This window comes from Lactobacillus sp. M0396 (genome assembly GCF_016101625.1).
Classification (GTDB): Bacteria; Bacillota; Bacilli; order Lactobacillales; family Lactobacillaceae; genus Lactobacillus; species Lactobacillus huangpiensis.
In genome coordinates this window covers 346,030-403,700 of the sequence record NZ_JACFQE010000001.1, presented here as the reverse complement: position 1 = coordinate 403,700, position 57,671 = coordinate 346,030, and the positions used below count along the sequence as shown (strand labels likewise).

Here is a 57,671-nt window from a genome sequence, read left to right as displayed (position 1 = left end):
ATGAATTTTTAATGAATCAGGCTCGATACATTGCTGGCAGTAAAGACCCAATCATCGTAGTCATGTCTGGTAATTATGTCCAGCGTGGGGAAATGGCAATTATGGATAAATGGTCTCGTACGCAAGCAGCACTTGAAAGTGGTGCTGATTTAGTACTTGAACTGCCATTTTCCACTTCGGTTGAACCAGCTGATTTGTTTGCACTTGGCAGTATAGATCAACTGGTCAAAGTTGGTGTAACTGACTTAATTTTTGGTGTTGAAGACGCTACACAAAATTATGCTTATTTAGGTAGTAAAATTGCTGAAATCCCACAAAGTCATATGGACTTTAATGATTATAGTCAAACTTATTCAACCCAATATAACCAAATGGTAGCAAGAGAAGTTGGTCATGAAGTTAGTGAGCCTAATGCGATTCTTGCTTTGGCTTATGCTGTTGCCAATCATAATTTAGGAACGCCTTTAGTTTTGCATCCAGTTAATCGGATTGGTGCCGGTCATGACGATGTCTTGCAGAGCAATAAAGTTGTTCAAAGTGCCAGTGCAATTCGCAATATGATTCTCCATAATGAAACTAATTATACATTGGAACAATGGTTGCCCAAAAAAGAGGTTCAGCTTCTATTCGAGCAAAAGAATTATCCAAATTGGAATTTGCTGTTTCCATTTTTAAAATATAAATTGGAATCTTCTTCAGTTTCTGAATTAAGAAGAATTTATCAAATGAGTGAAGGTCTTGAGTACAAAATGAAACATGAGATTCACGCTGCACAAACTTTTACAGAATTTTTACGAAGAGTAAAGTCAAAGCGTTATACTTATTCTCGTTTGCGTCGTCTTAGCCTGTATACGCTCTTAAATGTAACTCAAGAAGACATGACTGACAGCTTTAACCATGAATCCCTTCTACTTTTAGGCTACAGTAAATTAGGAAGAAAATATCTTAAAGGGATTAGAAAAAAAACATTCGCAGACATCATATCGAAGGTTGATCAAAAAAATACTAAAAGCGGATCAATGAAATTACAATTACGTGTTGATCGTTTTTTTGAGCAACTTATGGGAGTTGATCAAAACTTTGGACAACGTCCAGTGGAGGTCTAAATGTTAACTTTGAATTTTACTCAAATAAAAAATAGCAATGAACCTGTAACTCACATTGAATGTGAGGTCGAATTGCAAGAAGAATTTATTAAGCGAAGTCATGGTTTAGTTTATCAAGTAAATAACGTGACCGTTTCAGGTGATGCATTTTACAATCAACCATACGTTACCGGAGACTTTCAAGTACAAGCTTGTTTAGTTGTTCCTTCCAGTCGTAGTTTAATGCCTGTTGAGTTTACAGAAAATTTTCGTTTTAGCGAGAATTATACTGATACAGATGTAGCTAAAGAAGAAATCGACGAGAGTGACATCCCGATTGTGAAAGTAAAAAACGAAGTTATTAATTTGCAAAAAGCGATTGAAGACAACGTTTTATTAAATATCCCAACTACAATTTTGACTGAGGAAGAACGAGATCAAAATATTTATCCTGAAGGAAATGGTTGGGCTGTGATTTCTGAAGATGAATTTGATAAGAAAGAAAAGGAACAAATAAACCCTGCCTTTGCTAAATTAAAAGATTTATTTAAAGAAAATAATGAGAACCATAATTAGTTAAATAAGAATAATTAAATATCATTAGAAATCAGTATTATTAAAATGCTGGTTTTTAATCTTGTTTTAAAAGCATTTTTAAAGTATGCTTTACTTATTGACAAGAATACAAATTAAATTAACTGAAATCAAATTTTAAAAAAGGAAGATAAAAAATGGCAAGAATATTAATTGTTGAAGATGAAAAAAATTTAGCGCGCTTTGTTGAATTGGAATTAAAACATGAAAAATATGATACTGTTGTTGAAAGTAATGGTCGCAAGGCACTAGATTTGGCCTTAAAAGAAGATTTTGATGCGATTCTGCTAGATCTTATGCTTCCTGATCTTAATGGTTTAGAAATTGCCCGAAGAGTTCGTCAAGTTAAGAGTACACCGATCATTATGATGACTGCACGTGATTCTGTTATTGACCGCGTTTCTGGTCTTGATCATGGAGCTGATGATTATATTGTTAAGCCATTTGCAATTGAAGAGCTTTTGGCGCGCTTGCGTGCAGTTTTACGAAGAGTAAAAATTGAAAAAGACGCATCAGATGATTCTGTTGAAAAGAAAGTAGTAAAATTCAAGGATCTTACTATTGAGACGGCAAATAGAATTGTTCGCCGTGGAGATGGTAAAGCAGTTGACTTAACTAAACGTGAGTATAACCTGCTCATGACTTTGATTAAGAATAAAAACAACGTGGTTAGCCGTGATCAGTTGCTGGCAAAAATTTGGGGACCTGGTTCAAATATCGAAACAAACGTTGTCGAAGTCTATGTGCGTTATTTACGCAATAAAATTGACGTGCCTGGTAAACAATCATATATCAAAACGGTTCGTGGAACTGGCTACATGGTAAGAGATGAGGATGATGAAAAGAAGTAAAAAAAGATCCCAAAAAGAGACCAAACATTCATCGTTGGTATTGCGATGGGTTAGTATCGTTGCTCTGACGATTATGGTCTCTTTTATTGTATTTTCAGTAATAATATATTCGTTTGTAGGTCAGCAATCGATGGTCCAGCAAAAAGAAACATCGAATGAGATGGTAAGCAAGCTCAATAGTAGCCTGAACAGAATACCCAAAGAATTAGAAATTGCAAATGTTGTTCCGGCTTTAACACCATCTGCTAGAGAAGTATTAAAAGGCAATCCCCCGATCAGCTCTGACCAACATAACAGTGCATTTAACGATGATTTATTGTCTTCGTTAACAAATCCGGATTTGAGTGTAGTTGTTTATAATCTTAGAAAAGAAGATGTTTTTGATAATGGTGGCAAAATTATTCCTTTTAAGAATATAAAAGGTGACTATGAGATGACTCGTATTTTTAAGAATCATAAACAAGAACTGATTACTTATCAAAAAGTTAGAGCTGCTCATTCAGGAAAAGTTACAGGTTATATAGTTGTTGCTAATAAAATGACATATTACAATGGTTTAATGAAAGACCTGTTAAAGTGGATGGTAAGAATTTCTTTAATAGCTATCGTACTTTTTACACTGGTAGCTTATATAATTGTTCGTGACATTGTGAAGCCTGTGAAAGAAATGTCACGAGTTGCTTTAGAAGTTAATGATGATCCAAATAGTACTGCAAGAATAAGAGATTTCCATCGTCATGATGAATTGCAAGAACTAGCAGTTTCTTTTAATCAAATGTTAGATCGAATGCAACGCTATATTGATCAACAAAAGGAATTTGTGGGTGATGTTTCTCATGAACTTCGCACTCCTGTTGCGGTAATTGAAGGTCATTTAAACATGCTTAAACGCTGGGGCAAGGATGATCCGGAGATTTTGGAAGAATCAATTGATGCTTCTTTACAAGAAGCTAAAAGAATGCAGCATTTAATTCAAGAAATGCTTGATTTAACGCGTGCGGAACAAATTAATGTACAGTACCCTAATGCTGTGACCAAAGTTTCTGAAGTTCTTAAACGGGTCGTTGGTGATATGTCGCTCGTTCATAAGGATTTTGTTATCAGACTAGATATGGACGATTTACCTAGCGATACTGAAATCCAAATTTATCAGGGCCATTTGGAACAGTTACTTGTTATTCTAATTGATAATGGTATTAAATACTCTACAGATCGTAAGGAAATGAATGTTTCAGCAGGATTGTCGCAAGATGATGTGCATATTATAGTCCAGGATTTTGGTGAAGGTATTTCTAAAAAAGAACAAAGCAAAATTTTCAATAGGTTCTACAGAGTCGATAAAGCTAGAACTAGAGAAAAAGGTGGCAACGGTTTAGGCTTATCAATTGCTCAAAAGTTAGTTACCAGTTATCATGGGAAAATCACTGTCGAATCTGTAGAAGGACAAGGAAGTCAGTTTATAATAGAATTTCCAGCACTTACAAAAGCTCAATCCCAAAAACTGCATAAACGTGAAGAAGCTGAAAAAGCAAAGAAAATAAAAAAGAAAATAATTAAAAAAGACCTTTGTAAAGTCTATTGATTGGTTTGCTCAATCTAAAGATAAACAGACTTAAAAGGTCTTTTTACTTATCAACTTATATGTGAGCCTGAAAGTTGGACCACTTTTGGGACTCAATAAAACAACTAAGGTCGTCTTTGTTGCTTTCCTTTGTTGCGGTTACGTAAGTTTTCGTGCAACTGTTTTGTTTGCTTTGACTGAGCAGGAGAAGCCTTTTTAGCGTTAAGAAGCTCATCTACTTTTTCCTTTGTTACGACTTCTGTAATAGGTTCACGTTTTAATTCTTCGTCTACTTCTTTTTTAACTTTAGGCATAATGATATATGTTACTATCAACTGTTGAATAACGGAGAAAAAGTTTCCGGCAGCCCAATATAAAGCAACTGAACCAGAAACAGAGAGGGAGATGAAGAGCGTCATAATAGGATTCATGAGCATCATAGATTGCATCTGCTTCTTTTGCTCTTTAGGGATCCCTACCAATGAAAGGTAGCCTTGAGCAAAAGCAAAAATGGTAGCAAAAACTGTTACTGATATAGACCTGCTGCTTAATGAAATACCAAAGAATGACGAACTAGCCAAACTCTTTGAATACATTACAGCATCATAAATTCCGATCATAATTGGGAACTGGATAATTAACGGTAAGCAGCCCATTCCCCCAGTTAATGATAAATGATTTTTAGAATATAGTTCACGTTGCCAACCGGCCAAAGTCATTTGCTGATCTTGATTTAGATCTTTGCGTTTCATGGTATCTTGAATTAGCTTCATTTGCGGCTGCAGGCGTGCCATTTTTTCTTGTTGCGTAGTTGATTTCTTTTGTTGATTAAGCATTAATGGCAAGAGAATCATTCTAACTACAAAAGTCATTATGATAATAGCCCAGCCGGCTCCATTGGCTCCACCTATGAGGTTAGAAAAATAGAGCATTATATTTTGCATGGGTTTACCAATAAATTTATAGATTGACCCGTATATAAAGCCTGTTGGTGGTTTATTAACCCCACCATTTTGTGCACAAGCAGTAACAAATAACATGACTGTTAAACAAACAGTAATTAATCCGATATATTTGCGAAATTTTTTCATTCAATTCACCCAATTATTATTTTTTGCCAATAACTAATATAATACATGAAAACCATTCATTTTGCTTACTTTTGTTAGTTTTTCTTTTTTAATATTTGAAATGCGAGCAAATTGAGAAATATTTTTGGGTAATTCAGCACAAAATTGATTGACTCGGCTTAATTCTGCCTGTAAAGTAATTGTGACTGTTCCGTCACTGTTATTACGAACATTGCCAGTCATTTTCATTTTTTGAGCAAGGTTTAATACGCTCCAACGAAAGCCCACACCTTGGACAATACCCGAAATGGTTAATTGCCAAGTTTCTCTTGAATTATCTGTTGGATCGCTTTTTCTTTCGCTCTTGTGTTTATTAAAAAATCCCATAATAATCCTTCCTAGTCCTACTTTCTTGATTTTAACATTTTATCAGCTTGAAATTAAAAATAATATTGATAAATACGAAAGAAGATACCTTAATGTCTAAAAAAATAAGTTCATTAAATAATAAATTGGTAAAAGAATTAATTAAATTGAAGCAGAAAAAATATCGCCAAGAAAATGGATTATACGTAATCGAAGGCTTTCATCTAGTCACTGAAGCTCTTAATGCAAACGAAAAGTACAAGTATCTTTTAGGCACTGAAGAAGCTTTAGCTAAGATTCAAGATATTTTTCCACACTTATTGACAAGTATGAATACTTTCGTAATTAACTCTTCTGTTGCTCATCATCTTGCCAGCACTAAAAATTCACAAGATATATTTATGGTTTTAAAAATTACTCAACCGCAAAACTACCATTTTAATTTTGGCAAGTGGGTTTTGTTAGACCATCTGGCAGATCCCGGGAATGTTGGTACAATTATTAGGACAGCAGATGCAGCTGGATTTGATGGCGTTGTTTTATCACCTGAAAGTGTTGATATCTATAATCCTAAGACTCAGCGGGCAATGCAAGGAAGTCAATTTCATATCAAGTTAGTTGTTCAAGATTTGATTAATGTTATAAAAGAAATGCAGGACAATGCAATACCAATATATTCAAGCATGCTGGATCGAAATGCTAGGAAATTACAGGAGTTTGTAAAAGTACCACAGGTAGGGATTGTTATTGGCAATGAAGCACATGGTGTTACTTCAGAAATAGCAAAAATCTGTGATCAGAAATTATATATTCCTATTAAAGGTAAAGCTGAATCATTGAATGCTGCAGTAGCAGCTGGAATTATCGTCTACTATTTCTCCTGACTGTTAATACTTGTTTTTAGTAAGTATATTTAATATAATAAACACAAAGTAGACACTTTCTTGTGGGAGGACAGTATCATGGCTCAAGGTATTAAGGACAAAAACTGTGCGGATTGTGGCGCTTCAAATTATGAATACTGCAAGCATTTTATTAACGCATTTAAAATCATTGGTAAGAAGTGGAACGGTTTAATCATTAGTTCACTATGTGCCGGTGATTATATGCGCTTTAAAGATCTAGCACAGTGTGTGTTGCCTTGCTCTGACCGTGTTTTGGTCGAAAGATTGAAAGAATTAGAAAAAGAAAATATTGTCAATCGTTCAGTCGACAGTAGAACAAAAATCATTTCTTATAGCCTGACACAAAAAGGTGAAGAATTAAAACCTGTTTTTGACCAAATTCATGGCTGGGCAGATAAGTGGGTTTAAATTTATACATCCACTTGAAAGTTTTTAAAAAAAGATATATTCTATTAACTAATTACAAAGAGTAAGACTAGTAGCAGCATTCATTTAATCAGAGAAACTTTTTTATTGAGCTGAAAGAAAAGTCTAAACAGAACTGTGAATTTCATCTTACTAGTAGAATCTAATCCATTCCGGTATTCACCGTTATCGAAACATGAGTGTGGGCATTTTGTGTCCAAACTAGGGTGGTACCGCGAAGCTTCGTCCCTTTTGGGATGAAGCTTTTTTTATTTGAAAGGAAAAGTTTTATGGACTTATTTGACAGGTTAAAAGAACTGCGTGAAAAGGGTCTTGATGAGATCGATAAGGCTAAAAATGAAGAGAAGTTAAATGATGTTCGTGTTAAATTAACTGGTCGGAAAAGTGAATTGACAACTATTCTTCATTCCATGAAAGATATTGATCCAAGTGATAGACGTGAAGTCGGACAACGAGTTAATAAATTGCGTGATCTGTTTAATGCCAAGCTGGATGATGCTAAAAATGAAATAGTAGCAACTTTAGTTGAAGATCAACTTGCTAAAGAAAAAATCGATGTTACTTTACCAGGTCGAGAAATGCATCTTGGTACAAAGCATCCAATCAATATTATTTTGGATGATCTCGAAAAATATTTTATTGGCATGGGTTATAAAGTTGTGCAAGGACCAGAGATTGAAACTGATCATTATTGTTTTGAAATGATGAATTTGCCAAAAGACCATCCAGCAAGAGACATGCAAGAAACCTTTTATATTGATTCTGAAGATTTATTACGTTCTCAGACTTCTGGTGACCAAGCTCGCGTATTGGAAAAACATGATTTTGCCAAGGTCCCTTTAAAGATGGTAGGACCAGGCAAAGTATATCGCCGTGATGACGATGATGCTACTCACTCACATCAGTTTATGCAAATGGAGGGTCTTGTAGTTGATAAAAACATTACGATGGGTGATTTAAAGGGAACCTTGGAATTAATGGCAAAGCATATTTTTGGTCAAGACCGCGAAACTCGTTTGCGTCCTAGTTACTTTCCTTTTACTGAGCCTTCTGTTGAAATGGATGTTTCCTGCTTTAACTGCAATGGCAAGGGTTGTTCAATTTGTAAATATACTGGCTGGATCGAAGTTTTAGGTGCTGGAATGGTTCATCCTAATGTTCTCGAAAATGCTGGAGTTGATTCAAATGTTTATGGTGGTTTTGCCTTTGGCGTGGGATTAGACCGTTTTGCCATTCTTAAATATGGTATTGATGATATTCGTGATTTCTATACTAACGATGTTCGCTTCTTAGAGCAATTCAGTAAGGAGGAAAGATAATGCTGGTTTCATATAGTTGGTTGAAGGATTTTATTGATTTAGACCAAGATCCTAAGGAGTTAGCTGAAAAAATAACACGTACAGGTATCGAAGTAGCCGGTGTCAAGCATCCTGAAGAGGGTATGAAACAGATAGTTGTTGGTCATATTATTGACTGTGAACCAATTGCTGGCACACACCTGAATCTTACTCATGTTGATGTGGGAGAAGATGAACCTCATCAAATAGTCTGCGGTGCACCAAATGTTGCCGCTGGTGAAAATGTGGTGGTGGCTTTGCCAGGAGCTCGAATCGCTAATAACGTTAAAATTAAAAAAAGCAAATTACGTGGAAATGAATCAAATGGTATGATTTGTGGCTTACAAGAAATAGGATTTCCAGATAATTTGGTACCTGAAAAATATGCTAAGGGTATTTATATTTTTCCTGAAGATGCCGATATCAGACCAGGACAGTCCGCATTTGCTCCTTTGGGAATGGATGATTATATTTTTGACTTTGACATTACTCCGAATCGCGCTGATACCTTATCAATGGAAGGCTCAGCTTATGAAGTCGGTGCTATTACTGACACACCTGTGAGAGTTGAAGATATAACCCTTAAGGAAGACGGTCCAGATTGGACAAAAGACTTCACTGTAGATGTTGATCATGAGCTTGCACCTAAGTTCTATTTACGCAAAATCAGTAATGTGAAAATAGGGGACAGTCCACTTTGGCTTCAAAGGAGGCTTTGGAATGCCGGCATTAGACCCATTAATAATGTTGTTGACGTAACAAATTATATTATGCTTTTGACCGGCCAGCCAATGCACAGTTATGATGCTCGTGCTTTTAAAACAAACAAGTTAGTGGTCAGAAAAGCTGAAAAGAACGAAAAATTGACACTTTTAAACAATAAAGAAGTTGATCTTGATCCTAATGACATTGTTATAACGAATGGTGAAGAAGTTGTGATGATGGCAGGAGTTATGGGCGGTCTTAATTCTGAGATTGAAGCTGATACCACTGACGTTTTGCTAGAGTCGGCTATTTTTGATTCAACTTTAATAAGAAAAGCGGCTTTGCGTCACGCTAACAGGACGGAAGCTTCTAGTCGTTATGAAAAAGGTGTTAACTGGGATGCAACAACTCGTGCATTAGATATGGCTGCTATGCTTTTACGTAATGATGCTTCTGGAAAAATAAATGAAGGTGTGATAACGGGAAGTAATGAAGAAAAGAAACCAGTTCGAATTAAAACAACGATTTCTTACATAAATAAAGTTTTGGGTACCGATATTTCTTCATCAGATATTTCTGCAATTTTTTCCCGTTTGAATTTCAAGGCAGAAATTAATAATGATAAACTAATTGTTGATGTGCCAGCACGGCGCTGGGATGTAGCTATTCCTGCTGATCTTGTTGAAGAAGTTGGACGTTTATATGGATATGATAATATCAAATCTACACAGCCAGTTTTAGCAGAAACACATGGTGGCTATTCTAAAAAAGAAGAAGCCATTAGACGCATTAAGAATATTGTTCAAGGGCAAGGTTTAATAGAAGCTATTTCTTATTCCCTAACTTCACTTGAAAAAGCGATTGGCTTTTCCCAAGAACCTAAGAGGCCAGTTGAGGTCCAGATGCCATTGAATTCAAACCGTTCAACTCTGAGACAAAACCTTATGACAGGTCTAGTAGATGCTGCAGCCTATAATATGGCTCGCAAGCAAAATCAACTGGCAATTTTTGAGCAAGGACGTGTCTATGATTTCGAAAATAATACTTATAATGAACATGAGCATCTAGCTGCACTATATAGTGGTAATGTTTATTTTGAAAACTGGCAAAACAATAATGAAAAAATTGATTTCTTTTATGTTAAAGGACAACTTACCAACTTGTTTTTAGCTTTGGGAATTGACGCGGAAGATGTTGAATACAAGGCTGAAGTAATTATGTATATGCATCCCACCAGAACTGCCGGTATATATATTAAGAAAAAATATGTTGGCATGATTGGTATGCTAGATCGCCCTGTCACTCAATCTAATAAAGCTATGAAAGATAGTGAAATTTATGGGTACGAGTTAAACCTCGATGTCATTATTCCACTAATTCTTAACCCGCACACCACAGCACAAACGGCACCAAAATTCCCTGCTGTTGAACGTGACCTCTCAATCTTAGTAGACCAGGAAATTACTAACCAAGCTGTTGAAGATGTCATCAAAGAAAATGGTGGTAAGTATCTCCATGATTTGCGTATTATCGATGTATATCGTGGGTCTCATATCGCCGAGGATAAAAAGAGTTTTGCATATCGTCTGACTTTCCTAAATGAAAATGATACTTTAACCGATGCAATTGTTAACGAAGCAATAAATTCTATTGACTCAAGTCTCGAAAAGCAGCTTAAAGCAGAAATACGCTAATGGTTGACTTTAATCGTTAAAGTAATATCATAGATCTTTGCAAAAAGAAATTTAACTTTAAGGAGTGGAAATTTAATGCCTGAAAAATCTTATCCGATGACTGCTGAAGGAAAAGAAAAACTGGAAGCAGAATTAAAAAATCTAAAAGTCGTGAAGCGCCCTGAAGTGATTGAAAGAATTAAAGTTGCTCGTTCTTATGGTGACTTGTCCGAAAACTCTGAATATGACGCTGCCAAAGACGAACAGAGCCATTTAGAAGATCGTATTAGCGTTGTTGAAGAAATGCTTAAGTATGCTCATGTGGTTGACGCTAACTCTAGTGATCCAGATGAAGTTGCAGTGGGTAAAACAGTAACTTATACTGAAGTTGGTGAAGATGAGCCAGAAACATATACCATCGTTGGTAGTGATGAATCTGATCCGATGAATGGTAAGATTTCTAACGACTCGCCAATAGCCCAAGCAATTTTAGGCAAAAAAAAGGGTGAAACAGTAACTATATCAACACCTGGTGGTAAATTTGATGTAGTGATCAATAAAGTAGAGGAATAGTTAGCAGTCTTTACAAAAGTGTCTTGCTATTTTCGATAAAAAAAGACCAGAGCATATGCGTTTTCTTAAAATGAAAAACGTAAAGTTCTGGTCTTTTTTATGGAAGATTTAGTGACTGGTGAAATAGCGGTAATCTTTGCTTTTATCAAAGATTACACCGCGAGCATTTTCACCGTTAGAAATTGAGAATTGTGCGTCCGGATATTTTTCCCGAACTTTGTTTTCAAGAAAATCTCGCAGCATATGGTTGTTGGCGAGTACAGAGCCGGTCAATGCAATTTTCATTGGTTTAGGGTCTTCATAACGATCCATGCCAATAATAATGTCACGTGCAAGAAGTTCTGCTTGTTCCTTGATTACTTTTAAAGCAAAAGAATTGCCGTTATCGGCTTGTTGAGCTACATTAACTGCCATTGAAGCAAAGTCAGCATTTGCTGTCTTATAAAATTTAGCAGTAGCGTCGTTGAGGTTGTCAACATTGAACAATTTATTGAACATTGGAATTAGTTCGTTTTTTTCACGTTTGTCCCAACTAAGCAAGGCTGACTTCAAAGCTGATAGTGCAATGGCGTATCCAGAACCTTCATCACCTAGAATAGCGCCATATCCACCAGTGGTGATAATTCTGCCATTTTGTAAACCATTAAAAACAGAACCAGTCCCTGCAATTACTAAACCACCATCTTCACCTTCAAGGCCATTATAAAGGGCTAAAAGGGAATCAGTAATTGCCCTAGTCGGTAAGTTATTAACTTTTGCCGAAATTTCAGCTGCTACTTCAGGTGCATGACCAACTACAGATAAGCCAGCCATTCCACATAAGATACGTTGGCAATCTCCGTCAATTTCATCAATTAACTTGTTTATAGTATTGGTAATATTGGTTATTGCACTTTCATAATTTGTGTTTACCTGACCTGGTCCTGCTTTAGCACGTGCCAGTTCCTGACCTTTTAAGTCATATGCAATTGCCATAGTATGGGTTCCACCAGCGTCAACCCCAATTTGATATTTAAGTGTCATAGTTTGATCTTCTTTCTAAATTTTTTATCCCACCAATATTTTATTACAAATGGAAAATTTACAGAAGATTTTTTCATAAAGTGTTTATAACCAGTTTATTATTTGCCTTTTACACGTTATCTATTAAAGTTTTTTCAAAAAGTTAACATCTCAATAGATTTGTCATCTAGTTTTTGCTAAAATTACACTAGTTTAGTGAGGATGAGTCTAATTGAATTTTTTTAAGAAAAAACTGAAGACTAAAAATGATAATTCCAAAAAACAAGCTTCTACTCCAATTAGAATGAAGATAATTTTGGGAATTATTTTTGTCCTTTTTGCTACATTAATTGGGCAACTGGCTTATTTGCAAATTGGCTATGGTTCACGCTTCAAGGCTGAAGTGCAAAAATCTAATTCTGCTGTTGTTTCCAGTCAGGTTCCTCGCGGAGTTATGTATGACAGTAAAGGACGCGTATTGGTAGGAAATAAAGCTAAAAATGCTATTACTTATACCAAAAGTGTTTCTACTACGAGTGAAGACATTTATACAATTTCAAATTCTCTTAGTCAATATATTTCAATTAAAGACGAAAAACCGACACAGCAGCAAGTAATTGATTATTATTTGGCTAATAAAAAAAATAGTGCTAAAGAAGCTGCTAAAGTTCCTAAATCTGTCAGAGAAACTCAGGATGATAATTTAATTAATAAAAGAATACAAGAGCAAGTTAGTGCTGAACATGTTAAATTAAGTGCACGTGAGAAAACAGCAGCTCTAATTTACAATAAGATTTCTGGTGCTTATACTCTTTCTACTATTTATATTAAAAATAATCATCTGACAGACAAAGAAATTGCAGAAGTAGGTGAGCATCTTTCAGATTTGCCTGGTGTAGGTATTGGTACTGACTGGCAAAGATCATATCCCAACGGTTCTTCTATTCGCAGTATTATTGGCTCTGTATCAACGGAGAAGGCTGGTTTACCTAGTGATAATTTACAATATTATCTAACCAATGGCTATTCTAGAAATGACAGAGTAGGTACGTCATATTTGGAAGAAAAATATGAACCACTGCTAAAGGGAACGAAAGCTACGAGTAAAGTTTGGACTAAAAATTCAGGCGATATTGAACAATCGAAATCGGTATATTCTGGTCAAGCCGGTGCAAGTTTGGTTTTGACTCTTGATGCTAAATATCAAAAAGAAGTCCAAAGTTCATTGGAAAAAATTTATGCTGGAGCTGTTGGTTCCGGTGCTGCTCACTATTCAAATGGAGCCTATGCTGTTGCCATGAATCCTAAAACTGGCGCTATTTTAGCTATGGCAGGTATCAATCGTGACCCTAAAAAGAATAAAACTACTAATAATGCCTTAGGCGTAATTAATCAGTCTTTTGTAATGGGCTCAGCTGTTAAAGGTGCAATGGTCGGTGGTGGATTAATTAACAAAATAATTACTCCAACAAATAATGTAATGCCCGATACACCAATTTATTTGCCAAGTACCCCTGTTAAAAAGTCTGTTTATCCAATAGGTACTTTTGGAGCCCTTGATGCAGAAACGGCACTTGAAGTTTCAAGTAATATTTACATGATGCATTTAGCAATGAAATGGGTTAAAGCTTCATATGTTCCTAAAACAAAAATTTATATGCCACAAACGGCGTTTGAACCTTTACGACATAATTTTAATATGTTTGGATTAGGTCAAAAAACTGGCATTGACTTACCGGGAGAAATTTCCGGAATTCAGGGCAAATCATTTAATGATCAAGGATTGGTTCTTTCAGGTTCTGTGTTAGACCTGTCTTATGGTAACTATGATGCTTATACTTTAATTCAAATGGTACAGTACGTTTCTACTATTGCAAATGGTGGCTATAGAATGCAGCCTTATGTGGTGCAGTCAATTGGACGAACTTCAGATAACGGGAAAAAAGTTTATGTAGATTATAATAAAAAGCCAGAAGTTCAGTTACGTATACCCTGGACATCAGATGAGCTGAATATTGTCAGACAAGGCTTTTGGCGCGTTGTTCATGGTACAAATTCTTGGGGTACAGCGCATAAACTAAAAAATGTAAAACCTTCTATTTCCGGCAAATCAGGAACTGCTCAAACATTTTATTACGATCCTGATAATCCTAACCAAAAAAATCCGCCTGAGCTGGTTAATGCTACTTTTGTTGGCTATGCGCCATCAAATAATCCTGAAATAGCAACAGCGGTAATATTTCCTGGACTTGATCCCGAACATGAAGGTTCATATACGCTACAAATGACTAAAGCAATGGTGCAGGATTACTTTAAATTACATAAAAAATAGAATTTTATGAATATTACTGGTAATAATAAAAGAAAAATGCTAAGATAATACAGTCAGAATAAAAGCGTAGGTGGTGAAAGAAATGGCAGATAACATCATTTTGGAATGCACCGAATGTGGCGATAGAAGTTACTTATCTAAGAAAAACAAGCGTAAGCATCCGGAACGTTTAAGTTTGAAGAAGTATTGCCCAGTCGAAAGACATACTACTCTTCATCGTGAAACTAAGTAATTAACCAATATGGCAGGAGCCTATGCTCCTGCTATTTTTTATATGGAAGAATCATGACAAAATCAAAAAAAGAAATTAGAAAACAACAAGTAGAAAAACTAAGCAATTTTGCGGAAACGCCTCTAAAAAGCACTGAAGATCAGACCCTGCTTAAAAATATTATGAATTCTGATTTACTTAGCAACTGTCAAAGCGTAGGGATAACATCTTCTCTAACTTATGAGGTTGATACTTCAGGGCTAATTGCACAGTTATGGGATCTAGGAAAGGATGTTTATTTAGCTCGCGCTAACGATAACAGTGAACGTTCCCAAGATTTTATTTATTATAGTTACATGACCAAGTTAACTAAGTCGAAATTTGGTGTTGAAGAAGTAAGTGAACCGGATGCTCAGATTAATAATGATCTCGACTTAATTATTGTGCCCGGATTAGCTTTTGCTTTGGATTCGCATCAACGTTTAGGATTTGGCGGTGGTTATTATGATCGCTTTTTGGCAAAACATCCTAGTTCAAAGACGGTAGCTTTGGTCAATTCAAAGATGATTTTTAAAACTGCAGCGTGGAAAATAGAAGCAACTGACGTTCCAATTCAAACAATTATCACTCCTGAATCAATTTTATCGAAATAACTGAGGCTATTATGAACCAGCGACAAAACCTGAAAAATTGTTATATAACTATCAGTATTCTAGTTATTCTTTTTTTAGTCTTTTTAATTGAAACTGCAATAGGTGGCTCCGAAAATATCTACGTTTTAATGAAATTGGGAGCCATGAAAAATGATGCTATTGTTATAGGTAACCAGTGGTGGCGTTTGTTTACCGCACAATTCCTTCATATTGGAATTATGCACTTAATATCAAATGCAGTGATGATCTATTATCTGGGAGTTTATATGGAAACAATAATAGGTCATTGGCGTTTTTTAGTTATCTATTTGCTTTCAGGCATTGGCGGAAATCTCTTAAGCCTGGCTTGGGGAAACGATAACGCAATTAGTGCTGGTGCTTCAACTGCTTTGTTTGGACTTTTTGGTGCAATGACTGCTGTTGCATTGCAAAATCGTTCCAATCCGATTCTTGTTTATTTAGGTAGGCAGTCATTTTGGCTCGCACTGATTAATATTGTTCTTGATCTTTTTGCTCCTAATATCGATATTCCAGGACATATAGGTGGGTTTATAACCGGATTTTTAATTGCTGTAATTTTGGGTGAAAAAAACTTAAGAAAGTATTCAATGAAAATGCGTGTTGTTGCAGTATGTGCTTTGATAATTTATTGTGTGGCAGCTATCAGAATGGGTATGGTAATCAACTTATAATGAAAACTCTGTATGATGTACAACAGCTTTTGGAAAAATACGGCATTTTTGTCCATGTAGGAAAGAGAATATGGGACATTGAGCTAATGGCTCTTGAACTAGATAACATCAACCGTTCGCATTTAATCGATAAGCATGATTATTTAGTTGCAAAAATAATACTGCGTCGCGAATATGAATATGAAGAACGCAGAAATAAAAATAAGCATGGCTCTTAAGCTACATTAAGAGTATATTGTTTTTAGAAACTTTTAGTAGGAGAAATACAATTTATGTCAACTTTTTTAGTTATTCTAGATGCGGTTTTAATTATAATAATTTTAGCCTTCGTTGCAGTTTGGTTATGGAATAAAATACAGACTAAGCGCTTGGGCGGTGGAGACTTGTCTAATGATGAATTTAATAAGGGAATGCGTAAAGCACAGGTTGTAGATTTACGTGAAAAAGAACCTTTCAAAAGAAAACATATTGATGGCGCCAGAAACTTACCTTATACAATGCTTAAGTATCAATATACTGAATTAAGGTCCGATCTTCCGGTTTACTTATACTCTGATTCATTATCAGTTACCCTGCGAGCTGCCAGATTTCTACAGAAAAAGAACTTTTCATCTATTAAATGGTTAAAAAATGGTTTTGATGAATGGAATGGTCGTACTAAGAAGTCCAAATATTAAATAGAAAACATGTTTGTTAATTTTTCAAACGTGTTTTTTCTATATTATTTTATTGAATGAGGGAAAAAGATGCAGAAAGTTTTGGCAATAGTGGGACCAACGGCAATTGGAAAAACTTCTTTGGCAATTCAGCTCGCTCAAAAAGTAAATGCTGAAATTATTTCGGGTGATTCAATGCAGGTTTATAAAGAGGTGGCTATTGGAACAGCTAAAGCAACTCCAGCCGAGCAAACCGCTATTCAGCATTATCTTGTTGATACTCAATCAGTTTTTGAGCCATATTCTGTGATAGATTTTATTGAGCAGGCGGAAAAAGCTATTGAGCAAATCACTGCCAAAGGTAAGCTGCCACTTTTAGTAGGTGGTACTGGTTTTTATGTTAATGCACTTTTAAACAAAATGAAATTAGGAGAACCATCTCGCCAAGAATCGGTGACAACGAAAAATTGGGAAAACTTTTTGCAGGTACATGGTAAAAATGAATTGTGGGCAGAATTAGACAAGCGAGATCCAGAAGCTGCTCAAAAAATTCCATCAAATAACTCTCGCCGTGTTTTACGGGCGCTGACAGTAATTGAACGTACAGGAAAAAAGTTTTCACAACAGCAAAAAAAAATAGAGGCAAGATATGATTACCTCATTATTGGTCTCAATTCAGATCGTGCTAAAATTTACCGTAGAATTGATTTGCGTGTTGATCAGATGATGGAACAAGGATTGCTTGAAGAAGCAAAATTTATTTATCAAAATCGTGCTCAAGAATATACAATCCTGCAGGCTATTGGTTATAAAGAGTTTTTTCCTTATTTTGCAAAACAAGATAATCTTGAAAATTGCGTTTCAAATTTAAAAACAGCTTCAAGAAGATATGCTAAGAGGCAGCTGACATATTTTCGTCATCAATTACCTGTCACTTGGTTTGATCCACTTAAAGATCCGAATTGTTTAAATAAAATTACACAGAAAGTTGAGGTTTGGTTAAATGAATAACTGGCCAAAAGAATTAAATGAAATAGTTACAGAGACTGACAAGCAGATAGCGCCCCAATTAACAAAAATTGATCAAAATATTCTATTTAATCAAAATAAAGTTTTACAAGCTTTTAAAGACAAAGCTGTTGCTGAATCCGATTTAATTGGTAGTACTGGATATGGGTCTGATGACAGCGGGCGAGATAAGTTAGATCGTATTTACGCACAGATATTTAACACCGAAGATGCCTTAGTCCGCTCGCAGTTTGTTTCTGGTACTCATACTTTGGCTACTGCAATGGCAGGAAATTTGCTCCCAGGTGATGAACTAACCTATTTAACTGGTATGCCTTACGATACATTACAACAAGTTATTGGAATTGCTGGTAATGGTCGTGGTAGCTTGAAACAATATGGTGTTAGGTTTTCTCACGTTGATTTGTTATCTGATGGCAGTGTTGATTTTGATTCAGCACGAAAGCTGTTAAAAGAACATCAACCTAAAATGGTTGTCATTCAGCGTTCACGAGGCTACAATACCAGACCGAGTTTTACAGTGGAAAAAATCAAGCCAATGATTAAAATGATCAAGGAAGTTTCGCCGAAAAGTATAGTTTTTGTTGATAACTGTTATGGAGAATTTTCCGAGCAACATGAACCTACTGAATATGGTGCTGATATAATGGCTGGTTCATTAATTAAGAATGCTGGTGGTGGACTGGCAAAAATAGGTGGTTATGTTGTTGGTAAGCACGAACTAATTGAAAATACTGCGGCAAGGCTTACCGCCGGTGGTATTGGTCGCGAAGAAGGAGCCAGTTTAAATAATAATCTTGATTATTTTGAGGGTCTTTTTGTGTCACCAAGTGTTACCGGAAATGCTATTAAAGGTGCAATTTACTCATCAGCTTTATTAGAAAAGATGGGATTAGAAGTTTCTCCTAAATGGAATGAAAACAGAACTGACTTAATTCAAACAGTGATTTTTCATGATAAAGACAAAATGATCAGATTTGCCAAAACTTTACAGGAAAACTCACCAATTAATTCATTTGTTGATCCTATACCAAGTAATGATACGGGATATGAAGATCAAGTGATTATGGCTGACGGCTCATTCATTGAAGGAGCAAGCATCGAATTTTCAGGAGATGGTCCAATTAGACCACCTTATGCTTTATATATGCAAGGTGGATTAACCTATGCTCATGTGAAAATAGCGATTACTAATGCAGTCAATGAATTATTTTTTCAAAAATAATCAAAGATATTTATAAATGTAAAGTAAAAGTTTCGTAAAGTTTTGATATTTTTTGTTAGACCACTTTACAAGTTTTTAATCATTTGCTAATCTTAAGTCTAGTTTTAAACAAGAATAAAATTTCTGGTTTAGACTGTACCAATTATTGTTTGATTTTTTAGGTGGAGAAGCATGACAAAGAAAATTTCAGCAGATGACATAAGAAAAAGTGTCAAAGAAGAAGATGTCAGATTTATTAGACTGGCTTTCACAGATATTAATGGAACACTAAAAGCAGTTGAAGTTCCAAATAGTCAGTTAGACAAGGTTTTAGAAAATGACGTGCGCTTTGATGGTTCTTCAATTGACGGATTTGTTCGTTTGGAAGAAAGTGATATGATATTATATCCTGATTTTTCTACTTGGTCCGTTTTGCCTTGGGATGACAGCACAGGTGGTAAGATCGGCTGTTTAACCTGTTCTGTTCATAATACAGATGGTGAGCCATTTTCAGGTGATCCACGAAATAATCTAAAAAGAGTTATTGGCCAAATGAAAGACTTGGGATTTACTGCTTTTGATATCGGTTTTGAAGCCGAATTTCATTTACTAAAGCTTGATGAAAACGGTAATTGGACTACTCAGGTTCCAGATCATGCATCATATTTTGATTTAACTTCGAATGATGAAAGTGCAAGTTGCCGCCGAGATATTGTTGAAACCTTGGAAAGCATTGGTTTTGAAGTTGAAGCCGCTCACCACGAAGTAGGAGATGGCCAACAGGAAATTGATTTTAGATTTGATGATGCCCTGACAACTGCTGATCGCGTGCAAATGTTTAAAATGATTGTACGTGAAATAGCTAAGAAACATGGTTTGTTTGCTACATTCATGGCAAAGCCTTTACAAGGTCAAGCTGGTAACGGGATGCATACCAATATGTCTTTGTTCAAAGGCAATAAAAATGCGTTTTATGATAAAAATAATAAATATCATTTATCCAAAACAGCTTTGTACTTTTTAAATGGTATTCTAGAGCATGCTCGCGCCATTACAGCAGTTGGCAACCCGACTGTTAACTCATACAAGCGTTTAATTCCCGGTTTTGAAGCTCCAGTATACATTTCTTGGGCTTCAAAGAATCGTTCTCCTATGGTTAGAGTACCTTCAGCTGGAGAATTAAATACTCGACTTGAGATGCGTTCTGCTGATCCAACTGCTAACCCATATTTGCTTTTAGCTGCATGCCTAAGTGCAGGAATGGCTGGAATTAAAGAAGAAAAAATGCCTATGGATCCAGTAACTTGCAATTTGTTTGATTTAAGTGAAGATCAACTTAATGAAATGGGAATCAAACCACTTCCTTCAACGTTGCACAATGCATTAAAAGCTTTTAAGAAGGATAAACTAATTCAAGATGCTTTAGGTGAGCATTTAACCCAGAGCTTTATTGATTCTAAAGAATTAGAATGGTCTCAATATACTCAAACTGTTTCTGACTGGGAAAGAAATCGTTATATGGGATACTAAACCGATCTGGTTAATTTACTCTTTTTACAAGTGTTTAATAGATTTTAAAATAATTTTGATGTCAAGTTGTAAATCAGCTTGACATTTTAATTTTAGAAAAGTTTTTTACCTATACCAATTTGTCATTGGTTTTTTAACTCAGATAAAAATAATTAAATTTCTTTTGAAACAAATATAATAATATTTTTGAGCGGATTACCGCAAAATTATTGGCAAGAAATTTTAACTTAATGCATAGAACTATTGATAATGCTAATGTAAAGAAAGTTTTTATTGCTGCCCAATGACTTAGGTACTGAAGAAGATATAGTCGTAATAAAGATGTTTCTCTACAATACTAAATAATTAAAATTTTAGATTTATATCTTTTTTGTAAAAATACGTTAGTTTAATTAAAAACTGGCTTTTCTAATCGAATAGCAATTATAATATGTTGTTATTCTAGGTATTAGTGGTATTAAAAGAAAACTAATTTAATATTTATCTGTTTTTAGTCCGAAGGCCAAGTGTATGAGTAAAAAGGAGCTATGCACTATTAATAAACTTAAGCCGTGTTTTAAGGAGGACAGTTTTATGCCATATTTAAGAAAGATTAATTACAAATATTTTTGAATTTGCTAATCTCATGAGTTAATTTGGAAATTTTAAAAGGCTAGCTAAAGTCTGATTTAATAACAAAATATAAATTCTGATAAACTATTGCCAAGTAATTATTTTTAAAATGTTATTTCTAAAATAATATATATAAAATAAAACTTAATAACATATAAATATACATGGTTGCGTTTTCAAAAAATAAATAATATTTAAATTTTTTTATTTAAAGATAATATTATTACCGTTATTTGTAATAAAATGATATTTAAATAATCCTTATTAAAAAAGTATTTTATTTTATAGATATTTCACAATTATTACGAAGTGTGTTATTTAAATATTATAAAGATATTTTTATACTGTTTTATAATAAAAAAACAAATTTTTAAAATTAAATAATTTATTGACAATTATAGTGACATTTATTAGGATTATACTATATAATTATATTAACCATATATTATATATTTTATAGGAGGTAATGTTATTTTAAATAATTCAGGAAAGTTGTATGAAAAAATATTTTTCATCAAGAGCTTAAAGAAAGGAAAGGTTATGAAATAAAAAACAACTTCAATATAATAATCAATTGAAGTTGCTTACGATACTGTTAAGAATAAATTTAGAAAATCTGTAAATATGCTAAAAATAAAATTTACCCTTAACGTAAAATTGTGGTGAGATAATTAGTTAAGGCTAGTCAAACTCACTACTGGATTTAATGATACCACAGAAACAAGTTTATAGTTATTCAAATTTAGGTCAGATGCACTTAAAAAAATAATTATAACCATGTAGATTTAATTTGAAATTTCTATGGATAAATATCTTAAAATCACATATACACTAACTTAAAGGTTGTACGGAAATTTCATACAACCTTTTTTGGCCAAATTGTATAACTTTAAAAGGAATGACTAGCATTATATATAGCTCTTAGTCAAATACTATCGCATGTTTGACAGCTAAAATTGTTTTTCAGTTCATTTTATTATTCTAATATGCCAACTTTTAAGTGATATGATAGATAAGTTAGGTTTTAAGTAAGTGAGGTAAAAATGACAAAAGAAAAAGCAATTTATACTAAAGATGTGATACTGGTTATGGCGGCTTCATTCTTTTTTATGTTTAGTACCATGTTTGTTAACCCTTTGATTAATGGCTATGCTAAAAGCTTGGGAGCTAGTAGTGGCTTTGCTGGCTTGATTGTTGGAATTATGAGTATAGCAGCAATGTTTTTGAGGCCAATTGCAGGTAATTTGACGGATAAATTTTCGAAATACCGTTTATCTTTTATCGGCGGAATTCTCATAGTGGTCGGTGTAACCGGCTACGTAATAGCACCGGCAAGCAATTGGCTGCTCCTTTTTCGTTTAATTAACGGCTCAGGTTATGTTCTTTGCACTGTTTGCATGACCACTTGGCTTGCCTTTTTGGTACCACGTGCTCACGTTGGTCAAGCAATGGGATTTTATGGTCTGATGAATGCACTGGCGATGGCTGTTGCTCCGGCACTGGCTATTAGTACTTATCAAAAAACAGGATACAGAACTGCTATCATTGCTTCTGCTGTTTCAGCCTTTTTAATGGTCATTATAATTCAATTTGTTGGCAATAAGGCAAAACCAAAAGAAATTAAGTATAGCGAAAAGAAGAAATCATTTTTACATATCAAAATTATTCAGAAAAATGTATTGCCTATAGCAATGCTCACCACTTTATTTGCTTTTCCTTATTTTGCTACACAAGCCGATCTCGTTACTTATGTTGAGGAACGTCATTTGAGTGTAAATGTAGGCTCCTATTTTTTGATATACGCTGTTGTACTACTGCTTATTCGAATAGCTTTAAAAAACCTCTTTGATACTGTTAAATTTGGCACTTGGTTTTGGTATAGTGTTGTTGCTACTATGGTTTACCTGATTTTGCTCGCAACAATGAAAAATAACTGGATAATGGCTCTTGCAGCTGCATTTATGGCTATTGGCTATGGCTTGATGTATTCGGTTTTACAGTCAACTGCAATGCTTTTAGCTCCCATAAGTGAGCAAGGTTTAGCCAGTAGCACGTTTTACTTAGGGCTTGACATTGGTATGGCTTTTGGTCCAATAATCATGGGATTTATAAATGACTTATTACCAGTCAAATACTTTTATTTAGTGCAATTAGTTTTAATACCTTTCATGATATTGATCTATTTCCATTATCGTGTTCGTCTGAACGGTGCAATTAGGCATCATTAAACCTTTTTCAAATAAAAGAAAAACTGACTAATCTCGTTTTAGTAAAGATTAGTCAGTTTTTAATATCTAATAAAATAATCGGCTTTGCTTTTTATTGGAATTTTTTACCCCATTCCCAAGGATCTTCGTGCCAAGTTTTTAAAGCTTCATATTCTGTTGAAGTTATATATTTCATCTCTTTTTCTTTTTGCAATAGTTCAGGATATGTTAATAGTGGACTATAGTCAACATTAGCTTGAGCAAAGTTAGCTTTAGTATCTTTTAAATAATAAGTAAATATTGAACTCACGCCGATTACATTGCCGCCTTCTTTTTCAGTTGCTTTTACTGCATTAATAACTGAGCCACCAGTTGTAATTAAATCGTCGATTAGTACAATTTTGTCGTTGTTATTAAAGCGACCTTCAATTTGTTTACCTTTACCATGATCTTTTGGCTTTGGGCGTACATAAATCATTGGCAAATTCAGTTTGTCAGCCACCCATGCTGCATGGGGAATACCCGCCGTAGCAACTCCTCCAATCACGTTTACACCTGGAAATTTTTCTTTGATAAGAACTGCTAAATCTGAAGCAATCCAATCACGTAAGTCAGGGTAGGAAACGGTCAATCTGAGATCAGTATAAACTGGTGAAAGCATGCCACTAGCATAAGTGTACGGTTTGTCGGGAGATATCGTGATAATTTTTTTCTCAACTACTTTATTAATAATTTGATCTTGATGCATTCTATTCAAACTCCTTTTTAATTTCTCGATATACTAAAGCGGGATTTTCGGCTTGCGTAATTGGACGGCCAACTACCAATGCAGTGGAACCATATTCTTTTGCTTTATGTGGCGTTGCAATACGTATCTGATCATCAGTGATATTGTCTACTAACCTAATTCCGGGCGTGACGTATAAAAAATCAGATCCTACTTTTGCTTTAAGATTTTTCACTTCAAGTGGTGAACATATCACACCATCTGCACCTGCTTTTTTTGCAGTTTGTGCCAGACTAACTACTTGCTCTGCCATTGATAATGAACAGTTTTGTTCATTTGCCAAAATTTTTTCTGAAATTGAAGTCAATTCTGTAACTGCTAGTAATTTGGGAGTTTCATTTCCAGCAGGTGTTCCATCTATCAACCCTTTTTTTGCCGCTAAAATCATTTCACTTCCGCCCAAAGCATGTACTGTTGTGCAGAAAATACCTAATTGAGCAATCTGTCTTGCAGCTTGATAAACTGTATTGGGAATATCATGTAATTTAAGATCTAAAAAAATCTGATATCCTTGTTTTACTAAATTTTTTACAAATTCCGATCCATAATGATAATAAAGTTCCATACCAATCTTTAAGTATGTTTCTTGGGGATGACCTAGTTTTGTTAGTAATTCAAGAACATCATTTTGGTTGTCAAAGTCCAAAGCTACAAATACTGCTTTTTCCATTAAAACCTCCACAAAAAAGCCTATTCTGGTACGAGAGTGCATCAAAATAGACCTTTTGTTTAATTTAAGTCTTGTTTTTAACTTGCGGTCTCTCTGTACCGTTTAAAGTTTATCATTAATGAGATTACCATTTTTGTTTATAAAATACAATAAAAATTTTGTTTTTAAAAAGTAAAGAAATTGTGTAAAATATATCCAAAAATAATTGTATTGACAGTGAGCTTACATTTTTGGAGGGTAAAATGACAAACATCAGTGTAAAATTGCCTGGACTTAATTTGAAAAACCCAGTGATGCCGGCTAGTGGTAGTTTCGGTTTCGGAGATGTACCAGCAGCAAAAAAATTTGACTTGAACGAACTGGGAGCGCTAGTTATTAAAACTGCTACTCTGAAATCACGTTTAGGAAATCCGCAACCACAAATTGCAGTTTTAGATAACGGTGTATTAAATTCAGTTGGTTTGACCAATCCAGGTATTGATAAAGTTATCAGCGAAAAGTTATCTAATTTAAAAAAGCAATATCCAACACTACCGATAATTGCCAGTGTAGGCGGTGAAAGTGAAGAAGGCTACATTGAAGTTGCTCAAAAACTGTCAGATTCAAAACTGGTTAATGCTCTAGAAATTAATGTTTCTTGTCCTAATGTAGCTCAAGGTGGGATGTCGTTTGGCGTTCACCCAAAAGTTGTGGAAAAGCTAACCGCAGAAATAAAAAATACAGTTGATTTGCCCGTTTTTGTAAAATTAACACCTAATGTAACTGATATAGTTGTGTTAGCGCAGGCAGCTGAAGCTGGTGGAGCGGATGGTTTATCCTTAATAAATACTGTAACTGGTATGAGAATTAACATAAAGACTCGCAAACCTCTTCTAGGAAATAATTTTGGTGGTTACTCTGGTTCTGCAGTGAAGCCCATTGCCTTATATCAGATTAATCAGGTAAGACGGGTTACTAATTTGCCAATTATCGGTATGGGTGGAATTGCATCTGCTGAAGATGTGATTGAATTTATGCTAGCTGGTGCTAATGCTGTTGCTGTAGGTAGTGCACATTTTAAAGACCCTTTAGCTTGTCCGCATATTGTCCATGACTTACCGCAGGTTTTGAATAATTTAGGAGTCAATGATATTAAAGATTTAGTTGGCCAAGTTGAATATAATTAAAAAGCTAACATCAGCAATGTCCAACTTTACTATTGACAATTTGAATTTGAAACAGTATATTTAAACAGATGTCCTTTAAAATTAGTCCCGTGAGGCTAGCAAGGAAAGCTCAATTAAGTATTGACTTTTACAAAGCATTTAGTCTCAAAAAGATTAAGTGCTTTTTTCATGGGCAATGTACTACAGGAGAAAAAAATGACAAAAGAAATTTGGGACGCCTCAGCAATGAAAAGAGCGTTGACAAGAATTACTTATGAAATCATTGAACGAAATAAAGGCACGGAGAATTTGGTTCTGGTAGGAATAAAAACTCGTGGTGTATATTTAGCTCAACGCATTCATGATCGTATTCAGAAGCTTGAAGGTGTTGATGTTCCACTCGGTCAACTTGATATTACCTTATATCGTGATGATCGTCATGATGCGACATTAAAATTAGATCCCGTTGTTAATTCAAGTGAACTGGGAGTTGAGATTAACAATAAACACGTGATATTAGTAGACGATGTGATTTTTACTGGTAGAACAATCAGAGCGGCAATGGATGCTTTAATGGATAAAGGCAGACCAAGTTCAATTGCCGTTGCTGCTTTGGTTGACCGTGGTCATCGTGAACTACCAATTCGAGCAGATTTCGTTGGTAAAAACATTCCAACTTCATCACATGAAGAGATAGCTGTTCATGTAGAAGAAATTGATAATAAAGACAATGTAGAATTAAAACCATTGCCGCAATAAAAAATTAATTCAACCGTTTAATTGGCTCCAGAGAGGGTCAGAAGGGTTTGAGTTCATTTTATTGAGTCTCTAACTATACTAAAAACCCTTTTGCTAAACCTGGAGCTGAAAAGCTTTAGGTTTATTTTTTTGGAAGAGAGTAAAAATGAAAAATATTAATCTTGTTACCCTAAAATCATTTGTAAGTGTCGAAAACTTAACAGTTGAAGAAGTAATGGCGCTTATTGAAAGAGCAGAGTACTTTAAAAAAGGTGGTGCCCGTCCACATCTAACACAACCAGTTTTTGTCACAAACATGTTTTTTGAAAATTCTAGCAGAACTCACACGAGTTTTGAAATGGCAGAAAGAAAAATAGGATTAAGCGTAATACCATTTGATCCTGCTCACAGTTCAACCAAAAAAGGTGAAACGCTTTACGATACTTCGCTTATCATGGCAGCTCTTGGGATTGATCTTGAAGTTATCAGGCATACTGAAAATGAATACTATAACCAACTGATACACCCAAAGCAAAACCAACACCTTGATATAGGCGTGATAAATGCCGGAGATGGAAGCGGTCAGCACCCTTCACAATGTATGCTTGACATGATGACAATTCACGAGCATTTTGGTCATTTTAACGATCTTAAGGTAGCTATAGTGGGTGATATTACCAATTCTCGAGTTGCTAAAAGTAATATGGAACTTTTGACCAGACTTGGAGCCAAAGTTTATTTCTCTGGTCCTGATTATTGGTATGACACACAATACGATAAGCATGGTGAATATAAACCAATTGATGACTTGATTAATAAAATGGATGTAATGATGTTGTTAAGAGTCCAGCACGAACGACACGCTGGTGATCCTAACGAAGCAAAATTTGATGCTCAAGAGTATCATGCAAAATATGGAATTAACCAAAAGCGATATGAGCAAATGAAAGATGATGCCATTATTATGCATCCGGGTCCGATTAACCATGATGTTGAACTCAGCGGTGATTTAGTTGAAGCTCCAAAGTGCCGGTTTGTAAGGCAAATGGAAAATGGCGTTTTTATGAGAATGGCAATGATTGAAGCAGTTATGCGTGGTCGCAAATTAGGGGGATTGTCTTGATGACAACTGTGATTAAAAACGGCTATATTTATACTGGTGGAGAAATAGTACATGGTGACCTTTTAATTAAAAACGGTGTAATTTCCGCAATTGGTACTGGTTTAAAAGCAGAAAATATAATTGATGCCAAAAATAAATTAGTAAGCCCAGGACTTGTTGATGTACATGTTCATTACAGAGATCCTGGACAAACTGATAAAGAAAATGTCATGACCGGTTCGCTGGCAGCAGCACATGGTGGTTTCACTACTGTCTACGCAATGCCGAATGTAGTACCAGTACCCAATACACCAGAACTTATGAGTAAAATGGTACAAAACAATTGTGAAAATGGTGTAGTCCATATTTTGCAATATGCACCTATTACGGTTAATGAAGATACTAATGAAATTCCTGATTATGCAGCTCTAAAAAAAGCTGGTTGTGTTGCACTGAGCAATGATGGCAAAGGTGTTCAGAATGCCGGCACGATGTATTTGGCAATGCAAAGGGCGCAGGCAAATAATTTAATTATTGCTGAACATGCTCAAGATGATACGTTGTTCAATCATGGTGTCATAAATGAAGGTCAAAAAGCTAGTGAATTTAATTTAGCTCCAATTACTGAATTAGCTGAAACAACTCAAATTGCCCGAGATTTATTATTGGCTCAAAAGACTGGCGTTCATTACCATGTTTGCCATGTTTCTACTAAGAAAGGCGTTGAATTGATCAGAATTGCTAAAAGTAAAGGTATTAATGTTACTTGTGAAGTTGCCCCTCATCATCTTCTATTAGGAGAAGAAGATATTATCAATGATAATGCTAATTTTAAAATGAATCCGCCTTTGAGAACTAAAGTAGATCAAAAAGCACTTTTAGCTGGATTACTTGATGGCACAATTGACATGATTGCTACTGATCATGCTCCTCATACTGCAAGTGATAAACAAAATGGTTTTGCCACGGCTGCATTTGGTATTGTTGGTAGTGAAACGGCTTTTTGCGAACTTTACACTAAATTTGTTAAAACTGGTATTTTTACTCTTGAGCAGTTATTAAATTGGCTCACTTTGGCTCCCTCTAACGCTTTTGGCTTGAAAAAAGCTGGGAAAATAGCTTTAGGTCAGCCGGCAGATATTGCTATTTTCGATCTTCAGAAAAAAGAAGCTATTAATTCAGCTAATTTTAAGTCAAAAGGGAATAATACTCCTTTTAATAATGATGCAGTTTACGGTCAAACGGTTTTAACAATGGTTGATGGCCAGATTGTTTTTCAAAGTGAGGAAAGTAAATGAGATATTTAATTTTAGAAGATGGCAGTGTCTATGCAGGCGAAGGCTTTGGTGGAAGTCAAGCGACTAAAGGTGAAGTCGTATTTACAACCGGAATGACAGGTTATCAAGAGGCAATTACTGATCAATCGTATGCTGATCAAATTTTAGTTTTTACTAATCCGTTAATTGGCAATTATGGGATCACGCTGGCAGATTATGAATCACTTGAGCCGGGCATAAAAGGAGTGATTTGTCATGAAGTGGCACGACATCCGGATAACTGGCGCATGCAAACCACTTTGCCAGATTTTTTAAAAAGATTAGATGTACCTGGTATTCAAGGAATAGATACCAGAAAATTGGTTAAAAAATTACGTGCCTACGGTACAATGAAGGGTCAAATTTGTGATTCTAAGGAGAATGTTGCTGCGATTGCAGAGCAATTAAAAGCAAGTCAACTTTCAAAGGACGTAGTTAAAAGAGTTGCGACTACAAAATCTTATCCTGTGCCGGGCTCAAAGCGCAATATTGTTGTAGTAGATTTTGGACTAAAAAATAGTATTTTGCGTGAATTAAGCAAACGAGATTGCAACTGTATAGTTTTGCCTTTTACTACTTCAGCTGAAAAAATATTATCTCTTCATCCGGATGGCGTTTTGCTGTCTAATGGACCTGGAGATCCTTTAGAAATGCAGGGTGCAGTCAAAATGGTCCAAGAAGTAGAAAAGCATGTTCCTTTAATGGGAATTTGCATGGGTCATCAAGTATTTGCTCTAGCTAATGGAGCGAATACTTATAAAATGAAATTTGGTCATCGGGGATTTAATCATCCTGTACGTGAAATAGCCACAGGAAATATTGGCTTTACCTCACAGAATCATGGCTATGCTGTTAGCCGAGATTCAATTGATCCTGATATTTTAATGGTTACTCATGTTGAAGTTAATGACGGTACTATCGAAGGTTTGCGGCACAAGAAATATCCTGCTTTTTCCGTCCAATTTCACCCTGATAGTACACCTGGCCCTCACGATGAAGAAGGCATCTTTGATTACTTTATGCAAATGATTGACCAAAGAAAGGATGTTGAAAATCATGCCTAAAAGAACTGATATTAAAAAAATAATGGTAATTGGTTCAGGACCAATTATTATTGGTCAAGCTGCAGAATTTGATTATTCCGGTACACAAGCATGCCTTGCTTTGCGTGAAGAAGGTTATGAAGTGGTTCTGGTTAATTCTAATCCTGCCACAATTATGACTGATACCACAATAGCCGATAAAGTTTATATTGAACCATTAACTGTAGAATCAGTATCACGTATTATCCGCAAAGAATTTCCTGATGCTATTTTACCGACTTTAGGTGGTCAAGTTGGTTTAAATATGGCTTTATCATTAGCTAAAAGTGGTATTTTAGATGAACTAAACATTGAATTATTGGGAACAAAGCTCAATTCAATTGAACAAGCCGAAGACAGAGAAAAATTTAAAGAATTGTGCCAAAAATTAGGAGAGCCAGTGCCACCTTCAACTAGTGTAAAGACAGTGCAAGAAGCATTAGATTTTGGAGACAAAATTGGTTATCCCATCATTGTTCGCCCGGCATTCACTATGGGTGGAACTGGTGGCGGCATTTGCAATGACAGGGATGAACTCGCTAAAATCGCCAAAAATGGCTTGGAATTATCTCCTGTTACTGAATGTTTAATTGAACGGTCAATAGCAGGGTACAAGGAAGTTGAATTTGAAGTCATGAGAGATCATGACGATAATGCCATGATTGTTTGTTGCATGGAAAACTTTGATCCTGTCGGTATCCATACGGGAGATTCAATTGTTTTTTCACCGTCTCAGACATTATCTGATAAAGAATATCAGATGTTGCGTGACTGTTCTTTAAAACTTATTCGGGCGTTAAAAATTGAAGGTGGATGCAACGTTCAGTTAGCCCTTGATCCAAATAGTTTTAATTATGATGTCATTGAGGTTAATCCGCGTGTTTCCCGTTCTTCTGCCTTGGCTTCAAAGGCCACGGGTTATCCCATTGCTAAAATGGCTGCTAAAATCGCGGTGGGTCTTACTTTAGATGAAATAAAGAATCCAGTAACGGGCACTACTTTTGCAGAATTTGAACCAGCTCTGGATTATGTTGTTTGCAAAATACCGCGCTGGCCCTTTGATAAATTTGCCAAAGCAAATCGTGAACTTGGCACACAAATGAAAGCGACTGGAGAAGTCATGGCTATAGGCAGAACAGCTGAAGAAGCCTTTCAAAAAGCTGTTCGCTCTTTGGAAATTGACCAAAAAGACTTTTATTCAGCTGAAGCACATGATGCAAGTGATGAAGAACTGGAAAATAAACTGGTTAAAGCTCAAGATGACCGTCTCTTTTATTTAGCGGAGGCTTTTCGCAGAGACTATGCAATGTCAGACTTACATGAATTAACCAAAATTAATTTCTATTTTCTAGATATTGTTAAGCATATTGTTGATTTAGAAAAGACTATTGCGGTTAATCCAGATGATCTGGCTGTGCTCAAAAATGCTAAGAAATATGGCTTTAGTGACCATACTATCGCAAATTTGTGGCATGAGGATGAAGACCAAGTGCGAGATTTGCGCAAGCAGAACCATTTAGTGCCAGTTTATAAAATGGTAGATACTTGTGCTGGAGAATTTATCTCACAAACTCCTTATTTCTATTCTACTTACGATAGCGAAAATGAGAGTCGGAAGAATAGTAAAAAATCAGTTTTAGTTGTTGGTTCAGGTCCAATTCGCATTGGTCAGGGTGTGGAATTTGACTACGCCACTGTTCATTGTGTCAAAGCATTACAAAAAATGGGTTATGAAGCCATTGTAATTAATTCAAATCCAGAAACCGTTTCAACCGACTTTTCTGTTTCTGATAAATTATATTTTGAGCCACTTACTTTAGAAGATGTCTTAAATGTCTGTGATCTTGAGCAACCTGAAGGTGTAATTATCCAGTTTGGTGGTCAAACTTCAATTAATTTGGCAGCTGGGCTAGAAAAGCATGGTGTTAAAATCTTGGGTACCAGTGTGGAAGACCTGAACAGAGCTGAAGATCGCGAATTATTTGATCAAGTAGTAAAAGAATTGGGCTTGAAGCAACCGCAAGGAATTACGACTACTACACATGATGGTGTTATCAAAGCAGCAGACAAGTTGGGGTATCCGGTTTTAGTTAGACCAAGTTATGTTTTGGGTGGAAAAGCAATGGAAATTGTTTATAATCAGCCAGAACTTGAAGACTATTTGCAAAATCATGTGGATATTGCAAGCAGTCATCCAATCTTAGTTGATGATTATCTTGATGGGCGCGAGTGTGATGTCGATGCGATTTGCGATGGCGAAAGGGTCCTTATTCCTGGAATAATGGAACATATAGAACATGCTGGAGTTCACTCCGGAGATTCCATGGCTGTTTATCCCGCTCAAACATTTTCTCCCGCAATTAAACAAAAAATAGCAGACATTACTAAGAAGTTAGCTTTAAAGCTTAATTGTCGCGGAATAATGAATTTACAGTTAATTGAGCGCAATGGTGAAATTTATATTATTGAGGTCAATCCTCGTGCTAGTCGTACTGTACCTTTTTTAAGTAAGATTACTTCTATTGAAATGGCGCAAGTGGCAACAAGAGTAATTATGGGTGAGAGTTTAAAGGAGCAGGGTTATGATGATGGCCTGGCACCGGAAACTAAAATGATTAGTGTTAAAGCTCCAGTGTTCTCATTTAGCAAGCTTTCTGATGTTGACAGCTACTTAGGGCCGGAAATGAAGTCAACTGGTGAGGTCATGGGTAGTGATTTTAGTTTTCCTAAGGCACTTTACAAAGCCTTCTCAGGTGCAAACATGCATATTCCTGACAGCGGCAATATTTTATTAACAATCGAAGACCGTGATAAACAAGAAATTTTGCCTATTGCCAAAAGATTTGCCCAAATCGGTTACCGTATTTTTGCTACCTGTGGCACAGCAATATTTTTAAAACAAAATCATTTACATGTTGCTTTGGTAGATAAAATTCATGAAGACACTGACACAAATATCCTAAATGAATTGAAAACCGGCAAAATCGATTTGGTAATTAATACTATGGGACATGATCTGGCTAAAACATCTGATGGCTTTGTCATTCGTCAGACTGCTATTCAGCAAAATATCCCGTTAATTACAAGCCTGGATACTGCACGTGCATTACTGACCGCTTTAGAAAACAGGTCGTTTGCTACAATAAACATAAAATAGAATTTTTAAATTAAAAAAGCAACTGTGTTTTTAACACAGTTGCTTTTTATGTTCAACTTTGAAAAGTACTGGCATAAATAAAATTTAATTTATTTAATACTGAATTTAATGGCAGTTTCAGAAAGATCAATTGTGTAATCTGTGGTTTCAAGAGGCCTTTTGGTCATTCCTTGGTCAGTAGAATAAATAATTAAACAAAGTTTGCTGTCTGCCGGCAATGTGTAATAAGTTGGCTGTAATTTAAACTGTAAGTCGTAAAACTCGCCGGCTTTAATACTACGTGGCTTTTTCATATCTGCGTAATTCTGCAGATTCATGTGAGCCTTGGTAATTAATTTAGCATGAGTTAACTTGTCAGGCATGAACTCTTGCAAAGAGTCAAGTTGAAAATGAAACCCCAGTTCTTGTCCGCCAGACATTAAAATTTTCGGGGTAGCAGTCAACCGTTTGCGATCAGCAATTTCTACCAGAGCAACAGAAATTTGTCCTTTGGTAAGACTCGTTGAAACTCTCATTCTTATTTCTGGTCGACCAACTATAGTTACGGGATGAATAAATTCATCTGTAGTAAAACGCAAACTGGCTTTTGACCATTTTTCTTCACCACAAATAAATTGGTTTTGCCAATCATTCTCAGAAATTTTTGCTTTTTTAAATTCAGTTCCGCCTACATCAGTAAAGGAAAGTTTTTGCTTGCTGCTAGTATCTTTGGTTAACTCATTATCTGAATTAGGGAAATAAACAGTTTCGCTTCCAATGTCATTACACCAATCCTTTTCTTTGTGCCACTTATCTGCTTTTAGATTATCTTGAATAAGTACAGTTGGCCACTGCTTGTATGCGTTATTTTCAATGCCCAAGAGTTCATGAACCAGCCATAAATTCATTAGATCAGTAAAATCAATTGAAACCAAATTATTCATATTATAATGAGGTCCCTGATGCAAGAAAAGGTGATGTGCAATAGGAAGGTTTTTGACCTTTTGCCAAATTTTATAGACGTTCTTAGGCTTGACATTCCAGTCATTTAGGCCGTGAACGCTAATCCAAGAGCACTTAATATTATCGGTATGATGTCGGTAGTTGCGCTTTTCCCAAAAATCTGAATATTGACCAGTCTTACGATCGGCCTTTTCTAATAAAATCCTCTGCATTTCGTCAAACTTTGGCTTAATTTTTAAATAATCTCCAGCATCCCACAAGTTCGATTGACAAGTTTCTGCAAGCATATCCAAATCTTCACCTTGGCAATCTTCTGGTGCAATCACTAATCCATGTTCACGGTAATAATCATACCAGGAAGAAATGGCAGCTTCAGAAATAACTGTTTTTAAGCCAAGTACACCTGTAGTAGCAATGGCTATTTGCAATGTGCCTAAATATGAACGACCAGTCATCCCAATATTTTTATTACACCAAGTTGCTTTAGTTTCGTGCTGCCTTGTTCTATCAGTATAAGCAATACGATCTCCGTGCAACCATTCAATTATTTCCTTGGCACTTTCAGTTTCTTCCGGAGCACCAGTAATTCTAAGACCATCACTGCCTCGTGTCCCGATAGTTCCAGCAAAAACACTGGCAAATCCACGAGCCAGCATATATTCGTTCAGACCGTAGGAAGATTTGCCGACAGCTTGTTCTACTGACTTAAAAGAGTTCCCATCATTTGTTGGTTGTTTTGCTTTAACAATTGCAGAAACCTGATATTGTGGGTTAGTCCACTCAGTGGCATCAGTCAAATTTTCATCTACGTTGTGGTTGCGCTTTTCGTTATCAATGATACCGCCAAAATAGGGACTAGCAGTGTAAAGAGCAGGAACCGGTAAAGTTTCACTTTCAATTGGACGAAAAATTGTTGTTTGTAAAAGATCACTCTTCCCATCAACGTCTGTATCCAAATCACTTTCAACATAAACGACTTCTCGGATCACTTTGCTGGTATCAAAAACAGGCATGCTTTTACCATTAAAAAAAAGAAACTCATTGGGCGCAAATTCCGTTTTTCTATTATAAAAATAGCCTTGACCAGCCATGACATCTATTAGCAGTTGTCCATTTTTGGCACGAGTATTAAGCAAACGATAAAAAGCTTGAATAAGAGATTTCTTGTCGTTAATTTTCTCAATGTAAGGTAATGCCTGCTTTTCCATAAAAGCCAAAGGGTCATTTGGTTGATAATCATAGCCAACATGGTAGCCAAGAAGTTGCAATGCAACATTATAAAATTGGCTAGAAGTAATTTCCTCGGGATTGGTATCTAAAAAAGCATTAAAAGGTTGGACATCTGAAACTGCAAACTCAGCTAATTTTGCTTTGCGGGCACTTTCGTCTCGTGGATCAATCACTGCCACTGCATTTGCGGTAAGTTCTTCTAAAAGATTTGAAAAAGAACGTTTTTCATAATCTATTGGTAAAAATTTAATTTGCAGTAATTCTTTAACTTCTTCTTTGTAATCAGTTTTCACATAAGCATATTGATTATACTTCATAAAATTCTCCTTTTTGTATTATTTTACCTGTAAACATTGATATTAGAAAGCTGATTAATAAAAAAGAAGGTACTGTTTTCAATACCTCCTTTTTAAATTTTATAGCCAAACTTTTTCGTAAATTTTTTCATTAAAACCACAGGTCAATTTTTTACCTTCAACAACAAGAGGCCTTTTTATTAGTTTTCCGTTCTTGGACATCATGTCAGCGGCATCCTCAATAGACATATCTGCAATTTGATCTTTAATGTGTAATTTACGATAATCTTGACCATGAGTGTTAAAAAAATATTTTAAGCCACGATCTTCGTGTTGAGTAAGCCAGTTAATTAAATCAGATTTCTTAGGCGGCTCATCGACTAAATCTTGAAAATCGAACTTAACATTGTGTTCCGTAAGCCATTTCTGAGCAGCTCTTGAAGTAGAGCAACGCTTGTAACCATAGAATTTTATCATTTTCATACTCTCCTTTACTTTAATTATAGCAATAAGGCAGATAAACAAGAAGAGTAGAGCATTTTAAACTAACTGAAATCTAGTTCAAAGTCTTTACTTGTAAAAAGATGAACTTTGTTATTGAAGAGGTAATTCATTGCTATACCTAATGCAATTGGTAATACAAAGAAAAGAACTGCAATTAGTAAAATATTAAAAAGATTCGCTGGGCGATTTGCCATGGCGGCAATAGGACCAATTAATCCCGAAAAGCCAAATCCTGCACTCATTGGTGTACCTTGAATTTGAAATACTGCACCTAGAGCGCCCATTATACCAGCGTTAATTAAAAGTGGAATTAGCAACTTGGGATTAGTCATTAGGTTTGCCATTTGCATTTTTGGAGAACCCAAGAAGTGGGCAATTGATGTACCAAAACTATTTGCTTTCCAACCAAAAACAGCTAAGGAGAAAGCAACGGCTGTGATACCTAAATTGGCAGAGCCCGAAGCTATGCCAGAGATACTTATCGCAGTAGCGATACCGACTGAAGAAATAGGAGAAACGATAAGTAATCCAAATACTATTCCCATCAACATTCCCATAATAATTGGTTGCAATGCCGTCAATTTTTCAACTCCGACACCAATCAAACTGGTTAATTTACCAACAGGTATGCGGGTAAGACAGCCAATTCCTCCGGCTATTAGCAGAACAAGCAGTGGAACTAAAAGAATTGTGTATGCTTTTAATTTCTTACCAAAAAACAAAACTAAGCCGTAAGCTATCATAATAGTTATAGCAGTGTTAATGACATCACCACTACCCATAACCGCAACCTTGCCTTTGTTCATCACAAAGTTGCCAGCTCCAGCTGTTGCCGCTAAAGCAATAGATGAAGTTTGGATTGGTGTTAATTTACCAGTCATACCTACACAGACAGCACTGATTGCTGGCAACAATGCCGAAGCAAAGGTGGTTAAAGCTAAAATAAAGCTTAATTGGGGCATGCTTGGCAGCAATGCTTTTACCAACTGGTTAATTAATGCTCCAGGAATTAAAGCTACTACTATACCTGTTGATAAGCCATTTAGTGTATCTAACGTAATCTTTTTTAAAGTATTCATTTTACTCTCCCAATAAAAAACTCACACAGATGACGACAACTGTGTGAGTCTTCAGAGAAGAAAGTACTTAAATCTTTAAAACACACAATTGTCATGAAGATTGAACTGTGTGTCTAAGACAATGACAAACTAGGCACTCAGATCAAATAGCTGAAGTACCAGAAATAATATTTAACTTGCGGTTGATTAATTTTTTTAATTGCCGTCATAATCTTTACCTCTCATAAATATTTAAGCAATATCATAACTTAATAGCATAAAAAAAGCAAGAGAATTTTTAAAGAAAAAATTCTTTGGTATATCAAGCTTTAAGAATCTAATAGTCTTTTTGTTGGGAAAGAAAAAGTTAGTTAATTATTAAAAAAATATTTTTTCTTTTTCAATTAGCAAAATAGCTTGCAAAAATTTGAATAACTTTTTTGAATAACTGGTTGGTAACGACTAAAATAATGACAAGTAAAAATAATAATTCAGTTTTGTAATAAAAAATATAGAAAGAAGTGTTTATTATCTCACTGTTTATTAATTGCATCAGTTTTTTAGGAGATTGGTTGTTGTTTGCCTTTCCTCTTTATCAAGGATTAATGGAGCTTTATGATTATGAATGGTTTTTGAAGGAATTTAACCAATCAAGTAAAGCACAACCAAAAATTTCTCCTTTGTACTGGATTATACCTATTGTAAAAATTTATCTTGAAAAACGGCGTGCAGTCAAGATTTTAGGTAGTATTATCAAAAATGAATCTGATTTGCGTACAGCTATGAGTTTTATTGATAAGGCTACTGCCTGGTATTTTGTCTCTCTTGGTGGTTGGTTGAAGATGGTATCTTCTCTATATGAATTTATCGGAGAACTTCATGAAGACAGCATTTTATTGCTGGTTATCGGAACAGTTGTTTTAACTTTTTTGGGAATTTTCTCAGGTTATTACCGGTTAAATCCTAAACGGCAAAGAGTGTTGATATCAAAAATCAAGAAAAATTAGTGGCAAGCCGGTTAAATAGTAGAAGAGATTCTGTTTTTGATTAAAATGGCTAATTATTTAAAAGAGTCTGGGAAAAAACTAGTTCTCAGACCACGAAAAAAGAACGATGATTTCATCGTTCTTTTTTATACTTTTAGCTTCTGCCTTGATGTTATTAAATCGCCACAAAATAAAAACAAAAAGAAGGTGTAAAAACGCACAACTGGGTAACACATAATTTGGGGAATATAGTCCACAGCGATCCTTACGACTATTTGTCAAGTTTTGCTGGCTACGGCAGCTTGGACAGCCGTCTCCTCTTATGCCTCTTCAATAAAAATATCTAACAGCTTGAATAGTACTTTTTTGCTTCTTTTGAAACTTATTACCACATTTGCAACTCTATATTTTCCAATAGTTGACATGTATCAATATGTTATTGATGAAATAAAAAAGAGCAAAAAATTGAAAAAGAAAAAATGAAATTTGATCATTATAATTATTTTTAATTTTTTAAATAAAAAAACTCCCAAATGGGAGCTATAAAGTAAAAGAAATTTGAAAGTAACTTCTAAATTAATATTAACTTTTTTTAGAAAAAATTGCAAAACATTATTTGCGTTGTACCCTAAAGAATGTATTACATAATATGTAAGGAGGTAAGAAGATGAAGAAAAAAAGAGAAAATAAAAAGCTACTATGAGCTCCACTTCAAAATAAATCTCGGGATAATAGCTTTTAAAATCATCTATAAAAGATGAAAAACAGGGAAAAGGCTTCTCTTCTTTGCTTTTTATAAAAACATTATATTATAGAAAAGTATTTGTAACAATGAATAAAATTTATAACATTGAAACTAAAAAAGGAAATTTGACAATTAAAACAAAGATTGACTTAAGACTCAAAACATTCTGTAAAACAATATTAGTTACAGTTATGGTAATTGTTTTAATTTTAGGAGTGATCAAATGGCTAAACTAACTGAGGCTCAAAAGCGAGCAAATAAAAAGTGGAATGATGCGCATAAAAAAAGAATGAATTATATTAGGAGAAGATCAGATTCTAAAAATTTCATTCTTAAATATGCAGATGAAAAAGATTTAGACAAAACATTAGAATACATCAAGATAAGAAGAGAAGAGCTAAAACAAAATAATTGATCACTTTTTTAACATTTGGAGATCTTAAAAATCCCATAATGTATATTTATAAAGGAAATAGAAAAATAGCTCTAGCTTAATTGCTAGGGCAATTTCTATGTTAACCAAAATGTTAGCTAACTTTAAACTTAACAATAATCAATAAAAATAAAATTGTTGATATAACAGGATTTATAATTAGTAAAAATCGATAAAAACCATTTAAAATGATCCGGGTGAGATTCGAACCCACGACCCACGGTTTAGAAGACCGTTGCTCTATCCAGCTGAGCTACCAGACCGACAGTTTTGCGTATTCCTACGCAAGAACATTAACTATTATAGAGAAAAGTTTTTGTAATTGCAACCGGAAATTTCTTTTTTATCCAACTTATTTTTAAAGTCAAATAGATAATAAAGAAAGGAGTACAAATTGATTTGTTAATTGTATCTCATAATCTGTATAATAAAGAAAAGCGAAGAACGAAAGATAGGAAATAGCATGAAACATAAAATTATAAAATTGATATCTCTACTGGGAGTTCTATTATTTTGTTTTGTTTCTGGACAAGAAGTAAAAGCCGATGTTGATTATGATATTGCTAAAAACATCACTACAGCTAAAGTTAACTCAGACGGCTCGTTGACGATGAAAAGGGCAATTACGTATAAATTCAACAGTTCTGCACATGGAGTTTTTTATCGCCAAAATCTACAATCGAATCAGAAAATCGCTGATGCGTCAGTAAAAGTGGCAGATGGCAACGACAAGGGTCACAAAACTGATGATTATGATCTTAAAAGAAATAAAAAGGGCTACCGTTTTAAAGTATTTCATAATATAAAGAATAATAGTCGCTTTACTGTTACTTATTTTTACCGTATCACTAATGCCATTACCAATTACCGTGATGTAGCCGAACTTAATTTTAAAATTATTGGCGACGGTTGGGACACCGACTTAGACTATGTTAAAGCAAGCGTGATTTTTCCAGGACCTGTTAAAGGTTTAAAAGCATGGGCACACGGACCACTCGATGGACATCTACAAGTTAATCCTCAAAAAGGGAAAATAATCATGACAGCTGAAAATCTTGCTGGCGATACCGGTATTGAAGTGCATACTATTTTTCCTCCTAAAATCACTGCCAATAATCAAAACGTCAAAAATAAGAATCACCGCCAAGCAGTGATAAAACAGGAGAAAAAATTAACACAGGATACTTTATTAAATCAACAAAAAAGGACAAAAAGAAGTCTCTGGCTAATTGCTTTGAGCTTAATTGCAGGACTTTTAGGTATCATAAAGGGTTTTAGGGCCAAAAAAATTGGTTTCATGCCCCGCAAGAGTCGTGAATTAGCTCATAACTATGAAATACCTGACGTGGATCCAATATTAGCTCAAATTTTGGATACTGCAAAGCAACCGGATAATCGGGCGTTTACTGCCTATTTGATGGAACTGGCAGCGCAGAAAAAAATTAAGATTGAAGATTATAAAGCCCATCTTAAAACTTATTATCGGATAACAGCGATAGACGAAAGTGTAGTTGAGGAGAACCGCTTAATGAAAACTCTCTTTAACAAGATTGGGGACGGAACTAGTTTTACAACTCAAGCCCTAAAGAAATATCATGGAAAAAAACTAGGCCGCGACTTTGATTTTTGGGCAGGAGATTATTTTGACAGCAAAGAAAAGCAAGTTTATTTGCCTGATTCATTAATAAATCGAAAAAATAAAAATATTGCTATCATAATTTTAATGATGGTCATCAGTTTTGCTGCTTCTGTAGTAGCACTAATGAGCTCACTTATGTTTATTTTAGTGATAGTTTTTGGCGAAGCTTCGATCCTAATTTTGAGTTTACTGGCGCTGATTTTCAGTATCAGGAAGACAGGTATTTATTCAGAAAAAGGAAAGATTGAAACCGAAAAGATACGTGGTTTCAAGAAAATGTTGAAAGATATCGGTAAGTTTAAGATGAAGGATGTTGGTGACATCATTTTATGGGAAGATATCATGCCTTATGCTGTTGCTTTTGGTCTAGCTAATAAAGTGATGAAACAGCTAAAAATTGAATTTAGTCAAGAAGAATTGGCAAAGAGTGATTACTTTTACTATGGTTTTGCCTCTAATACTGGCAAAGATAGCTTTTCTGCCAACTTTGATTCTTGCTTTAACGACAGTATATCTACTGGCTCAAGCAGCTTTTCCAGTGGTTCATCTGGTGGCTTCGGTGGAGGATCCGGTGGTGGAGCTTTCTAATTTCTGACTTTAAGCCTGGCATTAAGCTAGGCTTTTTTGCATTTGCTATACTTAAGTAAATTAAAAAGAGATAGGTAAAAAGATGTTCGATTATCGCAATAATTTAAAAAGAATTCTTAATCAGACTGCAGGAGATGAAAAGAGCCTTAAGAATGGATTGGCTGCAATAAAGCTAATCCTGGGCATGACTGACAATGCTAAACAAAGCAATTCAACTGGGAAAGATAAAAACACTGTAGAAATCGATTTACAGCAGCTTAATTTATTACTAACAAGTCTAACGCAGTTAATTACTAATCCCGCAAACATTTCTGCCAAAAATACAGCTCTCTCCGCTGCACAAAAATTAACGCTAGCTCAAGGCATCAATACAGAGTACCGTCAAAATTTAGTTGATTTAAAAGAAGCAATTAAATCTATTAAGGCTCCAAAAGATTTAATCGATAAAAAAGTTTTTGAACACGCACTTGAAACGCCAAAAGCTCCTAAGAGAGATTATCGTAAAGGAAAGCGGTATACAGTGGTTCGATTATTGTCAGGCTGTGATTTGATTAATGATAGTAATAGAACCGTTTATACGTTAAAAGAATCACAGATCCATTCCTTGAATTTGAAAAGCGGGGATATTGTTGAAGCTGTGCCAGAAGAAAAAAGTTCTCATTATGAAGCGACTATTTTAAGAATTGTTGGCTATCGTGATCTGCCCAGTATGGAAGTTGATTCTATTTCAACTTTTAAGTATGCAGTAGTTCAGGGGAGAACCGGACATCTGGCTATTTCACGTAATGCTCAAGGCAAGAAACTACGAGTTCATGGTAAAGCGGTTCTTTTACCAGTTGATTCAAGTAAATATTGGGACGAAAATATTAAGTTAGTTGATGGTTCAATAGTAGACTTAGCATGGTATGACGGAGATGTGCGTCTGAAAAAGAATCCGGCTGAGGCTATTCAAATTCGCTGGGTTTATCAAATTGAACAGTCAAGGCAAACTAGTGCAAATAAAAAGAAAAAGAGTGGCACTGAATCAAAGAAAGCTGATTTGCCTAAATTAGCAATGGATCTACATTATCAAAGAGTTGGAATTGCCATTGGTAATAATCAAAATGAGGCTATGCTTGAAGGAATAGTTAATCGTTATGACGGAATTCCAATTCCCATTGACGCTTTTCAGGGGAAGAAAAAAGTAATTGAAAACCAAATCAAAGATCTGGATATCGTGATTTTGGTGACAGCTTATGCTGCCCATGACAGTACTTGGAATATAAGCGAATTTGCCAGCAAATACCACATCAAATTTGCTGTTAGTTCAAGTAAAGGCTATCAAGCGTTCGAGCGAGCACTGTACCGAGCTGAAAAAGGATTACCAGCATATGAGGGCAATCAAGCAATCAGTTACGACATTGCCAAGGAGTAATATTTATAATTTCTTAATAATTTAAGATAACTTCATTTGAGTTATAGCTTATGCGTTTTTAAGAGTGTTCGAACATATCAAAAACCCATATTCCTTGCATAATTTAGCTGCTTTCCTGTAAAATGTAAAATAACAATTTTATGGAAGGAAGATGAGATGGACACACAAAAGCAAACTCATACATGGCAATACTGGCTCTTTTTCTTGGGTGGTCTGGAAATAATAACAATATCAATTAACTTCTTTTATGCTCCAATAAATGTTGCTGCTGGAGGCTCGACCGGGATCTCAATATTGATTGATGCTGTTTGGGGTATTAACCGCTCAATTTCAGTATTTGTGGTTAATGGCTTAATGCTAATTTTAGCTGCAGTCTTTTTAGGTAAACAAACTTTAAAAAAAGTTGCATTGGGCAGTCTTTTAGTACCTGTTTTAATGGCTATAACCCCGAGCTTTAAACTGACTTCAAATAATATGCTGGCGGTAATTTATGGCGGGGTTTTAATGGGCATTGGCGTTACAATGCTGTATCGGATTAATGCTTCATCTGGCGGAACCACAATTCCGCCACTAATTATTAAAAAATATTTTTTTGTTGACCCAGCTATATCACTCATGGTTATTGATATGTCGGTCATTGTACTGAATATTTTTGTTGATGGAACAGAAGCATTTTTACTGGCAGCTTTTTCTCAAGTCATTACTACAATTACCATGCGTTATACTGAAACTGGTTTTGATAAAAAATATCAAGTACGCATAATGAGTAACACCAAACTTGATAAAATTAGGCAAATGTTGCAACAGGATTATGACGGCCTGACTGTTTATAACGTTGTTGGCGGTTACAGTGACCAGGACAAGCAACAATTAGTCATAATTGTTGATACTAATGAATATGGTCAATTAGTTGCCAAAGCCCGAGAAATTGACAGTGAAGCATTTATTGTCACAGAAAATATTGCTAAAGTTCACGGTGGCAAATGGCAGATTTAATGTCAATTTGTCCAATAAAAAGGGCATTTTTTATTGCCAACTAGACTTAAGAGTAGTATTATGTAGTAGTTGTATTTGTGGATTCCTCTACATCTGCAACCGCACATTTCGGGGTAATAAGTCTTTCACGGAGCACCTCGATTGGCGAGTCTAAGTAAATTTTGGAGGGTAGTAAATGTACGCAATTATTAAAACCGGTGGCAAGCAATATAAAGTTGCTGAAGGCGATAGTGTTTTTGTTGAAAAGCTTGATGCTGAAGAAGGCAAAGAAGTTACTTTTGATGAAGTAGTTCTTACTTCCGATGGCAAAGATGTTAAAGTTGGTACACCGTTAGTTAAAGGTGCTAAAGTTGTTGCTAAAGTTGAAAAGCAAGGCAAGGAAAAGAAAGTAGTTACTTTCAAGTACAAGCCTAAGAAGCACTCACATTCAAAATATGGTCACCGTCAACCTTATACTAAGGTTACAGTTGAAAAAATTGAATTAAACTAGAGGTGAAGTAATGATGAATATTTTAAATCTTAAATTATTAGCCCACCACAAGGGTGGAGGTTCTACTGCCAATGGCCGTAATTCAGCTGGTCGTCGTTTAGGTGCTAAAGCTGCAGATGGCCAAACCATTCATGCTGGTTCAATTATTTATCGTCAACGTGGTACAAAGATTCACCCTGGTAAAAACGTTGGTCAAGGTGGAGACGATACTTTATTTGCCTTGGTAAATGGAGTAGTTAAATTTGAGCGGAAAGATAAATACAGAAAACAAGTTTCTGTTATTCCGGTTGAAGAAGAAGCTAAGTAATTTAGTTCTTAAACAAGAAGACGAAAAGCATATGCTTCTCGTCTTTTTTCTGTTTTAATTTAGTAAAAATAAGTTAGTATTGTATCTCTTTTTAGGGTTAAAATTAAGTTAAAGATTGATATACAGGAGATTATGGGTATGACTGAGAAGGAAGAACTATTAACGCTGCTTAACAGACGAATAAATAAGGTTACTGAACTAATTAAAAAACGTAATGCCGATGGACTGTTAATTTTTAACCAAGCAAATTATCCTTACTTGACTAATTTTACTGGTGAAGAAGCTCAATTGATTTTAACTTCAAAAGGAGATCGAATTTTACTTTCTGACTCACGGTTTGACGATCAGATTAAAGCCGAGGCCCCAGGCGAAATTAAGGTGGTAATGAAAAAAGAAGGTCAAGACCTTGAAATTTCTAAACAATTAAAAGAGGCAAATTTAAAAAAAGTTTTAATCGAAGGTGAATTCGTTTCTGCAGTTGAGTTTGCAAACTTGCAAAGATTAAACCCTGGTATCGATTTCGAAATATGCGAGGAATTAGTCGAACAAGTCCGTAATGTTAAAGACGCACTTGAATTAGAAACGTTGCGTAAAGCGATTAATATCTCAATGGATAGCTTTAATGAAATATTGCCTTTGATTAAGCCAGGTGCTGTTGAACGGAAAATCGGAGCAAAATTAGATTACTACTTTAAAATTAATGGTGGTGATGGTCCTAGCTTTGATACTATTATTGCCTCAGGGGTACGTTCTGCATGGGCTCATGGTGTTGCCAGCGATAAAATGATTGAAGATGGTGATATGGTTGTAATTGATTTTGGTGCGTTTTACCATGGTTATGCTGCTGATATTACCAGAACTGTTGCTGTTGGCAAAGTTGACCAGGAAATGCACAAAATTTATGAAATTGTGCATGAAGCACAAAGACGTGGTATTGAAGCTGCTATTGCAGGCAATCATGGCAGCGATGTTGATCGAGCAGCCAGAAGTTACATTACAGAACAAGGATATGGAGAGTATTTTGGTCATGGGATTGGTCATGGCATCGGATTAGAAATACATGAATTATGTCAACCTGCCTTACCTTTTGGCAAACAAGAACTTGTTAATAACATGGTTCATACAGTTGAGCCAGGAATTTATTTGCCAAATAAAGGCGGTGTCAGAATTGAAGATGACATTTTAATTCATAATCAAACCCCTGAGACACTTTCTACTTTACCTAAAGACAACTTAATTTCTTTGTAAAAGATAAATAATAATTATAGTAAAATCGCTTACTAATTGGTAAGATAATATTATGGAGATGAGGTACTCAATATGACAATGATTTCAGTAAATGAATTTAAAAATGGTTTGACTATCAAGTATAATAATGACTTATGGCGTATAGTTGAATTTCAACATGTTAAACCAGGTAAGGGTAGTGCATTTGTTCGCTCAAAGCTAAAGAGTTTGAACACAGGTGCTGTACAGGAATATACTTTCCGCTCTACTGCAAAAGTTGAAACTGCAGAAATAGAAACAAAATCTATGCAGTACCTATATAATGATGGCGCAAGTTACGTTTTTATGGACACTAACACTTATGATCAGTTGGCAATTCCTAATGAACAAGTAAAAGATGAAGCCAAGTTTTTAAAGGAAAATATGAATGTAAGTGTAATTATGCATGATGGCAAAACCTTAGGAATTCAATTACCGAATACTGTTGAATTGACGGTTGCCAAAACTGAGCCTAATATTAAAGGTGATACTTCATCAGGTGGTGGAAAGCCTGCAACTATGGAAACGGGCCTTGTAGTAAACGTACCTTTCTTTATTAATGAGGGAGACGTTTTAGTAATTAATACTGTCGATGGTACATACGTATCTCGCGCAAATAAATAAATTTTCGAGGTAAAAAAATGGCAGATAGTTCAAAAATTGTCTTAGATGATAAAAATAACGGCGAAGAAATTGAAATTGATCCTAGTGTTCTTGAAGTTATTATGGGCATCGCTGCCGAAAAAGTAGATGGAGTTGCCGAAATGCACGGTGACGTCAAGTCCGGAATTAACCGTGTTTTAGGAAGAGAAGATCGTGGCAGAGGCGTGTCTGTTAATATTGACGATGAGCATAACTTGATTGCAGATATTTATGTCAGTATTGAAGCCGGTAAAAATGTGCCTGAAATAGCAATTGATTTGCAAAAGTCTTTAAAGCAACAGGTTTTACAGATGACCGATTTAACTCTTAGTGAAATTAATGTGCACGTTACAGGACTTGAATTTCCAGACGATGATAATGAGGACGGCAGCGGAACCTCTAAGTTATTTTCCGACATAGATGAAAAGGGTAAAAATGAATCAACACGAGAGTCGTAGAGTTGCAATGCAAGCTGTTTATTTGTCTAATCAAGACTTAAAATATACGGCTAATGAAGTTGAAGCTAAAACTGTCGCAATGCTTGATTTAAAAGTGCTTTCTGCCTATTCAAAGGAATTAATTGAAGGTGTAATAAATAAACGAGACGAATTAAAGGGTGAACTCGCCAGCTATTTGAAAAAGAACTGGCGAATTAATCGTATTAATCAAATTTCGTTGGCCATTTTGGAAGTTGCTTTGTATGAAATTAAATACAGTAAAGAAATTGAGCCAAAAGCTGCGGTAAATGAAGCTTTGAACTTATGTGATGAGTTTGCTGATCCTAAAGATAAGCCATTTATTAATGGTATGTTGGCAAATTTTATCTAAAAATAACTTATAGTCGGCTTTACGCCGACTATTTTTTTAGAAAAGGGAATAAAAATGGGTCAACTTTTAGACGGTAAGCAGTTAGCTAATATTCGCGCTGACGTTCTTCAAAAACAAGTTTTAAAATTGAAGAAGGCAGGCATACAACCTCAATTTTGCGTAATTAATATTGGTAATGATCCAAGTAGCAAAATCTACTTAAAAACCAAAAAAAGAAGAGCAGATCAAATTGGTATTAAGCAAAAATTATTTCAATTACCGTCTACTGTGACACAAAAAAATTTGTTAGAGTTAATTGATCGCCTAAATAATGAAAAAGATGTCAATGGTATTGTGATTCAGTTGCCAGTACCGAAACAAATCATTTTAAATGAAGCTCTAGCTGCTATTGATCCTGATAAGGATGTTGATTGTCTTACTCCAGCAAATGTAGGTCGCTTGTGGCAAGGAGATCATTTTGTTGAACCCGCAACTGCACACGGTATTTTGGCTTTATTAGATCACTATCATATTAGCTTAAAAGGAAAAAATGCAGTGATTATAGGTAGAAGCAGCATTGTTGGAAAACCTTTAGCTGCATTATTGCTTGAGAGAGATGCGACTGTTTCAATATTGCATTTAAAAACAAAGAATTTGACCGAGTATACCAAAAAAGCAGATATCTTGGTTTCAGCAACAGGAGAACATAATTTAGTAACTGCTGATATGATTAAGAAAAATGCAGTTATTATAGATGTAGGGATAAGTCGATTTAATGGCAAAATAGTTGGAGACGTTGATTTTGAGCATGTCGCTCCAATTGCAAGTTTCATAACTCCAGTTCCAGGTGGAATTGGTCCTCTTACGGTTGAGTCTCTTATGGAGCAAGTTATTCAGTTGACAAGGAGAAATAATGGAAAGTAGTAAGTACCTAACAGTTTCGGATTTAAATTACTATATAACCCAAAAATTTAAAAACGATCCTTATTTACATAAAGTTTTTCTTCAAGGTGAATTGTCTAATTTTCGTTATCGGCGTAATTCACATCAGTATTTTTCGCTAAAAGATGAAAAATCGAAGATAAATGTTGTCATGTTTCGGTCATATTTTGATAAAGTGAAATTTAAGCCTGAAGAAGGCATGAAAGTGTATGTAACTGGCTACGTTAGCGTATATGGGCCACAAGGCTCTTACCAATTTTATGCCGAATCTATGGAGCCTGCAGGATTAGGGGCATTATATGAACAATTACAGCAACTGCAAAAAAAGCTGGCTAGTGAGGGGCTTTTTGATCAGAGATTTAAAAAACCACTTCCCCATTATCCAGATTACATTGCTGTTGTAACAAGTGCTTCTGGTGCAGTAATCCATGATATTTTAGTAACTGTTAATAGGAGATTTCCTCATGCAGAAGTGGATTTGTTTCCTGCTCAAGTTCAGGGAGACTCTGCTGCTGATTCATTAATAGCGTCAATGAAGCAAATAGCTCAGTTTAAAGACAAATATGACGTTATGATCATTGGTAGAGGTGGTGGGTCGCTTGAAGATTTATGGCCTTTTAATGAGGAAAGCGTAGTACGACAAGTATTTGATATGAAAATGCCGGTTATTTCCTCTGTCGGCCATGAAACTGACACTACTCTCTGTGATTTAGTTGCTGATGTAAGAGCAGCAACTCCAACTGCTGCAGCCGAATACGCCACTCCTAATTTACCCGATGAATTGATAAATATTCGTCAAATGCAAAACAGCCTTGTTTCAAGTATACAAAACATTATTAGAGTACGTCGTGATGCTTTAAATCGTGTCAATAATTCTGTTATCATGAGAGAACCCGCAAGACTATATGATGAGCAGGCACAAACTTTAGATCTTTTACGAGACAGACTTCATAATAATATGGTGCATCAGCTAGAACGCAAAAGGCAAAATTATCAGTTGGCAAAACAAAGCCTTGTTGCAGTCAGTCCTAATAAAAAAATTTTGTCATTTTTGCAGCAAACTGATTTTTATTATCAAAGATTAGTTGCTAATACAAAGCATTTTATACAAGCAAAACGTAATGTTTTGAGTCAAACAGGACAACAGCTTAATGATTACAGTCCTCTTAAAACTTTAGATAGAGGGTATGCATATGTTAAAGACGAGAATAATAAAACTGTCAGTTCTGTAAGTCAAATTAAAGTAAAAGATGAAATTAGTATCCATTTTAAAGATGGTCTGACAAAAGCAATTATCACTTCAATAAGGAGAGAAAAAAATGGTAACCAAGAAAAATAATTTTGAAGAGGAATTGACTGAATTACAAACAATTGTGAATAACTTGGAAAATGGAGATATTCCTCTAGAAGACGCTCTTGAACAATTTCAAGCTGGAGTAAAATTAAGTCGCAATTTAAATAAAAAATTAACTGAAGCCGAAGAAACAGTAGCTAAGTTAATTGATAGTGATGGAACAGAACATAAGCTTGATCCTAATGATGCTGCTGCCCCAGAAAAGTAGAGAAGATTTGAAATGAATTTTAAAGAATTTAAAGAAAAATGGACTCCGATAGTAGATGATTACTTAAAAGGGCATTTAACAAGCGAAGTTTCTGACAAGAAAATAAGTCAGATTATGTCTTATTCAGTAATGGCTGGAGGCAAAAGGTTACGTCCCTTACTTTTTTTGGCAACGCTTGACGCACTAAAAGTAAAAATAAATGAGGAAGAAGTCAGGATTGCAAGTGGAATTGAGCTGATTCACACTTATTCGTTAATTCATGATGACTTGCCGGCCATGGATAATGACGATTATCGGAGAGGGAGATTAACAAGTCACAAAAAATGGGGTGAAGCTGAAGCTATCCTTGCTGGAGATGCTTTATTACCAATGGGTATTGAATGGATTTCTGATGGCAGTAATTCAGTCAAATTAGTTAAAATAATTACCCAAGCTGTTGGTCCTAACGGCATGGTTGGTGGACAATATTTAGATATTGATTCTACTAATAATGATAGCGTAGCAAACAATTCCGCATTTATTAATAAAATGGAATGGTTAAAAACAGGTTGCTTAATTAAAGCTTGTGTCGCAATGGCAGTTGAATATGGTAATGCTGATTCTTCTCAAAAAAAGACACTAATTCAGTTTGCTGAAGATTTTGGAAGATCATATCAAATTTATGATGATTTAGTAGATGTGGTTGAAACTTCTGCAGAGGCGGGTAAAAAAACCCATAAAGATTTGGAAAGCGGCAAAAATAATACTTTGACTTTGCTTGGTATTTCAAGAAGTCGTAAAGAGCTGACTGACTTAATGGTTGATGCTCAAAAGTGCTTAAAATCTGTTGATGCGAATGTTTTAGCTGGATTTCTTGATTTATATAAAAAGGTATTGTAAATGGTCAAAGAAAGAGCGGATGTATTATTAGTCAGACGAGGCATGTTTCATTCTCGAACTCAGGCTCAAAGGGCGATCATGGCAGGTTTAGTATCAGATCATAATCATCAGAGAATTGATAAAAGTGGTACTAACTTACCGGTTGATGAAAAGTTTTTTGTAAAAAAATCAGATAAGAAGTATGTATCAAGGGGTGGTTTTAAACTGGCAAAGGCCTTAAAATCTTTTCAAATTGATTTGACCAGTAAAATTTGTCTTGATATAGGTGCTTCTACTGGAGGCTTTACTGATGTTGCTTTACAAAACAAGGCTAAGATGGTGTATGCTCTTGATGTAGGCTACAATCAACTTGCCTGGCAATTGCGTGATGATCCTCGCGTTGTAGTAATGGAAAAACAAAATTTTCGTTATAGCAAACCTGAAGATTTTACTCATGGTCAACCTGATTTTGCAATGACTGATGTTTCCTTTATTTCTTTAGATTTAATTATGCCGCCAATGTTTCAGATTCTAAAAGATAAATGTGAAGCTGTTTGTCTGATAAAGCCTCAATTTGAAGCTGGTCCGGAACATGTCGGTAAACATGGTATAGTACATGATCATGATGTTCATTGTGCCGTTATCAGACATACCATTGATCAGGCAAGGGCTGATGGCTTTAACGTTCTAAACCTTGATTATTCACCAATAAAAGGTGGTAAAGGCAATATTGAGTTTTTGATACATTTACAGAAGGACGAAAAAGATGGTGGTAAATTAATATGGTCTGGGAACCCAGAAGATTTAGTTGCTCAGGCTATTGCCAATCTTTAGGAGAAAGAAATGTTAGTTGAACTGGATATTAAAAATTTTGCAATTATTAAAGCATTGAAGGTTCGCTTTCAAGAAAATATGACTGTGCTAATAGGTGAAACTGGTGCGGGTAAATCAATTATTATCGATGCAGTTTCATTATTAATGGGAAGTCGCAGTCAAAAAGAAATGATCCGTAGCGGTGAGAAAAAGGCTGTCATTACAGGCTTATTTGATATTGATCATGAATCTAAAAAAATTGATGCAATTTGCGAAAAGTACGGTATACCTGATGCAGATAAGCAATTAATTATCAGCCGGGAAATAGCTGCTAAGGGAAGAAATATTGTTCGAATAAATGGACAATTAACTACAATTAATGTATTGAAAGAATTAGGTGATTTTCTGGTTGATATTCATGGTCAAAATGATCAACAAATATTGATGGATCAAGATCGACAAATCGATCTGGTCGATAATTATGCTCCTATAGAATTTAAAGAGGAACTTAATCTTTATCAGGATAATTTTAAAAAATGGCAAAAATTAACTTCTCAAATTAATCATTTGCATAAAGATGCCCAGGAATTAGCTCAAAAGCAAGATATATTATCTTTTCAGAATGATGAATTGTCTAAAGCAGATCTGCAAGATCCTCATGAAGATGATCAGCTAGAAGAAGAATATAACGAACTAAATAATTATCAAAAAATTGTCGATACAGCCAACTATTTAATGCAATTATATGACGATGAAGACCATGGCATTGAAACTTTATTGGGTAATGCCCAAAGTGCAGCAAATGAGTTAACAGAATATGGTGCTAAATTCAAAGATATTGCTAAAACTATAGATGATGGAGTTTTTGCATTAAGTGACGCCCGAAGCGAATTATCAAATGTACTCGATGAAATGGACTTCGATGAGGAAAGATTTCAGTACGTTTCAAACAGGTTAGATTTACTTAATTCATTAAAGAAAAAATACGGTCCTTCTTTAGAAGATGTTTTCACATTTTATGCCAAAATTCAAAAAGAATTGAGTCAGTATGAGACAGGTGGACTTGATGAAGAAAAATTGCAAAAGCAGCTTAAAGTTCTGGAAGATAAACTGAAGACTGAAGCACAAAATCTCCATGAGACAAGAAAAAAAGTAGCTGCAACACTTGAAAGTAAAATCAAGCAGGAACTATCAGATTTATACATGGCAAAAGCCCGTTTTAGTATTGATTTTTCGACTACGAAAACTTTTAGTAATAAAGGGACTGATAATATTGTCTTCTTAATAGCACCAAATCCCGGCGAAGAACTAATGCCTCTGGTCAAGATCGTATCTGGCGGTGAACAGTCAAGGCTGATACTGGCATTGAAAGCAATCTTTAGCAAAGTTGAACCTGTGGGAACAATGATTTTTGATGAAATTGATACTGGTGTTTCTGGTCGCGTTTCTGCAGCAATAGGTCAAAAATTACATTCAATTGGTGAAAATAAACAAGTAATTGCTATAACACACTCACCACAGGTTGCTGCAGCCAGTGATCAAAAATACCTAGTTGCCAAAAAAGTTGAAGATGGTGCTACATACACACAAATAGGTCCCTTAACTCAAGAAGAAACTGTAACTGCAATTGCCGAAATGATGGCAGGTAGTGATGTAACACAAGCAGCTAAACAAAATGCCAAGGACCTAATGAAAAGTTTTAAAAGGAAGAAGAAATGATAATCGTTGAAAAAGTAAACTTAAATGAAAGAGAACAAAGGCAGGCGAATGAATTAACAGAAAGAGTCCAAAAAGCTGATAAAACATATTCAGATTTTTATTTGAGCAATCAATTTAATTATTTTCAAGATATGCCAACTTTTATTTTGGCTTATGATGGAAATAAGTTAGTTGGATTAACTATGCTATATGCAGATGAGGGACCTGAAGAAGAGGTGGAAGTCAACTTGGAAGTTGATCCTGAATTTCGCAGACAAGGGATTGCTACAAGAATGTTTGAGCATGCGAAAACAATTATGGTGCAGTATGGTTATTACAAATGGGAGTTTGTATCAGAAAAAGTCTTTTTAGAAAAAAATCCAGGCTTTTTGAAAAAAGTGGGTTTAAAGATTGTTTCAGAAGATTCTGATTATTACATGCGAACTGCAGAACCAGCACTAATTGAAAAGACTGACAAATTAAACCAAGTTTTAGCAGTTAAGCCTCTAACAATGAACTATGTTGATCAAGTTGCTGCAGCACACAGTAATGCTTTTGGCGATGCTATTGCCACATCTACTAAATACATTAAAAATTCTCTGTTGGATAAAGATACCAAAAGCTTTATCTTATTGAAAGGTAATGAAGTTCTCGGCTATTGTGCTGTGGATCATGGTGAAAATGAGGATTATTTCTTCGGATTGTTTATCGACAAGCCATTTCGCGGAAAAGGCTTTGGTACTTTTTTCATCAAAAAGATGATGGAAATTTTGCAAAAAGAAGGTAGCAAAGTTTTTGCCCTGAATGCTGATGTATCAAATAGAGCAGCTATCAATGTTTATTTGGATGCTGGATTTAAGATCCTGAGTGAAACTGTTTATTTAAAAAACCAAGAATCAATTTGATTCTTGGTTATGATTTTTATGAGACTAATTAGGCAAAATCGACTCTAAAAATAGTATCAATATCAACTATTTTAATTAGTTTTTTATTTTCTAAACGCAAAATAAAACGACCTGCAGAAATACGTTTTATGATTTGTCCGATTTCACTCGTTCCATCCTGATAACTTACCAATATATAGGAGCGGTGAAGTAGGGCACTATTAAGATCAGTTAATATTTCATAGTAATATTGGCTGTAAATACTTAATTTATCTTCATCATAATCGAAGAAATAGTGATAAATTTTCTTAAGCGAGTTTTTCATCAAACCACCCCTTTTGAGTTGACCGAACATTTGTTTGACAAATAATATTATAAGAACATTTGTTCCAAAAAACAAGTATTTAATCAAAATTTTTTTAGGAGAATTTTGATTTATTAAAATGTCATAACTTGAAAATATTTTCATTTTAGTGCAAACTAAATACAATAGCTTTTATTAAGGGAGTATGGCATGACAGAAAAAGGTTTGTTACTTGTCCTTTCTGGTCCCTCGGGAGTTGGTAAGGGAACCGTTAAAAGTGCAATAGTGAAAAATAAAGTATTTCCGTTTGAATATTCAGTGTCAATGACTACAAGAAAGCCCAGGCCAGGCGAAGTAAACGGTAAGGATTATTATTTTGTTACTCAAGAGCGATTTAAGCAGGCGATCAAACAAAATGAGCTTTTGGAGTATAATCAATATGTAAATAATTTTTATGGCACTCCTATGACCCCTGTTGAAAAGATGCTGGACGCAGGTAAAGACGTCTTGCTGGAAATTGATGTCAATGGTGCTAAGAAAGTTAGAAAACAAATGCCTGATGGCGTCTTTATATTTTTAACGCCACCTGATTTACATACTTTGCATACCAGGTTGGAAAATCGGGGTACTGAATCCGAGGACGTAATTATGGGTCGAATAAACCAGGCTCGTCAAGAAATTCTGGTCATGCAGGATTATGATTATGCGGTGGTTAATGATACTGTGGCAAATGCAGTTGATCATATAAAAGCGATTGTTGAAGCTGAACATGTGAGTGTTAAACGTGTCATTAATACTTATCGCAAAATGGTTAAGGAGGATTAAATTGAGAGTTACATATCCATCTATTGATAAATTGTTGGCTCAGGTTGATTCTAGATATTCTTTGTCGGTTCTTGCAGCGAAAAGAGCACATGAACTTGAAGACGGTGAACCTGAAGCTTTAAAAAGTTATAAATCACAAAAACCAGTGGGCAAAGCTTTAGAAGAAATTGAAGCTGGCAAAGTTACCGTTGATCCCAAGCATCGTGAGGTTAATCAGTAATTAATAAAGTTTTATGGCCTCCATCCTTAGACAGATGGAGGTCTTTTTTTAAAGGTGATTAAATGATTGCACAGGTTATTGTTGATGTTGCAGCCAAGCAAACGGATCGCATTTTTGAATATCATATTCCTGATGAATTGGGTGAAGTAGAAATTGGTTCTAGAGTTTTTGTGCCTTTTGGCCCACGCAAGTTGCAAGGTTTCGTTGTTGGTTTAAGTAACCAAAGTCAATATCAGGGTAAATTAAAAGACTTGCTTTTGGTAGTTGATGAAATGCCGCCTCTGACTTCAGAATTAATTAAATTATCAAAAAATTTGGCTGATCATGTTTATTCTTATCGAATCACTATTCTGAAAACTATGCTTCCTAGAGTCATGCGTGCTAATTATCGTAAAATTTTGATACCAGAATCTTCTACAGCTAAAAAAATGAACATTTTCCAAGGTGAACCGTTAGATTTAAATAAAATTACGGATAATAAACAAATTGCGGAAATTCGCAAATTATTACGGACAAATGTTGCCAAAATTGAGTATGTTGTTGAAAATAGGGCTCGGATCAAAACTGAAAACGAATATTCATTATCGGATACTAAAAAAGGCTATATAAATATTTATGAATCTTTGAGAAAAAATGCTGTTAAACAAAAGCAGCTCATAATGTATATAATTGAAAACTACGATAAATTTCCCCAAATGCAGAAAGAAATTGAAAACAATGCACATGTTAATACTGTTTCATTAACAAATGCTGTTAAAAGTGGCTGGCTCAAAAAAAGGCAGTCAGAAATTTATCGTAATCCACTAAAAATATATGATCAAGAGAAAAAAACAGATAAAAAAATTAAACTTAACCCTGAGCAAAAGAAAGCTCTAGCTGAAATAGAGCCAGCAATCATTGCAAAAAAGCCACGTACTTTTTTATTAGAAGGTGTTACTGGCAGTGGTAAGACAGAAGTTTACTTAAATGCTATAAGTACTACCTTAAAGGCTGGGAAAAATGCTTTAATGATGGTTCCAGAAATATCCTTAACTCCGCAAATGGTAGGTCAAGTAAAAAATCGTTTTGGCCAGCAAGTAGCTGTTTTACATAGTGGGCTTTCTGAAGGAGAAATGTATGACGAATGGCGTCGCATACGCCGAGGCGAAGTTCGTGTTGTTGTTGGCGCACGAAGCGCAGTTTTCGCACCTTTAAAAAATATTGGTTTAATAGTAATCGATGAAGAGCATGAAAGTTCATATAAACAAGAAGATAATCCACGTTATCATGCCAGAGATGTCGCAATTTGGCGCAGCAACTATAATTCTTGTCCGCTTTTGTTGGGCAGTGCAACACCTTCACTAGGGAGCAGAGCCAGAGCACAAAAAGGTGTATACCAGCTGTTACAACTACCACATCGTGCTAACCAGCAAAGTTTGCCAGAAGTTAATTTAATTGATTTAAAAAAAGCTCATTTTAGTGGCGGACAATTTGACCTTTCCGTTCAACTCGTTGAGGCGATAAAGAAAAGAATTGCCAAAAAAGAACAAGTTATTTTAATGCTAAATAGAAGAGGCTTTGCCAACTTTATGTTATGTCGTAATTGCGGTTACGTTATGAAATGTCCAAATTGCGACCTATCTTTGACAATGCATAAAGATACAAATAAAATGCAGTGTCATTATTGTGGCTATTCTACTGCCATTCCTGAAAAATGTCCTAATTGTCAAAGCACAAAAATCCGCTTTTTAGGTACTGGTACACAAAAAGTAATGACAGAACTAAAAAAAATAATACCTGGTTGCCGTATTTTGCGTATGGATGTTGATACTACAAGAAGAAAAGGATCATTTAAAAGGATTTTAGATGCCTTTGGCAATCATGAAGCCGATATTCTGTTGGGTACGCAAATGATTGCCAAAGGACTGGACTTTCCCAACGTGACTTTAGTAGGTGTTGTTAATGCTGACAC

The 57,671-nt window shown here is 35.1% G+C and carries 55 protein-coding genes, 1 tRNA gene and 1 other annotated feature (2 of these 57 only partly in view); of the genes, 46 read left to right on the top strand and 10 right to left on the bottom strand.

Annotation, left to right across the window (positions count from 1 at the left end; translation table 11 throughout):
- From H3T43_RS01895 to H3T43_RS01880, 4 genes are all read left to right on the top strand, one after another.
- Positions 1 to 1,106, top strand: the 3' portion of a protein-coding gene (locus tag H3T43_RS01895) for a nucleotidyltransferase (RefSeq protein ID WP_198212128.1). Its footprint begins 49 nt before the window's first position; the window shows 1,106 of its 1,155 coding nt (coding positions 50-1,155); its start codon lies beyond the left edge, outside the window; the stop codon is at positions 1,104 to 1,106.
- Positions 1,107 to 1,661: a DUF177 domain-containing protein gene (locus tag H3T43_RS01890; RefSeq protein ID WP_198212125.1), complete on the top strand. Its 555-nt coding sequence runs from the start codon at positions 1,107 to 1,109 to the stop codon at positions 1,659 to 1,661. It begins immediately after the preceding gene.
- Between the two features lie 155 nt (positions 1,662 to 1,816).
- Positions 1,817 to 2,530 (top strand): response regulator transcription factor, encoded by a 714-nt coding sequence (locus tag H3T43_RS01885; protein WP_034980187.1) that lies wholly within the window; start codon positions 1,817 to 1,819, stop codon positions 2,528 to 2,530.
- On the top strand, positions 2,508 to 4,112 hold the full coding sequence (locus tag H3T43_RS01880; protein ID WP_198212124.1) for a HAMP domain-containing histidine kinase: 1,605 nt from the start codon (positions 2,508 to 2,510) through the stop codon (positions 4,110 to 4,112). Before H3T43_RS01885 ends, H3T43_RS01880 begins: the two co-directional genes overlap by 23 nt.
- 104 nt (positions 4,113 to 4,216) lie before the next feature.
- On the opposite strand, the gene yidC is transcribed toward H3T43_RS01880, so the two are convergent.
- Both yidC and H3T43_RS01870 read right to left on the bottom strand, forming a co-directional pair.
- On the bottom strand, positions 4,217 to 5,182 hold the full coding sequence (gene yidC, locus H3T43_RS01875) for a membrane protein insertase YidC (RefSeq protein WP_198212122.1): 966 nt from the start codon (positions 5,180 to 5,182) through the stop codon (positions 4,217 to 4,219).
- Positions 5,183 to 5,215: 33 nt separating this feature from the next.
- Positions 5,216 to 5,548, bottom strand: a complete 333-nt coding sequence (locus H3T43_RS01870; RefSeq protein ID WP_198212120.1) for an acylphosphatase — start codon at positions 5,546 to 5,548, stop codon at positions 5,216 to 5,218.
- 92 nt (positions 5,549 to 5,640) lie between these two features.
- On the opposite strand from H3T43_RS01870, the gene H3T43_RS01865 reads away from it, so the two are divergent.
- The 5 genes from H3T43_RS01865 to greA all read left to right on the top strand — a co-directional run bounded on the left by H3T43_RS01865 (position 5,641) and on the right by greA (position 11,146).
- Positions 5,641 to 6,411 (top strand): RNA methyltransferase, encoded by a 771-nt coding sequence (locus H3T43_RS01865; RefSeq protein ID WP_198212119.1) that lies wholly within the window; start codon positions 5,641 to 5,643, stop codon positions 6,409 to 6,411.
- 78 nt (positions 6,412 to 6,489) lie between these two features.
- Entirely contained in the window at positions 6,490 to 6,840 is a 351-nt protein-coding gene (locus tag H3T43_RS01860; protein ID WP_034980194.1) for a helix-turn-helix domain-containing protein, read from the top strand.
- 287 nt (positions 6,841 to 7,127) lie between these two features.
- Complete coding sequence (pheS, locus tag H3T43_RS01855) at positions 7,128 to 8,177, top strand: phenylalanine--tRNA ligase subunit alpha (protein WP_198212118.1); 1,050 nt, start codon at positions 7,128 to 7,130, stop codon at positions 8,175 to 8,177.
- Complete coding sequence (pheT, locus tag H3T43_RS01850) at positions 8,177 to 10,594, top strand: phenylalanine--tRNA ligase subunit beta (protein ID WP_198212117.1); 2,418 nt, start codon at positions 8,177 to 8,179, stop codon at positions 10,592 to 10,594. The genes pheS and pheT overlap by 1 nt, the downstream gene beginning before the upstream one ends.
- Before the next feature lie 75 nt (positions 10,595 to 10,669).
- Complete coding sequence (gene greA / locus H3T43_RS01845) at positions 10,670 to 11,146, top strand: transcription elongation factor GreA (RefSeq protein ID WP_034980198.1); 477 nt, start codon at positions 10,670 to 10,672, stop codon at positions 11,144 to 11,146.
- A gap of 108 nt (positions 11,147 to 11,254) precedes the next feature.
- On the opposite strand, the gene H3T43_RS01840 is transcribed toward greA, so the two are convergent.
- Entirely contained in the window at positions 11,255 to 12,169 is a 915-nt protein-coding gene (locus H3T43_RS01840) for an N-acetylglucosamine kinase (RefSeq protein WP_198212116.1), read from the bottom strand.
- Between the two features lie 211 nt (positions 12,170 to 12,380).
- On the opposite strand from H3T43_RS01840, the gene H3T43_RS01835 reads away from it, so the two are divergent.
- The 10 genes from H3T43_RS01835 (at position 12,381) to H3T43_RS01790 (ending at position 23,295) form a co-directional block, all read left to right on the top strand.
- Entirely contained in the window at positions 12,381 to 14,480 is a 2,100-nt protein-coding gene (locus tag H3T43_RS01835; RefSeq protein ID WP_232350222.1) for a penicillin-binding protein 2, read from the top strand.
- 82 nt (positions 14,481 to 14,562) lie between these two features.
- Positions 14,563 to 14,712, top strand: a complete 150-nt coding sequence (gene rpmG / locus H3T43_RS01830) for a 50S ribosomal protein L33 (protein WP_081945351.1) — start codon at positions 14,563 to 14,565, stop codon at positions 14,710 to 14,712.
- Positions 14,713 to 14,765: 53 nt separating this feature from the next.
- Entirely contained in the window at positions 14,766 to 15,344 is a 579-nt protein-coding gene (locus H3T43_RS01825) for a 5-formyltetrahydrofolate cyclo-ligase (protein WP_122052618.1), read from the top strand.
- Between the two features lie 11 nt (positions 15,345 to 15,355).
- Complete coding sequence (locus H3T43_RS01820) at positions 15,356 to 16,036, top strand: rhomboid family intramembrane serine protease (protein ID WP_198212115.1); 681 nt, start codon at positions 15,356 to 15,358, stop codon at positions 16,034 to 16,036.
- Complete coding sequence (locus tag H3T43_RS01815; protein ID WP_034980203.1) at positions 16,036 to 16,254, top strand: YqgQ family protein; 219 nt, start codon at positions 16,036 to 16,038, stop codon at positions 16,252 to 16,254. Before H3T43_RS01820 ends, H3T43_RS01815 begins: the two co-directional genes overlap by 1 nt.
- 54 nt (positions 16,255 to 16,308) lie before the next feature.
- Positions 16,309 to 16,713 carry a rhodanese-like domain-containing protein gene (locus H3T43_RS01810; RefSeq protein ID WP_034980205.1) on the top strand — a complete coding sequence of 135 codons (405 nt, stop codon included), beginning with the start codon at positions 16,309 to 16,311 and terminating at the stop codon, positions 16,711 to 16,713.
- Positions 16,714 to 16,782: 69 nt separating this feature from the next.
- Complete coding sequence (gene miaA, locus H3T43_RS01805) at positions 16,783 to 17,703, top strand: tRNA (adenosine(37)-N6)-dimethylallyltransferase MiaA (RefSeq protein WP_198212113.1); 921 nt, start codon at positions 16,783 to 16,785, stop codon at positions 17,701 to 17,703.
- Complete coding sequence (locus H3T43_RS01800) at positions 17,696 to 18,946, top strand: methionine gamma-lyase family protein (RefSeq protein WP_198212111.1); 1,251 nt, start codon at positions 17,696 to 17,698, stop codon at positions 18,944 to 18,946. The genes miaA and H3T43_RS01800 overlap by 8 nt, the downstream gene beginning before the upstream one ends.
- Before the next feature lie 171 nt (positions 18,947 to 19,117).
- Complete coding sequence (glnA, locus tag H3T43_RS01795; RefSeq protein ID WP_034980211.1) at positions 19,118 to 20,455, top strand: type I glutamate--ammonia ligase; 1,338 nt, start codon at positions 19,118 to 19,120, stop codon at positions 20,453 to 20,455.
- A gap of 1,655 nt (positions 20,456 to 22,110) precedes the next feature.
- Positions 22,111 to 23,295, top strand: coding sequence for an MFS transporter (locus H3T43_RS01790; protein ID WP_198212109.1), 1,185 nt, complete (start codon positions 22,111 to 22,113; stop codon positions 23,293 to 23,295).
- 91 nt (positions 23,296 to 23,386) lie between these two features.
- Here H3T43_RS01790 and pyrE read toward each other — a convergent pair whose 3' ends face one another.
- Together pyrE and pyrF are read right to left on the bottom strand one after the other, a co-directional pair.
- Positions 23,387 to 24,022 carry an orotate phosphoribosyltransferase gene (pyrE, locus tag H3T43_RS01785; RefSeq protein WP_198212107.1) on the bottom strand — a complete coding sequence of 212 codons (636 nt, stop codon included), beginning with the start codon at positions 24,020 to 24,022 and terminating at the stop codon, positions 23,387 to 23,389.
- Between the two features lies 1 nt (position 24,023).
- Positions 24,024 to 24,731: an orotidine-5'-phosphate decarboxylase gene (pyrF, locus tag H3T43_RS01780; protein WP_198212105.1), complete on the bottom strand. Its 708-nt coding sequence runs from the start codon at positions 24,729 to 24,731 to the stop codon at positions 24,024 to 24,026.
- 242 nt (positions 24,732 to 24,973) lie between these two features.
- Between pyrF and H3T43_RS01775 the strand changes: the two genes are divergently transcribed.
- From H3T43_RS01775 to carB, 6 genes are all read left to right on the top strand, one after another.
- Positions 24,974 to 25,897 (top strand): dihydroorotate dehydrogenase, encoded by a 924-nt coding sequence (locus H3T43_RS01775; RefSeq protein ID WP_198212103.1) that lies wholly within the window; start codon positions 24,974 to 24,976, stop codon positions 25,895 to 25,897.
- 195 nt (positions 25,898 to 26,092) lie between these two features.
- Positions 26,093 to 26,635: a bifunctional pyr operon transcriptional regulator/uracil phosphoribosyltransferase PyrR gene (pyrR, locus tag H3T43_RS01770; RefSeq protein WP_034981376.1), complete on the top strand. Its 543-nt coding sequence runs from the start codon at positions 26,093 to 26,095 to the stop codon at positions 26,633 to 26,635.
- Between the two features lie 145 nt (positions 26,636 to 26,780).
- Entirely contained in the window at positions 26,781 to 27,737 is a 957-nt protein-coding gene (locus H3T43_RS01765) for an aspartate carbamoyltransferase catalytic subunit (RefSeq protein ID WP_198212101.1), read from the top strand.
- Positions 27,737 to 29,014: a dihydroorotase gene (locus H3T43_RS01760; protein ID WP_198212099.1), complete on the top strand. Its 1,278-nt coding sequence runs from the start codon at positions 27,737 to 27,739 to the stop codon at positions 29,012 to 29,014. The genes H3T43_RS01765 and H3T43_RS01760 overlap by 1 nt, the downstream gene beginning before the upstream one ends.
- Positions 29,011 to 30,096, top strand: coding sequence for a carbamoyl phosphate synthase small subunit (locus tag H3T43_RS01755; protein WP_198212097.1), 1,086 nt, complete (start codon positions 29,011 to 29,013; stop codon positions 30,094 to 30,096). The genes H3T43_RS01760 and H3T43_RS01755 overlap by 4 nt, the downstream gene beginning before the upstream one ends.
- A complete protein-coding gene (gene carB, locus H3T43_RS01750) occupies positions 30,089 to 33,271 on the top strand; it encodes a carbamoyl-phosphate synthase large subunit (protein WP_198212095.1) in 3,183 nt (1,060 codons plus the stop codon). The genes H3T43_RS01755 and carB overlap by 8 nt, the downstream gene beginning before the upstream one ends.
- Before the next feature lie 89 nt (positions 33,272 to 33,360).
- Here carB and H3T43_RS01745 read toward each other — a convergent pair whose 3' ends face one another.
- The 3 genes from H3T43_RS01745 to H3T43_RS01735 all read right to left on the bottom strand — a co-directional run bounded on the left by H3T43_RS01745 (position 33,361) and on the right by H3T43_RS01735 (position 37,322).
- On the bottom strand, positions 33,361 to 35,760 hold the full coding sequence (locus H3T43_RS01745; protein ID WP_198212093.1) for a Xaa-Pro dipeptidyl-peptidase: 2,400 nt from the start codon (positions 35,758 to 35,760) through the stop codon (positions 33,361 to 33,363).
- A 99-nt stretch (positions 35,761 to 35,859) separates the two neighbouring features.
- Complete coding sequence (locus H3T43_RS01740; protein WP_198212091.1) at positions 35,860 to 36,216, bottom strand: arsenate reductase family protein; 357 nt, start codon at positions 36,214 to 36,216, stop codon at positions 35,860 to 35,862.
- Between the two features lie 68 nt (positions 36,217 to 36,284).
- Positions 36,285 to 37,322 (bottom strand): PTS transporter subunit IIC, encoded by a 1,038-nt coding sequence (locus H3T43_RS01735; RefSeq protein ID WP_198212089.1) that lies wholly within the window; start codon positions 37,320 to 37,322, stop codon positions 36,285 to 36,287.
- Positions 37,323 to 37,876: 554 nt separating this feature from the next.
- Between H3T43_RS01735 and H3T43_RS01730 the strand changes: the two genes are divergently transcribed.
- Both H3T43_RS01730 and H3T43_RS01725 read left to right on the top strand, forming a co-directional pair.
- Positions 37,877 to 38,308 (top strand): hypothetical protein, encoded by a 432-nt coding sequence (locus H3T43_RS01730; RefSeq protein WP_052060376.1) that lies wholly within the window; start codon positions 37,877 to 37,879, stop codon positions 38,306 to 38,308.
- 947 nt (positions 38,309 to 39,255) lie between these two features.
- On the top strand, positions 39,256 to 39,447 hold the full coding sequence (locus H3T43_RS01725; RefSeq protein WP_198212087.1) for a hypothetical protein: 192 nt from the start codon (positions 39,256 to 39,258) through the stop codon (positions 39,445 to 39,447).
- Positions 39,448 to 39,654: 207 nt separating this feature from the next.
- Here the strand turns inward: H3T43_RS01725 and H3T43_RS01720 are convergent.
- A tRNA-Arg gene (locus H3T43_RS01720) sits at positions 39,655 to 39,728 on the bottom strand.
- Between the two features lie 200 nt (positions 39,729 to 39,928).
- Between H3T43_RS01720 and H3T43_RS01715 the strand changes: the two genes are divergently transcribed.
- The 16 genes from H3T43_RS01715 to H3T43_RS01640 all read left to right on the top strand — a co-directional run bounded on the left by H3T43_RS01715 (position 39,929) and on the right by H3T43_RS01640 (position 54,392).
- The gene (locus H3T43_RS01715) at positions 39,929 to 41,692 is read left to right on the top strand and encodes a DUF2207 domain-containing protein (protein ID WP_198212085.1); all 1,764 of its coding nucleotides are present in this window, start codon (positions 39,929 to 39,931) and stop codon (positions 41,690 to 41,692) included.
- An 82-nt stretch (positions 41,693 to 41,774) separates the two neighbouring features.
- Positions 41,775 to 43,106 (top strand): DUF2325 domain-containing protein, encoded by a 1,332-nt coding sequence (locus H3T43_RS01710; protein ID WP_198212083.1) that lies wholly within the window; start codon positions 41,775 to 41,777, stop codon positions 43,104 to 43,106.
- 156 nt (positions 43,107 to 43,262) lie between these two features.
- Entirely contained in the window at positions 43,263 to 44,102 is an 840-nt protein-coding gene (locus H3T43_RS01705; RefSeq protein WP_198212081.1) for a YitT family protein, read from the top strand.
- A gap of 87 nt (positions 44,103 to 44,189) precedes the next feature.
- Positions 44,190 to 44,264: a sequence feature (ribosomal protein L21 leader region), on the top strand.
- Positions 44,265 to 44,277: 13 nt separating this feature from the next.
- On the top strand, positions 44,278 to 44,592 hold the full coding sequence (rplU, locus tag H3T43_RS01700; protein ID WP_034981345.1) for a 50S ribosomal protein L21: 315 nt from the start codon (positions 44,278 to 44,280) through the stop codon (positions 44,590 to 44,592).
- 13 nt (positions 44,593 to 44,605) lie between these two features.
- Positions 44,606 to 44,899 (top strand): 50S ribosomal protein L27, encoded by a 294-nt coding sequence (gene rpmA, locus H3T43_RS01695; RefSeq protein ID WP_034981396.1) that lies wholly within the window; start codon positions 44,606 to 44,608, stop codon positions 44,897 to 44,899.
- A gap of 138 nt (positions 44,900 to 45,037) precedes the next feature.
- Positions 45,038 to 46,147 (top strand): aminopeptidase P family protein, encoded by a 1,110-nt coding sequence (locus H3T43_RS01690; RefSeq protein WP_198212079.1) that lies wholly within the window; start codon positions 45,038 to 45,040, stop codon positions 46,145 to 46,147.
- A gap of 72 nt (positions 46,148 to 46,219) precedes the next feature.
- Entirely contained in the window at positions 46,220 to 46,789 is a 570-nt protein-coding gene (efp, locus tag H3T43_RS01685; RefSeq protein WP_045928273.1) for an elongation factor P, read from the top strand.
- A gap of 17 nt (positions 46,790 to 46,806) precedes the next feature.
- Positions 46,807 to 47,265 (top strand): Asp23/Gls24 family envelope stress response protein, encoded by a 459-nt coding sequence (locus H3T43_RS01680; protein WP_198212077.1) that lies wholly within the window; start codon positions 46,807 to 46,809, stop codon positions 47,263 to 47,265.
- A complete protein-coding gene (gene nusB / locus H3T43_RS01675) occupies positions 47,243 to 47,635 on the top strand; it encodes a transcription antitermination factor NusB (RefSeq protein WP_198212075.1) in 393 nt (130 codons plus the stop codon). Before H3T43_RS01680 ends, nusB begins: the two co-directional genes overlap by 23 nt.
- A gap of 54 nt (positions 47,636 to 47,689) precedes the next feature.
- A complete protein-coding gene (locus H3T43_RS01670; protein ID WP_198212073.1) occupies positions 47,690 to 48,538 on the top strand; it encodes a tetrahydrofolate dehydrogenase/cyclohydrolase catalytic domain-containing protein in 849 nt (282 codons plus the stop codon).
- A complete protein-coding gene (gene xseA / locus H3T43_RS01665) occupies positions 48,528 to 49,895 on the top strand; it encodes an exodeoxyribonuclease VII large subunit (protein ID WP_198212070.1) in 1,368 nt (455 codons plus the stop codon). Before H3T43_RS01670 ends, xseA begins: the two co-directional genes overlap by 11 nt.
- Entirely contained in the window at positions 49,876 to 50,118 is a 243-nt protein-coding gene (locus H3T43_RS01660) for an exodeoxyribonuclease VII small subunit (RefSeq protein WP_109586443.1), read from the top strand. The genes xseA and H3T43_RS01660 overlap by 20 nt, the downstream gene beginning before the upstream one ends.
- Before the next feature lie 12 nt (positions 50,119 to 50,130).
- A complete protein-coding gene (locus H3T43_RS01655) occupies positions 50,131 to 50,997 on the top strand; it encodes a polyprenyl synthetase family protein (RefSeq protein ID WP_198212068.1) in 867 nt (288 codons plus the stop codon).
- A complete protein-coding gene (locus H3T43_RS01650) occupies positions 50,998 to 51,810 on the top strand; it encodes a TlyA family RNA methyltransferase (RefSeq protein ID WP_198212066.1) in 813 nt (270 codons plus the stop codon).
- A 9-nt stretch (positions 51,811 to 51,819) separates the two neighbouring features.
- Positions 51,820 to 53,508 (top strand): DNA repair protein RecN, encoded by a 1,689-nt coding sequence (gene recN / locus H3T43_RS01645; protein WP_198212064.1) that lies wholly within the window; start codon positions 51,820 to 51,822, stop codon positions 53,506 to 53,508.
- Entirely contained in the window at positions 53,505 to 54,392 is an 888-nt protein-coding gene (locus tag H3T43_RS01640; protein WP_198212062.1) for a GNAT family N-acetyltransferase, read from the top strand. Before recN ends, H3T43_RS01640 begins: the two co-directional genes overlap by 4 nt.
- Positions 54,393 to 54,420: 28 nt before the next feature.
- On the opposite strand, the gene H3T43_RS01635 is transcribed toward H3T43_RS01640, so the two are convergent.
- On the bottom strand, positions 54,421 to 54,696 hold the full coding sequence (locus tag H3T43_RS01635; protein WP_045928263.1) for a hypothetical protein: 276 nt from the start codon (positions 54,694 to 54,696) through the stop codon (positions 54,421 to 54,423).
- Between the two features lie 189 nt (positions 54,697 to 54,885).
- Between H3T43_RS01635 and gmk the strand changes: the two genes are divergently transcribed.
- From gmk to priA, 3 genes are all read left to right on the top strand, one after another.
- Entirely contained in the window at positions 54,886 to 55,500 is a 615-nt protein-coding gene (gene gmk / locus H3T43_RS01630; RefSeq protein WP_198212061.1) for a guanylate kinase, read from the top strand.
- A 1-nt stretch (position 55,501) separates the two neighbouring features.
- Entirely contained in the window at positions 55,502 to 55,720 is a 219-nt protein-coding gene (gene rpoZ, locus H3T43_RS01625; protein ID WP_034981312.1) for a DNA-directed RNA polymerase subunit omega, read from the top strand.
- A gap of 62 nt (positions 55,721 to 55,782) precedes the next feature.
- Positions 55,783 to 57,671, top strand: the 5' portion of a protein-coding gene (gene priA, locus H3T43_RS01620) for a primosomal protein N' (RefSeq protein WP_198212060.1). It continues 511 nt past the right edge of the window; the window shows 1,889 of its 2,400 coding nt (coding positions 1-1,889); the start codon lies at positions 55,783 to 55,785; its stop codon lies off the right edge, out of view.

Excerpts from the sequence above, each read along its gene's own strand:
- H3T43_RS01640 (WP_198212062.1), top strand. The coding sequence starts at position 53,505 with ATGATAATCGTTGAAAAAGTAAACTTAAATGAAAGAGAACAAAGGCAG.
- H3T43_RS01655 (WP_198212068.1), top strand. The coding sequence starts at position 50,131 with ATGAATTTTAAAGAATTTAAAGAAAAATGGACTCCGATAGTAGATGAT.
- recN (WP_198212064.1), top strand. The coding sequence starts at position 51,820 with ATGTTAGTTGAACTGGATATTAAAAATTTTGCAATTATTAAAGCATTG.
- H3T43_RS01880 (WP_198212124.1), top strand. The coding sequence starts at position 2,508 with ATGAGGATGATGAAAAGAAGTAAAAAAAGATCCCAAAAAGAGACCAAA.
- glnA (WP_034980211.1), top strand. The coding sequence starts at position 19,118 with ATGACAAAGAAAATTTCAGCAGATGACATAAGAAAAAGTGTCAAAGAA.
- H3T43_RS01755 (WP_198212097.1), top strand. The coding sequence starts at position 29,011 with ATGAGATATTTAATTTTAGAAGATGGCAGTGTCTATGCAGGCGAAGGC.
- H3T43_RS01710 (WP_198212083.1), top strand. The coding sequence starts at position 41,775 with ATGTTCGATTATCGCAATAATTTAAAAAGAATTCTTAATCAGACTGCA.
- carB (WP_198212095.1), top strand. The coding sequence starts at position 30,089 with ATGCCTAAAAGAACTGATATTAAAAAAATAATGGTAATTGGTTCAGGA.
- H3T43_RS01765 (WP_198212101.1), top strand. The coding sequence starts at position 26,781 with ATGAAAAATATTAATCTTGTTACCCTAAAATCATTTGTAAGTGTCGAA.
- H3T43_RS01840 (WP_198212116.1), bottom strand. The coding sequence starts at position 12,169 with ATGACACTTAAATATCAAATTGGGGTTGACGCTGGTGGAACCCATACT.
- H3T43_RS01650 (WP_198212066.1), top strand. The coding sequence starts at position 50,998 with ATGGTCAAAGAAAGAGCGGATGTATTATTAGTCAGACGAGGCATGTTT.
- H3T43_RS01635 (WP_045928263.1), bottom strand. The coding sequence starts at position 54,696 with ATGAAAAACTCGCTTAAGAAAATTTATCACTATTTCTTCGATTATGAT.
- rplU (WP_034981345.1), top strand. The coding sequence starts at position 44,278 with ATGTACGCAATTATTAAAACCGGTGGCAAGCAATATAAAGTTGCTGAA.
- rpmA (WP_034981396.1), top strand. The coding sequence starts at position 44,606 with ATGAATATTTTAAATCTTAAATTATTAGCCCACCACAAGGGTGGAGGT.
- H3T43_RS01740 (WP_198212091.1), bottom strand. The coding sequence starts at position 36,216 with ATGATAAAATTCTATGGTTACAAGCGTTGCTCTACTTCAAGAGCTGCT.
- H3T43_RS01760 (WP_198212099.1), top strand. The coding sequence starts at position 27,737 with ATGACAACTGTGATTAAAAACGGCTATATTTATACTGGTGGAGAAATA.
- H3T43_RS01725 (WP_198212087.1), top strand. The coding sequence starts at position 39,256 with ATGGCTAAACTAACTGAGGCTCAAAAGCGAGCAAATAAAAAGTGGAAT.
- pyrF (WP_198212105.1), bottom strand. The coding sequence starts at position 24,731 with ATGGAAAAAGCAGTATTTGTAGCTTTGGACTTTGACAACCAAAATGAT.
- pyrR (WP_034981376.1), top strand. The coding sequence starts at position 26,093 with ATGACAAAAGAAATTTGGGACGCCTCAGCAATGAAAAGAGCGTTGACA.
- H3T43_RS01715 (WP_198212085.1), top strand. The coding sequence starts at position 39,929 with ATGAAACATAAAATTATAAAATTGATATCTCTACTGGGAGTTCTATTA.
- H3T43_RS01815 (WP_034980203.1), top strand. The coding sequence starts at position 16,036 with ATGAAAACTCTGTATGATGTACAACAGCTTTTGGAAAAATACGGCATT.
- H3T43_RS01690 (WP_198212079.1), top strand. The coding sequence starts at position 45,038 with ATGACTGAGAAGGAAGAACTATTAACGCTGCTTAACAGACGAATAAAT.
- H3T43_RS01680 (WP_198212077.1), top strand. The coding sequence starts at position 46,807 with ATGGCAGATAGTTCAAAAATTGTCTTAGATGATAAAAATAACGGCGAA.
- H3T43_RS01870 (WP_198212120.1), bottom strand. The coding sequence starts at position 5,548 with ATGGGATTTTTTAATAAACACAAGAGCGAAAGAAAAAGCGATCCAACA.
- H3T43_RS01790 (WP_198212109.1), top strand. The coding sequence starts at position 22,111 with ATGACAAAAGAAAAAGCAATTTATACTAAAGATGTGATACTGGTTATG.
- H3T43_RS01745 (WP_198212093.1), bottom strand. The coding sequence starts at position 35,760 with ATGAAGTATAATCAATATGCTTATGTGAAAACTGATTACAAAGAAGAA.
- pyrE (WP_198212107.1), bottom strand. The coding sequence starts at position 24,022 with ATGCATCAAGATCAAATTATTAATAAAGTAGTTGAGAAAAAAATTATC.
- H3T43_RS01660 (WP_109586443.1), top strand. The coding sequence starts at position 49,876 with ATGGTAACCAAGAAAAATAATTTTGAAGAGGAATTGACTGAATTACAA.
- H3T43_RS01670 (WP_198212073.1), top strand. The coding sequence starts at position 47,690 with ATGGGTCAACTTTTAGACGGTAAGCAGTTAGCTAATATTCGCGCTGAC.
- H3T43_RS01810 (WP_034980205.1), top strand. The coding sequence starts at position 16,309 with ATGTCAACTTTTTTAGTTATTCTAGATGCGGTTTTAATTATAATAATT.
- greA (WP_034980198.1), top strand. The coding sequence starts at position 10,670 with ATGCCTGAAAAATCTTATCCGATGACTGCTGAAGGAAAAGAAAAACTG.
- xseA (WP_198212070.1), top strand. The coding sequence starts at position 48,528 with ATGGAAAGTAGTAAGTACCTAACAGTTTCGGATTTAAATTACTATATA.
- H3T43_RS01860 (WP_034980194.1), top strand. The coding sequence starts at position 6,490 with ATGGCTCAAGGTATTAAGGACAAAAACTGTGCGGATTGTGGCGCTTCA.
- H3T43_RS01865 (WP_198212119.1), top strand. The coding sequence starts at position 5,641 with ATGTCTAAAAAAATAAGTTCATTAAATAATAAATTGGTAAAAGAATTA.
- pheT (WP_198212117.1), top strand. The coding sequence starts at position 8,177 with ATGCTGGTTTCATATAGTTGGTTGAAGGATTTTATTGATTTAGACCAA.
- H3T43_RS01885 (WP_034980187.1), top strand. The coding sequence starts at position 1,817 with ATGGCAAGAATATTAATTGTTGAAGATGAAAAAAATTTAGCGCGCTTT.
- gmk (WP_198212061.1), top strand. The coding sequence starts at position 54,886 with ATGACAGAAAAAGGTTTGTTACTTGTCCTTTCTGGTCCCTCGGGAGTT.
- H3T43_RS01800 (WP_198212111.1), top strand. The coding sequence starts at position 17,696 with ATGAATAACTGGCCAAAAGAATTAAATGAAATAGTTACAGAGACTGAC.
- H3T43_RS01825 (WP_122052618.1), top strand. The coding sequence starts at position 14,766 with ATGACAAAATCAAAAAAAGAAATTAGAAAACAACAAGTAGAAAAACTA.
- H3T43_RS01775 (WP_198212103.1), top strand. The coding sequence starts at position 24,974 with ATGACAAACATCAGTGTAAAATTGCCTGGACTTAATTTGAAAAACCCA.
- nusB (WP_198212075.1), top strand. The coding sequence starts at position 47,243 with ATGAATCAACACGAGAGTCGTAGAGTTGCAATGCAAGCTGTTTATTTG.
- yidC (WP_198212122.1), bottom strand. The coding sequence starts at position 5,182 with ATGAAAAAATTTCGCAAATATATCGGATTAATTACTGTTTGTTTAACA.
- H3T43_RS01735 (WP_198212089.1), bottom strand. The coding sequence starts at position 37,322 with ATGAATACTTTAAAAAAGATTACGTTAGATACACTAAATGGCTTATCA.
- H3T43_RS01705 (WP_198212081.1), top strand. The coding sequence starts at position 43,263 with ATGGACACACAAAAGCAAACTCATACATGGCAATACTGGCTCTTTTTC.
- miaA (WP_198212113.1), top strand. The coding sequence starts at position 16,783 with ATGCAGAAAGTTTTGGCAATAGTGGGACCAACGGCAATTGGAAAAACT.
- H3T43_RS01820 (WP_198212115.1), top strand. The coding sequence starts at position 15,356 with ATGAACCAGCGACAAAACCTGAAAAATTGTTATATAACTATCAGTATT.
- rpmG (WP_081945351.1), top strand. The coding sequence starts at position 14,563 with ATGGCAGATAACATCATTTTGGAATGCACCGAATGTGGCGATAGAAGT.
- pheS (WP_198212118.1), top strand. The coding sequence starts at position 7,128 with ATGGACTTATTTGACAGGTTAAAAGAACTGCGTGAAAAGGGTCTTGAT.
- efp (WP_045928273.1), top strand. The coding sequence starts at position 46,220 with ATGACAATGATTTCAGTAAATGAATTTAAAAATGGTTTGACTATCAAG.
- H3T43_RS01890 (WP_198212125.1), top strand. The coding sequence starts at position 1,107 with ATGTTAACTTTGAATTTTACTCAAATAAAAAATAGCAATGAACCTGTA.